We start from the raw sequence: 57,671 nt of genomic DNA on the forward strand, positions 1-57,671 counted from the left end.
TCGGGCGTCTTCTTCCTCATCGCCTTCGCGGTCATGTCACTGCTGTGGGACGCCGGAGCCCGCCGAGCCATCGGCCTGCGCAGACCGTACGCCGGAGCGCTGAACCGGGACCTGACCGGCGTCGTGCTGGTGATGGGCCTGCTGCCCGCGGTCACCTACGTCGTCTCGTGGGCGGGCTGGTTCGCCTCCCCGCTGGGCTGGGGCCGCAACTGGGGCCAGGCGACCTCGCACGGGCCGGCCTTCTTCGTCTTCGACTCGCTGCGCTCCTGGCTGAGCTACCACTTCCAGGTGCTCGGCTTCCACACCGGCCTGGCGACCCCGCACAACTACGAATCCGACCCCTGGACCTGGCCGCTGCTGCTACGCCCCGTGGCGTTCCACTATCCGCCGGACAAGACCGGATGCGGCGCCGACAGCTGCGCCGAGGCGGTGCTCGGGGTGGGCACCCCGGTCATCTGGTACGGGGGCCTGGTCGCTCTCATCGCGATGATCGCCTGGTACGTCGCCACCCGCGACTGGCGGGCCGGAGCCGTGCTCGTCGGCTACGCCGCCGGCTGGCTCCCCTGGTTCTACTGGGCGATCGCCGACGGCCGGACCATGTATCTCTTCTACATGATCCCGATGGTCCCCTTCATGATCCTCGCGCTCACCCTGGCCGCCGGGCTGATCATCGGAAAGGCGGACGCCGCGCCCAACCGCAGGGCGGTGGGGGCCGCGGTCGTCGGGGCCTTCACGCTCCTCGCGCTGATCAACTTCGGATGGCTCTACCCGGTGCTCAGCGCCGAGCTCATTTCGCACTCCGAGTGGTGGGCACGGATGCTGTTCCGGAGCTGGGTGTGACGGGATCAGGTGTGACGGGACCGGGCAACGCGGCGGGATCGGGGATGATCGTGACCGGGCCGCCCGTACCGAGACCGCTCTCGGCCGGCTCGCCTGTGACACCGTTCGCGACACCGTCTGCGACACCGTTCGCGACACCGTCTGCGACACCGCCTGTGACACCGCCGCCCGTGGTGGCATCGCCCAGGGCATCCGATGCGGCGCCGGATGTGACGCCGGATGTGACGCCGTCGGATGTGACGCCGTCGGGGGTGACGCTGCCGGGGGCGACGGCGGCGGGCGCGGCGGTGACGGGTCCCGAGAACCCGTGGCGCAGCGAGATCGCCGCCGCCATGCACGCCAGCGGAACCGCGGGCAGCAGGTAGCGATAGTCGAACTCGGCCGTCGCCGCCGGTGCCAGGATGAGGCCGAGCGAGGCGAGCCACGGCAACAGCACCGGCCCGCCCAGCTTCCGCCAGCGCACCGCCACCCCGACCAGTCCGACCAGGAGCAGCCCGCCGAGCACGATGCCCGGCAGCCGGACGACCCGCTGGTACGCCTGCAGGAAACCGGCCCACGGATCGGTGACATCGGTGCCGATCACGCGCAGCTTGCCCTGGATCTGCGCCGTCCGCAGGCCCGGATCGTACTTCTGCGCGTCGGTGTCGGTGCTGCCCCGGTACGACGACCAGGCGGGAAGGATCTTGTTCTCCGGCAGGAACTCGTACTGCCGGTAGGTGTTGAAGTCGGGGAAACGCGGCCGGCCCCAGTGGAAGGCGCGGAAGAAGTCACCGGCCACCAGGCTGAGATAGTCGAGCGGCTGGGACAGGATGGCCCGCTGGGCGAACGCGCCCGCGGTCTTGTTCGTCTCTGGGGTGAACGTGCTGCCCACCCCGAAGGCGTGGAAGCGCTGACCGTTCTGCGCCCACCAGAGGTATTTCTGGCCGGAGAAGCCGCGCTGGCCCGGCGGCGTGCTGATGCACAGCAGCGCCAGCTCCAGCTCCTCGCGAGGATCGACCTTCATTTTCCGGCAGTCGGCGAACAGCGCCGTCCGCATGTAGAGGATCGCGCCGTCGCTGTTGGTCATCGCGAAGTTGCCGTGCGCGGACGCGAACCAGGCCATGTATCCGGTCACGGGGAGCGCGCACGCGACCACCATGGCCGCGATCGTCTTCCAGGCCGTGCGCTTCACCATCAGGTAGATCACGACCAGCACGAGGATCGGCAGGCCGATCGACCGGGTGAGCGCGGTGAGGGCGAGCAGCAGCCCGACCACCGCACCGAGCCGCCAGGACATCCGCCGGTGCCAGAGCACCAGCGTGATCACACCCACGACGAGCAGCATGAACATCGCGTCGGACATGATCAGGTGTTCGAGCTGGATCTGGTACGCGTCGAACAGCACCGGCACCGCGGCGAGCGTCGCACCCCAGCCGGGCAGCCCGAACCTCACCCGCAGCAGGGAGTAGATCAGCACCGCGACGCCCAGGCCCATCAGGTGCTGGACGAAGGCCACCAGCGCGAAACTCTGCAGCGGCCGCATCAACAGGAGCAGAAAGGAGTAACCGTTCGGCCTCAGGGCACTGGGACGGTCGGGGTTCACCGCCCCGGAGACATACTCGTAGGAGTCGTTGAACCACTGGGCGGGGCCGTACCCGAGCATGGTGACCACACGCAGCACGAACGCCAGCGCCAGGGCGGCCACGAAGACACGATGCCGACAGAGAAACGCCCATAGGCGAGCGACCCGGTCGGGCGGAGGCACGTCCGGGCTAGGGCGGTCGGCGACGGTCACCATGCACTACAGGATGCCAGTCGTTTCAGGGAGTTGACCCGGGCAGGGGACTGCAGAGGGCATCATGGTGAGATTGGCCTGTGCCGTGAGTGAAGGGTTGAGACGTGGAACTGACCGTGGTCATGCCTTGCTTGAACGAGGCGGAGACCGTGGAGACCTGCGTACGCAAGGCGCTCGCCTGCATGCGGGAGCACGGAATCGACGGGGAAGTCCTGATCGCCGACAACGGCAGCACGGACGGCTCACAGCAACTCGCCAGGGAGGCCGGGGCCCGCGTCGTGCACGTCGACGCGAAGGGGTACGGCAACGCGCTGATGGGGGGGATCCGCGCGGCGCGCGGTCGCTACGTCATCATGGGCGACGCCGACGACTCCTACGACTTCACCGCCCTGCTGCCGTTCGTCGAGCAGCTCCGTGACGGTGCCGACCTGGTGATGGGCAACCGCTTCAAGGGCGGTATCGCGCCGGGCGCCATGCCCCCGCTGCACCGCTACCTGGGCAACCCGGTGCTCTCCTTCATCGGCCGGCTGTTCTTCCCCAGCGCGATCGGCGACTTCCACTGCGGCCTGCGCGGCTTCCGGCGCGACTCCATCCTCAAGCTCGGCCTGCAGACCGGCGGCATGGAGTTCGCCAGCGAGATGGTGGTCCGCTCGACGCTGTCCGGGCTGGACGTGCGCGAGGTGCCCACCACGCTGTCGCCCGACGGCCGCTCCCGCCCGCCGCACCTGCGCTCTTGGCGCGACGGCTGGCGCCACCTGCGCTTCCTGCTGCTCTACAGCCCGCGCTGGCTGTTCTTCATCCCCGGCCTGGTCATGATGACGATCGGCCTGGTCGCGGGCGCCGCCCTCACCTTCGGCCCCGTCTACATCGGCAAGCTCGCCTTCGACGTCGACACCCTGGTCGGCGCCTCGGCCATGGTGGTGATCGGCTTCCAGGCGTCCCTGTTCGCCCTGTTCACCAAGGTGTACGCGGCGGAGGAGGGCTTCCTTCCCGAAGACAGGAGGGTGCGCAAGCTCGTCGACATCGTGAGCCTGGAGAAGGGCCTGATCGTCGGCGGCCTGCTCGCCCTGGGGGGTCTGGGCGGCCTGGTCGCCTCACTGGTCCACTGGCAGACGCGCAGCTTCGGCCCGCTGATCCCCTCGGAGTCGCTGCGCATCGTCGTGCCCTCGGCCACCGCGCTGATCGTGAGCTTCCAGACGATCTTCGCGTCGCTGTTCATCAGCATCCTGGGCATCCGCCGTACGAGGGAGACGCCCATCGACGTGGCCGCCTCCGCCGCCGAGGAGGCCGCCGAGGCCGTCAGCCGCGCGGCCGCGGGCGAACCGACCACCCCGGCCGAGGGTGCCACCCCGGTGTCGCCGCGGCTGCCCTGAGCCGAACCGGCCGACACCTCCGGTGAGGGTCGGCCGCGCCGGTGCCGCCGTGGCCGTCCCGGACGCCACGGCGCCCCGGGAGAACGGCCGTCCCGGACGTCATGGCGGTTCGGGGGGAGCGGCTGCCTTGAACGTCACGGCGGTTCGGGAGAACGGCCGTCCCGGACGTCATGGCGGTTCGGGGGGAGCGGCTGTCTCGAACGTCACGGCGGTTCGGGAGGGCGCGGGCTCCGCGGTGGCGGCGACTTCGGGAAAGCGGAGGCCTCCAAGAGGCATGACGGCACCAAGGACCGCGGCCGCGTCCCTTAGGCTTGCACCATGTCCCAGCACATCCTGACCGCGGTCGCCTGGCCCTATGCCAACGGCCCCCGCCACATCGGGCACGTCTCCGGATTCGGCGTGCCGTCCGACGTCTTCAGCCGCTACCAGCGGATGGCGGGCAACAAGGTCCTCATGGTGAGCGGGACCGACGAGCACGGCACCCCGATCCAGGTTCAGGCCGACAAGGAGGGCCTCACCGCCCGCGAGCTCGCCGACCGCTACAACAGGGTGATCGTCGAGGACCTCCAGGCCCTGGGGCTCTCCTACGACCTGTTCACCCGGACCACCACGGAAAACCACTACGCGGTCACCCAGCAGATCTTCAAGGGACTCCACGACAACGGCTATATCTTCCCCCAGACCACGATGGGCGCCATCTCGCCCTCCACCGGGCGCACCCTGCCCGACCGCTACATCGAGGGCACCTGCCCGATCTGCGGTTACGAGAGCGCCCGTGGCGACCAGTGCGACAACTGCGGCAACCAGCTCGACCCGATCCAGCTGATCAACCCGGTGAGCAAGGTCAACGGCGAGACGCCGGACTTCGTGGAGACCGAGCACTTCATGCTCGACCTTCCCGCGTTCGCCGAGGTCCTGGCGTCGTGGCTGCGCTCCAAGGAGGGCGACTGGCGGCCCAACGTGCTGAAGTTCGCCCTCAACATGCTCGGCGACATGCAGCCCCGCGCGATCAGCCGCGACCTCGACTGGGGCGTGCCGATCCCGCTGGAGGGGTGGAGCGACCAGACCAACAAGCGGCTCTACGTCTGGTTCGACGCGGTGATCGGCTATCTCAGCGCGTCCATCGAGTGGGCCCGCCGCTCCGGCGACCCCGACGCCTGGCGCCGGTGGTGGCAGGACCCCGAGGCCCTGAGTTACTACTTCATGGGCAAGGACAACATCGTCTTCCACGCGGAGATCTGGCCGGCGATGCTGCTCGGCTACAACGGCCGGGGTGCCCGCGACGGCGAGCCGGGTGCGCTCGGCGCGCTGAACCTTCCCTCCGAGGTCGTCTCCAGCGAGTTCCTCACGATGGAGGGGCGCAAGTTCTCCTCCTCCCGTCAGGTGGTCATCTACGTTCGTGACTTCCTGGAGCGCTACGACGCCGACGCGCTGCGCTACTACATCGCCGTGGCGGGCCCGGAGAACCAGGACACCGACTTCACCTGGTCGGAGTTCCTCAACCGCAACAACGGCGAGCTGGTGGCGGCCTGGGGCAACCTGGTGAACCGCTCGATCTCGATGGCCGCCAAGAACTTCGGGGTCATCCCCGAGGCGGGCGACCTCACCGACGCCGACCGCGCGATGCTGGAGCGCAGCCGCGAGGCCTTCCCGAAGGTCGCCGTCGAGTTCCAGCACTGCCGCTTCAAGAACGCGACGAACGAGGCGTTCGAGGTCATCCGCGAGGCCAACCGATACCTGGCCGAGCAGGAGCCCTGGAAGATCAAGGACAACCCCGAGCGGGTGAAGACCATCCTGCACGTCGCCCTGCAGGTCGTGGACGACGCCAAGACGCTGCTCACCCCGGTCCTGCCCAACTCCTCCAACAAGATCTACGCGATGCTCGGCGGCACCGGGGTCTGGTCGGGAATGCCGGAGATCCACGAGGTCACCGACGACGACGGCCGGACCTACCCGATCATCACCGGCTCCTACGAGGGCGCCGCGCGCTGGGAGTCGTCCCCGATCCGGGTGGGCTCCCCGCTCGCCCCGCCGACCCCGCTCTTCGTCAAGCTCGACCCGAAGATCGTCGAAGAGGAGCTGGCCCGCCTGGGCGAGTAGGGCGGGTCTCGTGGACGAGGGCCGTAGGGGCCGCTCGGTGGGCGCGGGCCGTGCCCGCTTCTCGGTAGGTTGGACGCCGTGAGCACGCCGAGCCTTCCCGCCGCGCCCAAGCCCCTGCCAGCAGAGGTGTTCGACAGCCACTGCCACCTGGACATCATGGTGGGCAACCGCCAGGCGTCCTCCGGTGACCCGGTGGCCCAGGCCGCGCAGGCGGCTCGGGCGAGCGTCGAGGGCATCCTCGACGAGGCCCGCGCCGTCGGCGTGACGCGGCTCGTCACCATCGGCTACGACCTGCCGTCCTCGCGCTGGAACGCCGAGACGGCCGCCCTCCACGCGGACGTCTACGCCGGGGTGGCCATCCACCCCAACGAGGCGCACGCCTCGACGCCGGAGACCCTCGCCGAGATCGAGCGGCTGGCCCGCCTGCCGCACGTCAGGGCGGTGGGGGAGACCGGGCTCGACTACTACCGAGACTGGGCGTCAAAGGACGACCAGCACGCCAGCTTCCGCGCGCACATCGAGATCGCCAAGCGGACCGGCAAGGCCCTGGTGATCCACGATCGCGAGGCCCACGACGACGTGCTGCGGGTGCTGGCCGAGGAGGGCGCTCCCGAGGTCGTGGTGTTCCACAGCTTCTCCGGTGACGCCGGGATGGCGAAGCAGTGCGTCGATGCCGGATATTTCATGTCTTTTTCCGGTCCGGTGACCTACAAGAACGCGGCCTACCTCCGTGAGGCCGCGCGGGTCGCACCGCGAGAGCTGATCCTCGTCGAGACCGACGCGCCCTATCTGCCGCCCACCCCTCACCGGGGCAAACCCAACGCTCCCTACCTCATACCGCTCACGCTGCGCTGCCTCGCCGAGGTGAAGGGGGCCGACCTCGCCGAGCTGGCGACCGCCGTCAGCGTCAACGGGGAGACCGTCTTCGGCTCCTGGTGACCAAGGTTCGAACCCCGCCGACAGCGGGTCCGGAACCTGCCCTTTCCCGGCCCGGGGCGGGCCCGTAACCCTTGTGCTCTTCCTCGCGGGTCCGGAACCCGTCCGTTCCCAGCCGAGGGCGGGTCCGGAACCCGTCCGCACCGGGTCCTCACGGGCCCCGAGCCCGTTCCTCCCGGCCGCCGGAGCCGGGCCCGAGCCCGCCTGCTTCCGGCCCACGGGGTGTCCGAGCCGGGAGTCTCAGCCCACGGAGGCGCCGAAGTCGACGGAGGCGGCACCTTCGAGGGCGGGAATCCCGCCGGTGCCCGGCGAGAGCGGGACTCCCTCGGTGTCGTTGCGGCCCAACAGGACGACCGCTCCCGCGCCTCCCCTGTCGGGCGCCCCCGCGACCAGCCTGTTTCCGCTGAACCCGACCGACCAGCCGAAGTGGTCACCCGCCCCGTTCTGGGTGATCAGCCTGCCCGGCCCCTGTTCGCCCATCGTGATCAGACGCACGCCCCCCTGGCCGTCGGCGTCGAAGGGTACGCCGACCGCGAGCCTGACCTCCCCTCCGCCTCCCTCGCCGGTGAACGCGAGCGAGAATCCGTAGCCCTCGCCCGGAGCCCCTTCCGAACCCTGGTGAAGGGTGGCGAGAGGGGTGATCGCCTCGGTGCCCGATGACTGGAACAGCTGGACGAGGCCGGAGTTCTTCACCGCCCCGCCGTCGCCGAGCGGTGCGCTCACCGCGAGGTAGCCGACGTCGTCCCGCTCGGCGTAGGCCATCGCGTAGCCGAACCGGTCGCCCGTCTCGGAACTGGCCACCTCACGAAGGTCCCACTTCCTGCTCCCGTACTCGTCCTTGGGCTCCCGCACGTCGTAGATCACCGTGATCGACCCCGAGTCGCGTTTGCCCGCGTCGACCTGGCGGCCCGCCCCGTCGTCGTTCTCGTACGGCACCCCGACCGCGAGATCCGGCTCGTCCGCGGCGCCACCGAGCCTGCCGATCGCGAGTGACCAGCCGAACATGTCGCCGACCTCGCCGTTGCCCGTCACGCCCTCGGTCTCCTGGGAGATCCGCCGGCCCGTGCCGAGCGTCGCGGTGTCGAAGAGGTAGACCGCGCCGGAGTCGGCCGTACCGTCGGCGTCCTCGTGCGGGGCCCCGACCGCCACCATCGTCCCGCCGGAGGTGAGCGACCAGCCGAAGTGGGCGTCGGCCTCCGGCTTGGGAGCGACCAGGCGGACTGTCCTGCCCCCTGGGCCGCCGTACACCACGTAGACCGCGCCCGCGTCCTCGACGCCCGCCACGTCCGCGTACGGGGCGCCGACGAGCAGGTCCGCGCAGCCGTCACCGTCGATCTTGGCCAGCCGCACCGACCACCCGAAGCCGTCTCCCGCCTTCGTCTCGGGGACGGTCACGACCTTCCCGCTCTCTCCCCGGCCGAAGAGCACGTGGGCGGCCCCCGCCCCGGCCAGCCCGCCGGGGTTGGCGAACGGATCGCCGACCGCCACGTCCTCCAGGCCGTCGCCGTCGAAGTCGCTCACGCCCGCCCCGGCGCAGTCGGCGGGCGAGGCGGCGGCGGATCCGGTCGCGAGGATCCCGCCGGGCGCGGTGAGCGCCTCGGCGGCCCCGGTGGAGGCGGCCCCGGTGGAGGCGGCCCCGGTGGAGGCGGCCCCGGTGGAGGCGAGCCCGGTGGAGGCGAGCCCGGTGGAGGCGAGCGCGATCGCGGCCGTCGCCGCGAAGGGGAGCAGCAGTCTCACGACAACCTCACCTCGATGTTCCTGCCTCCCTTGATCACCACACCGGTCAGCTTCGCGGGCTTGCGGGCCGGTGGCAGGTCGAAGACGAGGACGCCGTCCACTTTCGCTCCGGGGGCCAGGGCGGCGGGCACGGCCGTCGACGTCTCCTCGGAGGTGTGCGTCGCGCCGCGATCGTCGACCAGCGTGACCGGGGTGCCGTCGAGCTGGACAGACTCCCCACCGGCGTTGATCAGTGTGAACGGGATCGTGCAGAACCGGCCGCGCGCCGGGGTGGTGCCCCGGTACGAGGTGAGCCCGCAGGTCGGGGTCCGCGGGATGATCAGCCGCGGGTCCTCGATGAGGGAGCCGGTGGTGATCATGCGGCCCACGTCGGTGTCGCCGGTGCCTGCGAGGTCACCGGTGTCGCCGGTCTCGCCGGTGGCGCCCGGCGACGCCTGCCCCGCGCCGTTGGTCGCGTTTCCCCCACCGGTGTTCAGCAGGACGACGACCGTGACGGCGAGCGCCGCGAGCACGGCCAGTCCGGCGAACAACCAGCGCCGCCGGGGGGCCGACCGCCCGGTGTCCGGCTCGCCCGATTCCGGTGGGGGCTGGAAGCCGGTGGAGGGCGACGGCGGCGACGAGGGCAGGGCGACGGCGGGTGCCTGTCCCGGCGTCCGGTCCGGTGCGGCGCCCGGTTCAGGCCCGGACGGCCGGGCCTGAAGCGGGCCGGTGAACGAGGGCGACGGTGATGTCGTGGACTCGGTCCGCATGGGGTACGGGAGCGGATTCGACTCCGGTGCCGTCCGGGAGTCCGGTGACGCGGTCGCCGCCGTGCGGGGCGCCGGTGTCGTCCGGGACCCGGGGGCCGGCGGTGTCGTGAACGGACCGGACGCCGAGGCTCCTGGTGCCTCCGGGGGCGCCGAGGGAAAAGCCGCGCCGGGGGCGGACGGGGTCGATCCCGGGAACGGGTCCGCGGGACGCCGGGCGGGAATCGGGCCGGGGATGGGAGTCGGTGCCGTCGCCGGGTCGGCGAACCCCGTCCCCAGGTTCAGCGCGCTGAGGGTCTGGGTGGAGTCGGGTTCCACGTTGGAAGGCGGCTCCCACGACTCGTTCAGCAGGTCGGTCGCGATCAGCGTGGGCGGGTCGGCCCGCACGGGCGCGGGAGCGGACGGTGCCGCGATCCCGCCGCCGACCAGGGCGATCAGCAGGTCCTGGGCGCTGGGCCGCTGGTAGGGGTCCATCTCGGTCGCGCGGCGGACCAGGTCGTTCAGCGGGGCGGGAAGCGCGCCCAGGTCGGGTGGGGTGGTGAGCAGCCGGGTCGCCATGGTCATCATGTCGCCCCGCCCGTAGGGGTGGCGGCCGTTGCCCGCGTACGCGACCATGCAGCCCCAGGCGAAGACGTCGGCGGCCGGGGTGATCTCCAGGCCGCGCACCTGCTCGGGGGCCCACCAGCCGGGGCTGCCGAGCACCTCGCCCGAGCGGGTGAAGCTGTGCGTGGAGTCGAGGGCTCTGGCGATGCCGAAGTCGATCACGCGGGGTCCCGACATGGACAGGATCACGTTGGCGGGCTTGAGGTCCCGGTGTACCAGACCGGCGACGTGGATCGCGGCCAGAGCGGCCGCCACCCCCAGGGCCACGCCGTGCAGGGTTCCCTGTTCCAGGGCGCCGTGCTCGATGATCTGGCGGGACAGCGGCGTGCCCGCGATGTACTCGGTGACCATGTAGGGGCGGCCGTCGTCGTCGTTGCCGTTGTCCAGCACCTGCGCGGTGCAGAACGAGGCCACCCTGCGGGCGTTCTCGACCTCCGTGTGAAACCTCGCCGCGAAGCCGTCCTCGATCGCGAACTCCGCCTTCACCACCTTGAGCGCGACCGGCCGTCCCGTCGGTGCCAGCGCCAGATACACGGTTCCCATCCCGCCCTCGCCGAGACGTCCGAGCAGGCGGTAACTCCCGATCCGCTCGGGGTCGGCGGGGCGCAGCCCTTCGACACCGGGCTGGTTCACGTCCTCTTCACCGGGAAGATTCCCTTTCTCACCGTCGGGCCCCCGTACGGCAACGTTATCCACAACGGAACCTCTCGCGCTTCATCGAACGTCCTCGCATCGCCTTCCGTGCGGGAAACTGGTCGGATGGCATGGGAGAACAACCTTGAGTAATCGCGGCGAACGGGCCAAAGACCTCAGCGGGCCGACAGGTGCCGGCCGTGAGCGGGCGTGCGGGGAACCAGCATGAGCCTTCTCGGTCCAGCGGAAATACGTATTTTGGCGAACAAGCTCAACATTCGTCCCACGAAGAAGCTCGGCCAGAACTTCGTGATCGACGGGGGTACGGTCCGCAAGATCGTGCGGGTGGCCGGGCTTGAGCCGGACGACGTCGTCATCGAGGTCGGTCCGGGGCTGGGATCGCTCACGCTCGCGCTGCTTCCCGAGGTCCGTCGCGTGATCGCTGTGGAGATCGACCCCGTCCTCGCGGCCCAGCTGCCGCTCACCGTCGCCGAGCACGTCCCCGAGCTCGCCGACCGCCTCACCGTGGTGCTCGCCGACGCCATGCGCGTCCTGCCCGCGGACCTGCCCGAGGAGAGGCCGACCGCGCTGGTGGCGAACCTCCCCTACAACGTGTCCGTGCCGGTGGTGCTGCACCTGCTGGAGACGCAGCCGTCGCTGGGCAAGGTCCTGATCATGGTGCAGGCCGAGGTCGCCGACCGGCTCGCCGCCGCCCCCGGTTCCAAGGTGTACGGCATCCCCTCGGTCAAGGCCGCCTGGTACGCCGACGTCCGCCGGGCGGGCCCCGTCGGCCGCACGGTCTTCTGGCCGGTCCCCAACGTCGACTCCGGCCTGGTCGCGATGGTCCGGCGGGAGCCGCCCACGACCGTGGCGACCCGCGAGGAGGTCTTCGCGGTGGTGGACGCCGCCTTCGCCCAGCGTCGCAAGACCCTCCGCGCAGCCCTCGCCTCCTGGGCGGGTACGGCCTCCGCCGCCGAGCGGGCGCTGCGGGCCGCGGGGATCGACCCCTCCGAGCGCGGCGAGCAGCTCACCGTCGAGGACTTCGCGCGGATCGCCGAGCATCGTACGAAGGAAAGCGGACAGGAAGGCGGGGTGGAGAGCGGTGCGTGACGTGATTCGCCGGTCCGTTCGTGTGCACCGCGCAGGGAGCCCGTTACCATCTGACGTCGTGACCAGTGAGCGAGCTCTTGAGGGGGGCACATGGACTCCGTGACCGTCCGCGTGCCCGCGAAGGTCAACCTGCAGCTCGCCGTGGGGCCGCTGCGGGATGACGGCTACCACGACCTCGTCAACGTCTTCCACGCCGTCTCGATCTTCGACGAGGTCACGGCCACCGCGAAGGTGGGGATGAGCGTCCGGGTGGAGGGCGAGTCCGCCGACCAGGTGCCCGAGGACGGCGAGAACCTCGCGATCAAGGCCGCCCTCGCGCTGGCCGGGCACGCGGGCCGCTCGTACGGTGTGAACCTGCTCATCCGCAAGTCGATCCCGGTGGCGGGCGGCATGGCGGGCGGCAGCGCCGACGCCGCGGCGGCCCTGGTCGCCTGCAACGAGCTGTGGGGCCTCGGCCTGCCGCTCGAGGATCTGATGGAGATCGCCGCCGACATCGGCAGCGACGTCCCGTTCGCGCTGCTCGGCGGTACGGCCGTCGGCACCGGCAGGGGCGAGCGGCTCACCCCGCTGAAGGTCGAGGGTGACTTCCACTGGGTGTTCGCGCTCGCCGACGGCGGCCTGTCCACGGCCACGGTCTACGCCGAGTGTGACCGCCTCCGCGAGGCGACCGGCGAGCGGGTCGCCTGGCCCCGGGCCGCCGAGCCGCTGCTGGCCGCGCTCCGTGAGGGGGACGCGGAGACCCTCGGCGCCGAGCTCCGCAACGACCTGCAGCCCGCCGCCGTGATGCTGCGCGGATCCCTGGCCCGCACCCTGGAGGCCGGCCGCGAGCACGGCGCCCTCGGCTCGCTGGTCTCCGGTTCGGGGCCCACCTGCGCCTTCCTGGCCCGTTCCGAGTCCCACGCGGGTGAGCTGGCGGCCTCCCTGAAGGACACCGGGGTGGCGCGCGACGTCATCACCGCCCACGGCCCCGTCCCGGGCCCCGTGATCGTGTAACCGCCTCCGGTCACCGAGGCGGCGTGACCGTCGAGGAAGGCGGCGCGACAGCCGAGGACAGCCGAGGACAGCCGAGGACAGGGTCCGCCTCTCGGCGACGGTCGCGCGGGCGGAAGCCGTCTGACGCCGACGACGCCGCCGTCACCGTGGCCTACGCGACGGCCGTGCGGGCGGGAGCCGTTTTCCCCGCGGGGGTCGCGCCGGCTGGGAGCGGATACGCTTGTCTGGCGATGAATCTGGTCAATCTTGAGTCGGTCTCCCACTCCTACGGTCCCAAGCCCCTGCTCAGCGACGTCTCCCTCGGCATCGAGGCGGGCGACCGCATCGGCGTGGTCGGCCGCAACGGCGGCGGCAAGACCACCCTCATCTCGGTGATAGCCGGCGATCTCAAGCCGAACAGCGGACGGGTCACCCACAACCGAGGGCTCCAGGTGGGGTCGCTGTCGCAGGGCGACGACCTCGACCCGGCGCGCTCGGTGAGCGAGATCGTCCTCGGCGGCAGGTCCGAGCACGAGTGGGCGGGTGACGCGGGCATCCGCGAGATCCTCGCCAACCTGCTCGGCGACATCGACCTGACGGCGCCCGCGGGCAGCCTGTCGGGTGGTGAGCGGCGCCGTACGGCCCTGGCCAAGCTGCTCATCGACGAGCACGACCTGATCATCCTGGACGAGCCCACCAACCACCTCGACATCGAGGCGATCGACTGGCTCGCCAGGCACCTGGCGGGCCGCAGGACCGCGCTGGTGGTGGTGACCCACGACCGGTGGTTCCTGGACGCGGTCTCCACCAGGACGTGGGAGGTCGTGGACGGCGCGGTCGAGCGCTACGAGGGCGGTTACGCCGCGTACGTGCTGGCCAAGGCCGAGCGCGCCCGGATCGCCGCCTCCGCCGAGGCCCGCCGCCAGAACCTCATGCGCAAGGAGATCGCCTGGCTCCGCCGGGGCCCGCCCGCGCGCACCTCAAAGCCCAAGTTCCGCATCGACGCCGCCCAGGCGCTGATCGCCGACGAGCCTCCCGCCAGGGAGAGCGTCGAGCTGGTCAAGTTCGCCGCCGCCCGGCTGGGCCGTACGGTCTACGACCTTGAGGACGTCACCCTGCACGCCGGAGGCCCCGGCCAGGGCCCGATGGTCCTCGACCACACGACCTGGCAGTTCGGCCCCGGCGACCGGATCGGCCTGATCGGCGTGAACGGGTCGGGCAAGTCGTCGCTGCTCCGCCTGCTCGCCGGCACCGTGCACCCCGACTCGGGCAGGCTCGTACGCGGCAAGACGGTCCGCCTGGCGCACCTGTCGCAGGAGCTGGGCGAGCTCGACCCCGCGCGCAGGGTGCTGGAGACCGTCGAGGAGGTCCGCAAGTTCATCCAGGTCGGCAAGAAGGAGTGGACCGCCTCCCAGCTGCTTGAGCGCCTCGGCTTCAAGGGCGACGCGCAGTGGAAGGTCGTCGGCGACCTGTCCGGTGGCGAGCGGCGCCGCCTGCAGCTGCTCCGCCTCCTCATGGACGACCCCAACGTGCTGCTGCTGGACGAGCCGACCAACGACCTCGACATCGAGACGCTCAACGAGCTTGAGGACCTGCTCGACGGCTGGCCGGGCACGCTGATCCTGGTCAGCCACGACCGCTACTTCCTGGAGCGGGTCACCGACAGGACCGTCGCCCTGCTCGGCGACCACAGGCTCTCGATGCTCCCCGGCGGCGTGGACGAATACCTGGCCCGCCGGGCCTCGGGGGCGGCCCTGTCCGCGCGGGCGGCCTCCGGCGCGGTGTCGGGTACGGCCTCGGCGACCTCGTCCACCGGCGCGAAGGAGACGGCTCCCGGCCTGTCGGCGAAGGACGAGCGCGACCTCCGCAAGGAACTCTCCAGGATGGAGCGCCAGCTCGACAAGCTGAGTGGCCGCGAGGCGAAGCTGCACGCGTCCATGGCCGACGCCGCCGCCGACTACGAGCGGCTCGCCTCGCTCGACGCGCAGCTGAAGGAGATCCTCGCGGAGAAGGAGTCGATCGAGGGCGAGTGGCTGGAGCTCGCCGACCGCCTGGGCGATTAGGCGCGGTCCTCGCCACAGGGCGGGGCGGTCGTGTGTCCGGCGGGGGCGATCGCCTGATCAGGCATGGTCGCCGCTCCGACGGGGTGGGGCGGTCGTGTCCTCGGCGGGGCCGGCCGCCCGGGTGATCGGGCGTGGTTCCGGATCCGATGAGACGGGGGCTCGGCTGTCCGGATGATCGGGCGTGGGTCTCCGGATCCGTCCAGGAATGCGGAAGGCCCAGGTTTGGATCTTCACCGGAGGGCATGAACTGTCAACGCACTCCGGTGTCGGTGGTGTCGAAGGGGATGAGTAGCGTGCGCAGCAGGTCCGCGAGGGCCTGCTGTTCGCGCTTTCCCAGGCTCGACAGGAGATCGCGCTCGCGGCGCAGCAGGTCGGCGAAGGCTCCGTCCACCCGCGTCCGCCCGGCGTCGGTCAGGGAGACCAGGACGCCGCGCCGGTCCTCGGGGTCGGGGCGCCGCTTGACCAGCCCGGCCGCGGCGAGGCGGTCGATCCGGTTGGTCATCGTCCCCGACGTCACCAGCGTCGCGCGGAGCAGGGCTCCCGGACTCATCTCGTACGGCTCCCCGGCCCGGCGCAGGGCGGTGAGCACGTCGAACTCCCAGGTCTCCAGGTCGTGCTCCGCGAAGGAGGCCCGGCGGGCGCGGTCGAGGTGGCGGGCGAGCCGGGAGACCCGGCTGAGCACCTGGAGCGGCTCCACGTCGAGGTCGGGGCGTTCCTGGCGCCAGGCGGCGACCAGCAGGTCGACCTCGTCCTTGTCGAGGTCCTGGCTGAGGCCCTTGCCGAGGTCCTTCTCGGAATTCTGATCGAGGTCCCGGCCGACGCCCTTGTCGGAATGCGGTGCGAGGTGCTGGTCGGAGTGCCGGTCGAGGCTTCGGCTGGAGCTCCGGCCGGAGTCCTGGCCGAGGTCCTCGCCATGATTCCGGGCGGGCTCCCGTTCGGGATCCTTGTCGGGATCCCCGGCGGCCGCGACGGTCTCGTCCTTCGCGGAGGAGGGACGCCCGGAGCCGTGCTCCGAGTGGTGCTGGGTCATGGCGCGATTCTATCTGTCTTGACATCGAGATATCTTGCCGGATATCACTTGTCTTGATGTCAAGAGATATGTGGGATCCCCGGATCTACGGCCGCTACGCCGACGAGCGCTCGCGACCGTTCTTCGATCTTGTTTCCAGGATAGCCGTGGAGCGCCCCGGTTACGTGGTCGACGCGGGCTGCGGCACCGGTGAGCTCACCGCCGAGCTCGCCAGGCGGTGGCCGGACGCCCGCGTCCACGGGTTCGACTCCTCGCCCGCCATGATCGAGAAGGCCCCCGCGGGCGGTTCGCTGAGCTTCTCTGTCGACGACGTCACGACGTGGCGTCCCGAGCGCCCGGTCGACGTGATCGTGTCCAACGCCGTCCTGCAGTGGGTGCCTGAGCACCGCGAGCTGCTGCCGCGCTGGGTGGAGGCCCTCGCCCCCGGCGGCCTGCTCGCCTTCCAGGTCCCCGGCAACTTCGACGCCCCCAGCCACACCCTGATCCGCGAGCTGTGCCGCACCACGTGGCGCGACCGGCTGGGCGACCTGGTCAGACCATCCCCGGTCGACGACCCGGCCGCCTACCTCGGCCTGCTCACCGGCCTCGGCTGCCGGGTGGACGCCTGGGAGACCACCTACCTGCACGTCCTGCCCGGTGACGACGCCGTGCTCACCTGGATCACCGGCACCGCCCTGCGTCCCATGCTCGACCGCCTGTATCCCGCCGAGGCCACCGCCTTCCTCGCCGACTGCGCCGCCGCCCTCCGCGAGGCATACCCGCCCGAGCCGTACGGCACGGTCTTCCCCTTCCGCCGGATCTTCGCGGTTGCTCAGAAGTGATCGTTGGAATGTAGCCCGGACAGCGGTGGTGTCCTGGTCACGGCGATGGGTCGGGGTTCCTGGACGGATGACAGGGCATCAATAAATACTGCGAAGAGACGGTAGATATCTGGGCAAATCTGGGGATGACCTGTGGGAATAGAGATCGAGGACAAGTTCGACGTGCCGGTGGACTACCGGCTGCCGGACCTTACCGGCCTGCCGGGTTCGACAGGGGTGGTGGGGCCGAAAAGCCACCAGCTGGTCGCCCTCTACTTCGACACGCCCGATCTGAGGCTCGCCGCGCGGGGGATCACCCTGCGCAGGCGCAGGGGCGGCACCGATCCCGGCTGGCACCTCAAACTTCCCAAGGCCAAGGGCGTCCGGCAGGAGATCACCCACCCGCTGACCCGGAGCGCCAAGATCGTCCCGGCCGAGCTGGCGGACCTCGTGCTCGCCTACACCCGGGGCGCCCCGCTCGCGCCCATCGCCGAGCTGGACACCCGCCGATCCGTCACCACCCTGGTCAACGGCGCCGGGGTGGGGCTGGTCGAGATCGCCGACGACCGGGTCAAGGGCACCGTGTTCGGTGACGAACCCCACGTCGAGCGCTGGCGCGAGGTGGAGGCGGAGCTGCTCCAGGGGGAGGAGAAGCTCCTGAAGAAGGTCGGCAAGCGGCTGGGCAAGGCGGGGGCCGTCCCCGCCGACTCGGCGAGCAAGCTCGCGCGCCTGCTCGGCGGCGCCGGAGCGGTCTCGGAGCATCCGCGCGCCGAGACCGCTCCCGGGTCGGCGGGCGAGGTCGTCCTCGACTACCTCACCTCCCAGGTCGGCGCGCTGCTCGCCCAGGACCCCCGGGTCAGGAAGGCGGAGGAGGACGCCGTACACCAGATGCGCGTCGCCGCCCGGCGGCTCCGCAGCGCGCTGAAGTCGTTCAAGACGGTCGTCGAGGGGACCGACGACCTCAGGAAGGAGCTCAAGTGGCTCGGCGCGGTCCTCGGTGAGGCACGTGACCTGGAGGTCATCCGTGAGCGGTTCGCGCGCCGGCTCGACAGCCTGGACGACGCGCTGATCGTGGGCCCGGTGCGGGCGAGGCTCAGCTCCGACCTGCTGGACGACGAGCACGAGGCCCTCGACCGGATCAGGGACATCATGGGCGGGGAGCGCTACTTCGCCCTGCTCGACGCCCTCGACGACCTGACAGGCACCCCGGTGCTCACCAAGGCCGCGAAGAAGCCCGCCGACACCCTGGAGGTCGTCGCCGCCAAGAGCTGGCGCCGGGTCACCAGGATCTACGACACCGCCCAGGCCGTCGAGGACGAGTCCGAGCGCGAGATCGCGATGCACGAGGTGCGCAAGGCGGCCAAACGGGCCCGCTACACCGCCGAGGTGATCGGCATGAGGAAGCTGGCCAAGCGGGCGGAGGACGTCCAGGAGGTGCTGGGCAACCACATGGACGGCGTCGTCGCGCAGGAGCGGCTCGCGGCCGAGGCCGGAAACGCCCGCCTGGTCGGGGAGGACACGTTCACCTACGGCGTGCTGACCGGCGTGGAGCGGGCCGCGGCCGCACGCGCGTGGGAGGAGTTCCCCCGGATCTGGGAGAAGACCAGGGTCGCCGTCGCGAAGATCCTCTGAAGGGACGGCCGGGCGGGGACGACCCCACCCTGCGTCTCGGCCACGGTGGGCTCCGGCGGCAGAGGTCTTTCGCAGAAGGGGGCCGACACCTCCGGCGGCACGAGGTCCTTTCGGAAGGACGGCCGACGCCTCCGGCCGAGGTCCTTCACGGAGGGACGGCCGGCGCCTCCGGCGTGCCGTCAGACGTCGTAGGCGTCCACGGCCACGACGTCGCCGTCCGCGTGGTGCAGCACCATGAACGCGCCCTTGGCCAGCCGCGTGTCGCCCGCCCTTTCGTCGAGCCCGGCGATCAGCTCGGGCAGGACCTTGCCGTGGCTGCAGAGCGCGACGGGCCGGTTCGAGGCCATCGCCTCCGTGGCCAGGCGCAGGGAGGCCCGGCAGTCGTAGCCGTTCTCCGACAGGACGGATTCGAGCCGGATCGGCAGACCGGCCCGCTCGGCGTACGGCTCCAGGGTCTGTACGCACCGCCTGCTGGGTGAGCTGACCAGCTCCGCGGGGCGGAAGGCGCCCAGCACGCTCGCCAGCACCTCGGACTGCCCGCGCCCGCGCCCGTCGAGCGGCCGGTCGTCGTCGTCGCCCTTCCAGTCCTGCCGGTTTCCCGCCAGGGCGTGTCGTACCAGCACGAGCGGGGTGGTCGCGAGCGGCGCTTCGCCGAGCGCGCGCAGCAGCCCGGCGTCCCACTCGTAGGTCAGGCGCCGTGCGGCCTCCTCCACCGGTAGCCAGGCCACGCCGTCGACCTCGTCGGTGTCGGTGCGACGGCCCTCGGAGACCGTCCTGGCCAGCCAGTAGTCGACCCGCTTGGGCCGCCCGCCCTTGAGGTAGTGGCTCGACGGCAGCGACCGGCCGAACTCCACGGTGAGGCCCGTCTCCTCGGCCACCTCCCGCAGCGCGCCGGCGACGGGGTGCTCACCGCGCTTCAGCTTCCCCTTGGGGAACGACCAGTCGTCGTACTTGGGCCGGTGGACGAGCGCGACCTCCGGCGCGTCGGGGGAGCCGCGCCAGATGACCGCCCCGGCCGCGTGGATCATGTCGTCCGGACGGGGGACGCGCTCAGTCATCGATCGCTCTCCACCTGCGGGTGCCGATCAGATAGGTCTGCAGGTCGTCGCCGGGGTGCCGGGTCCAGGTGCCGTCGGAGTTCAGCCACCAGGTCGCGGTGTCGTCGGACATGGCCCGGTCCAGCAGGTCGCTGAGATAGTTGCGCTGCTGCTGGCTGGAGACCTTGACCAGCGTCTCCACCCTGCGCTCGATGTTGCGGCGCATCATGTCACCGCTGCCGATCCAGATCTCCGGGCGCCGGCCGTGGCCGAACTCGTAGATCCGCGAGTGTTCGAGGAACCGGCCGAGCACGCTCCGCACCCTGATGTTCTCCGACAGGTCGGGGACGCCGGGGCGGAGCGTGCAGACCCCGCGCACCCACAGGTCCACCGGTACGCCGGCCTGTGACGCCCGGTAGAGGGCGTCGATGATGGGCTCGTCCACCAGGGAGTTCGTCTTCATCCTGATCCTGGCCGGCCGTCCCGCCTCCTGGTGGGAGATCTCCCGCTCGATCCTGGCCAGCAGCCCGCCGCGCAGCGAGTGCGGGGCGACGAGCAGTCGCCGGTAGGCCGAGTGGTTGGAGTAGCCGGTGAGGTGGATGAACAGGTCCGTGACGTCCTCGCCGACCAGCCGGTCGGCGGTGAGCAGGCCGAGGTCCTCGTACAGCCTGGCGGTCTTGGGGTTGTAGTTTCCGGTGCCGATGTGGCAGTAGCTGCGCAGTTCGCCCGAGGGCTCCTGGCGCACGACCAGGGCGAGCTTGCAGTGGGTCTTCAGGCCCACGACGCCGTAGACCACGTGGCATCCGGCCCGCTCCAGCTTGCGCGCCCAGGTGATGTTGGCGTGCTCGTCGAACCTGGCCTTGATCTCCACGACCACGACGACCTGCTTGCCCGCCTCGGCGGCGTCGATCAGCGCGTCCACGATCGGCGAGTCGCCGCTGGTGCGGTAGAGCGTCTGTTTGATGGCGAGCACGGCCGGGTCGGCCGCGGCCTGCTCGATGAAGCGCTGCACGCTCGTGGAGAACGAGTCGTACGGGTGGTGCAGCAGCACGTCCCGCTCGCGCAGCACCGCGAAGATGTCGTCCTCGACGTGCACGACCTCGGCGGGCACGAACGGGCGGAAGCTCAGCTCGCCCCGGTCCAGGTCGGCGATCGCGTGCAGCCCGGTCAGGTCCAGCGGCCCCGGCAGCCGGTAGATCTCGTGCTCGGCGACCCCCAGCTCGTCCACCAGCAGGTCGAGCACCTCGGGCGTGATGGTGTCCTCGACCTCCAGCCGGACCGGGGGGCCGAAGCGGCGCTTGAGCAGCTCGCGCTCCAGCGCCTGCATGAGGTTCTCCGTGACGTCCTCGTCGACGTCGAGGTCCTCGTTGCGGGTCACCCGGAAGACGTGGTGCTCGACGATCTCCATGCCCTTGAACAGCTGTCCGAGGTGGGCGGCGATCACGTCCTCCAGCGGGACGAAGCGGTCCCTGGAGGCCGTGACGAAGCGGGGGAGCTGGCTGGGCACCTTCACCCTGGCGAAGACCGTGTTGCCCGTCGAGGGGTTGCGGACGGTGACGGCCAGGTTCAGGGACAGACCCGAGATGTACGGAAAAGGATGGGCGGGGTCGACGGCGAGCGGCGTCAGCACCGGCCTGATCCGCTCCCTGAAGAGCTTGCGCATCTCGCTGCGCTCGTCGCGGCCCAGATCGTCCCAGCGCACGATCTCGATGCCCTCGGCGCCCAGCTGCGGGCAGATCCGCTCGTGGAAGCAGGCCGACTGCCGCTGCGCGAGGTCGTTGGCGATGGCCGCGATCCTCGCCAGCTCCTCACGCGGTTTCAGCCCGCTCTTCGTGCGGAGCAGCAGGCCGGTGGCCATCCGTCGTTTCAACCCGGCCACCCGTACGCGGAAGAACTCGTCGAGGTTGCTGGCGAAGATGGCGAGGAACCGCACCCGTTCGAGCAGGGGCAGCGACGGATCCTCCGCCAGCTCCAGAACCCGTTGGTTGAACTGGAGCCAGCTCTCCTCCCGGTTGAGGAAGCGTTCCTGGGGTAGGGAGAGCCCATCGGGGGCCGGGCGAACGAGTTCAGCGGACATATGACCAGAATGCCCGCTTTGGTTGAACGGAACGTTAACTTCGTCTCAACGAGCGCTGTTGCTTACTCACTTGGTTCAAGCTTTTCCCGCCCCGCATCGACGGAGCTTGCGTGCCTGCGGCCCTCGCCTGTGGCCTTGGCCTCCTTGAGCCGCGCCTTCTCCAGATCTCGCAGCTCGCGCTCGCGGGCCTTCTCCTGCTCCCGCAGCAGTCGCTGCTGCTCCCGATACTCCCGCTCGCGCACCTTCTCCAGCTCCCGCTGCTCGCGGAGCCGGATCTTCTCCAGGTCCTTGGCGAGCTTCTCGGCCTCGCGCCGCTCGCGCTCGCGGGCCTTCTCCTGCTCCTTGAGCTCGCGCTCGCGCAGCTTCTCCTGGTTCTTCAGCTCCCGCTCGCGGGCCTTCTCCAGCTCCCGGATCTCCTTCTCCGTCAGGGGCGGCGACTCCTCCGGGGGAGGCTCCGGCTCCTCCGGCTCCTTCGGCTCCGGCCCGGTGGCGCGCGGCCGGGCGCCGGAGGGGTGGGGTTCTGACGGGCGCGGCTGGGGATGGGCGAGCCGGTGCTCCAGGCCGCGCGAGGCCGCGGTCAGCCGGGGGTTGGGGTCCAGGCCGGTCAGACCGTTCCAGGCCAGGTTGACCAGGTGGGCGGCGACCTCCTCGCGCGCCGGTCTGCGCACGTCGAGCCACCACTGGCCGGTCAGCGCCACCATGCCGACCAGCATCTGGGCGTACATGGGAGCCAGTTTGGGGTCGTAGCCCCGCTCGACGAACTCGTCGACCATGACGTCCTCGACCTGGCTGGCGATGTCGTTGATCAGGCTGGCGAACGTGCCGGTCCCCGAGGCGGCGTGCGAGTCACGGACGAGGATGCGGAAACCCTCGCTGTTCTCCTCCACGTAGGCCAGCAGGGCGAGAGCCGCCCTCTCCAGCTTGATCAGCGAGTGCGAGGCGGACAGCGCCTCGGTCACCAGGCTCAGTAACTTCTGCATCTCCCGGTCGATGACGACCGCGTACACGCCCTCCTTGCCGCCGAAGTGCTCGTAGACCACCGGTTTGGAGACGTTCGCGGTCGCCGCGATCTCCTCGACCGATGTGCCGTCGAACCCTTTCTCCGCGAACAGGGTCCTGCTGATCTGAATCAGCTGTTCCCGGCGTTCCTTGCCTGACATGCGCCGTCGGGGTTCGCTCACGTCTCTAATAATGGCGTTCCCCTGCTCCCGGACGGGACCCGAGCCCCGAGTCAGGCGGCGATGCGCTTGGCGGCGAGGCGCTCGGGCGTCGGCCAGCGCACGTCGTAGGCCCATCCGGCCTTCTCGAACCAGCGGATGACACCCGCGCTGAGGTCGATCTGCCCCTTCAGCACGCCGTGCCGGGCGCAGGTCGGGTCGGAGTGGTGCAGGTTGTGCCAGGACTCGCCGAAGGAGGGGATGGCGAGCCACCACACGTTGCGCGACTTGTCGCGCGACTCGAAGGACTCCTCGCCGAAGACGTGGCAGATGGAGTTGATCGACCAGGTGACGTGGTGCAGCAGGCCGATCCTGACCAGCGTGCCCCAGAAGAAGCCGGTCGCCATGCCCCACCACGACCAGGTCAGCAGGCCGCCCAGCAGGGCGGGCATCACCATCGTGGTGATCGCCAGCACGGGGAAGAACTTGTGCAGCTTGATGATGTCCGGGTCCTTGACCAGGTCGGGCGCGTACTTCTCTCGGTTGGCTCTGTCGGCCTCGAAGAGCCAGCCCATGTGTGCCCAGAGCAGGCCCTTGGCCACGGCCACGAAGCCCGTGCCGAAGCGCCACGGCGAGTGCGGGTCGCCCTCCTTGTCGGAGAACTTGTGGTGCTTGCGGTGGGTGGCCACCCAGTCGAGCACCGACATCTCCATGGAGAGGCTGCCGGCGATGCCCAACGCGATCTTCAGCGGGCGCTTGGCCTTGAACGAGCCGTGCGTGAAGTGGCGGTGCAGGCCGACGGTGACGCCCAGTCCGGTGACCACGTAGAAGACGCTCGCGATGATGACGTCGGACCAGCCGAGTCCCCACCCCCAGGCGAACGGGACGGCCACGACCAGCGCGATCAGCGGGGCGCCGACCACCACCCCGAAGGTGATGATCTCGGGCAGGGTCTTCCGCTCGGGGTCGATGTCAGGTTTTGGGCCCTGAGCAGGGCGCTCTTCGATGAGGGTCATGCGCTACCTCGCGGTGGCTCGGAAAAGGCAAGGACTCATGTCCGGCTACGCAACCGTAACCTACGCAATCGTAAGTTAGGAACACCTAAGCGCCTAATGTCAGGAACATGACTCTCTGGGATTCACTCCGTAGCGGGTCCATCACTTGTTCTACCCCCGGCTGACCTGCTAAACGAGGATCCCGCGCGCGCCCGCCCGTGAGGCCGGTGGCGCCCGGGGGATCCGTGTCCCCTGAGGCGTCCGGGATGCCCGGGGGATCGGGCGACCGGGCGCGTGCCCGATTGCGCGGGCCGCGGGGACAGGTCGCGGAAGCGGGTGCGGAAACGGGGCGCGTTCGGCGGTGCGGGCTCTGTATCGTAGGGGTGCCGGGCGTACGGGTTCCGTCCCGATCGCCCGACCGGTCCGGCATTGGGTAATTGGCAGCCCGCAAGGTTTTGGTCCTTGTTGTCCAGGTTCGAGTCCTGGTGCCGGAGCAATCCACTTCTGTCTGTTTTATTCGCTCGGCTGGTCGGCTGAGTGGCTCCCCGAGGGGGAAGGTATCCTCACGGTGTCGAGCAGGTGAGGACGCAGCCCCCCGGGGTAGCCGTCCGTCACCACGCTTCGCCATGTCTCAGTCGCGACGCCGAGGGAGCCTCGTCCGTGAGTGTGCCGCGCCCGGCAGCCGTCATCGTCCTCGCCGCAGGCGAGGGCACCCGGATGAAGTCGAGAACACCGAAGATCCTCCATGAGCTGTGCGGCCGAGCCCTGGTCGACCACGTGCTCGCCGCCGCCAGGGACCTCGAACCCGAGCGGCTCGTCGTCGTCATCGGTCACGAGAGGGAGCGGGTCCAGGCGCACCTGACCGGGACCGATCCCGACGCGCGGACCGTCGTCCAGACCGAGCAGAAGGGCACCGGCCACGCCGTCAGGACCGCACTGGAGGCGACCGGCACCATCGACGGCACCGTCCTGGTGACGTACGGCGACACGCCGCTGCTGCGCGCCGAGACCCTCGCCGCCCTGCTCGAACGGCACGGACAGGACGGCAACGCCGTCACCGTGCTGACGGCCGAGGTCCCCGATCCACGCGGCTACGGCCGGATCGTCCGCGACGCCTCGGGAGCGGTCCTGGAGATCGTCGAGGAGAAGGACGCGAACCCCGCGCAGCGGGCGATCAAGGAGATGAACTCCGGCGTCTACGCCTTCGACGGACTCCTGCTCGCCGACGCGGTCAAGCGGGTGTCCACCTCCAACGCCCAGGGCGAGGAGTACCTCACCGACGTCCTCGCGATCCTGCGGGAGGACGGCCACCGGGTCGGCGCGCACATCGCGGCCGACTACGTGGAGGTGGAGGGCGTCAACGACCGCGTACAGCTGGCGTTCGCCCGCAGGGTGCTCAACGCGCGCCTGCTGGAGGCCCACATGCGGGCAGGGGTGACCGTGATCGACCCGGCCACCACATGGGTCGACGCCGACGTCATCCTCGAGGCGGACGTGGTGATCCACCCCGGGACCCAGCTGCACGGCTGCACGACGGTCGCCGAGGGCGCGGAGATCGGCCCCGCCAGCACCCTGACCGACACGATCGTCGGAGAGGGCGCGCTGGTGCGCAACGCCGTCTGCGTCGACGCCGTGATCGGCCCCGAGGCCCTGGTCGGGCCGTACGCCTACCTGCGCCCCGGCACGGTCCTGGCGCGCAAGGCGAAGGCGGGGACGTACGTTGAGATGAAGAACGCGCAGGTCGGTGAGGGGGCCAAGGTGCCACACCTGAGCTACGTGGGCGACGCCACGATCGGTGCGGGCGCCAACATCGGCGCTTCGGCGATCTTCGTCAACTACGACGGGGTCAACAAGCACCACACGACGGTGGGAGAGAACGCCTTCGTCGGGTGCGACACCATGCTCGTCGCGCCGGTCACGATCGGCGACGGCGCGTACACGGCCGCGGGATCGGTCATCGACGGAGACGTCCCCCCGGGAGCGATCGGGGTGGCACGTGCGCGCCAGCGCAACATCGAAGGGTGGGTCGCGCGCAGGCGCGCGGGCACCAGATCGGCCGAGGCGGCGCTACGGGCCGCCGAGGCCGGGGAACAGCAGGGGAGCCAGACGTGAGTGAGCGAAGCGAGCGGCCCGGCGAGCGGCCCGATGGGCGGTCCGGCGGGCGCGGCGGCGTCGCGCGGGTATCGGCGGGCTCTCAGGCGAGGGGGACGGCATGAGCGGCATCAAGAAGACCGGTGAGAAGAACCTGATGTTCTTCTCCGGACGGGCGCACCCGGAGCTGGCGGACGCGGTGGCGAGCCACCTCGGGGTCGACGCGGCGCCGACCACGCTGCGCGACTTCGCCAACGGGGAGATCTACGCCCGTTACCAGGAGTCGGTCCGCGGCTGCGACGCGTTCGTCATGCAGAGCCACACCTGGCCGATCAACCAGTGGATCATGGAACAGCTGATCATGGTGGACGCGCTCAAGCGCGCCTCCGCCAAGCGGATCACCGTGATCATGCCGTTCTACGGCTACGCCCGCCAGGACAAGAAGGGCCGGGGCCGCGAGCCCATCACCGCCCGCCTCATGGCCGACATGTTCAAGACGGCCGGTGCCGACCGGCTGATGTCGATCGACCTGCACACCTCCCAGATCCAGGGCTTCTTCGACGGCCCGGTGGACCACCTGTTCGCGATGCCCGTCCTGGTCAACTACCTCAAGGACAAGCTCGACCTCGCCAGCACCACGGTCGTCTCGCCCGACACCGGCCGGGTACGGCTCTCGGAGCGCTGGGCCGACACGCTGGGCACCCCGCTCGCCTTCATCCACAAGCGCCGCGACCTCGACGTGGCCAACCAGGTGAAGGTGAACGAGGTCGTCGGCCGGGTGAGGGGCCGGACCTGTGTGCTGATCGACGACATGATCGACACCGCGGGGACGATCTGCAAGGCGGCCGACGCGCTGTACGAGCAGGGCGCGACCAACGTGGTCGTGGCCGCCACCCACGCGGTGTTCTCCGACCCCGCGGTCGACCGGCTGAAGAACTCCGGGATCTCCGAGGTCATCGTCACCGACACGGTGCCGCTGCCCGAGGAGAAGAGGTTCGACAAGCTCACCGTGCTGTCGATCGCCCCCCTGATCGCCCGCGCCATCAACGAGGTCTTCAGCGACGGCTCGGTGACGAGCCTCTTCGAGGGCGACAGCTGACACCCCGTCCCGTCCCCGGGAAACCGTCGTGCACGCGTTCCCGGGGACGGCCCTCCTTCCCGTTCCCGGAGCGCGGTGAAGCCCCTTCCTGAGCTGTCCGAGGGCGTTCGGGACCGCGACGCGTTCGGCGTCACCGTTGACACGGTAGGGTTGTGGGATTGCGTGCGCTCGTAACGCCTTCCGCTAGGGCGGGTGAGGGGGAGCGCACCTTTCCGATTCCCGAGATCCCTAGGAGATCAGCCATGTCCGAAGTGGTCATCACCACCGAACTCCGTGACAAGTTCGGCAAGGGCGCCGCCCGCAAGATCCGTCGCGAGGACAAGGTCCCCGTCGTCCTCTACGGGCACGGCACCGAGCCCCAGCACCTGTCCCTGCCGGGTCACGAGCTGCTGCTCGCCCTGCGTACGCCGAACGTGCTGATCCGCCTTGAGGGCGCCGTGACCGAGCTGGCCCTGCCCAAGGGCGTCCAGCGCGACCCGATCAAGGGCTTCCTGGAGCACGTCGACCTCATCCTCGTCCGTCGCGGCGAGAAGGTCACCGTCGACATCCCCGTCACCGTGGTGGGCGACGTCGCCGACGGCATCCTCGACCAGCAGCTCGTCTCCGTCTCCGTCGAGACCGAGGCCACCCACATCCCCGAGGGCGTCGAGGTCGACGTCGAGGGCCTGGAGGTCGGCACCCAGATCACCGCCGCCGACCTGAAGCTGCCCAAGGGCACGACCCTCGCCGCCGACCCCGAGGCGCTCGTCCTCATCGTCGCCGCGACCCCGGTCGCCGAGCCGGAGGGCGAGGCCGCCGAGACGGCCGAGGCCGCTCCGGCCGCCGGGGGCGAGAGCTCCGAGAGCGCCGAGTAGTTTTCTCTGCTAGATCTGTCAGGGCGGCCCGGGACCGGGCCGCCCTGACGCGTGTGAAGGGATGCCGATCGTGGACCGCTGGTTGGTCGTGGGCCTGGGAAACCCCGGGCCGGAGTACGCCGGGAACCGGCACAACGCGGGGTTCATGGTCCTGGACGAGCTCGCCGCGCGAGCCGGAGGACGGTTCAAGGCGCACAGGTCGCGGGCGGAGGTCCTGGAGGGCCGCCTGGCGGGTGTCCCCGCCGTGCTGGCCAAGCCGCTGTCCTTCATGAACCTCTCCGGCGGGCCGGTCAAGGCCCTGGCCGACTTCTACAAGGTCGACCCGGCCAGGGTGGTCGTGGTCCACGACGAGCTGGACATTCCCTACGGCGCGTTGAGGGCGAAGCTGGGCGGCGGCGACAACGGCCACAACGGTCTGAAGTCGATCACCAAGTCGCTCGCGACCAAGGACTACCTGCGGGTGAGGTTCGGCATCGGCCGCCCGCCGGGCCGGATGGACGCCGCGGCCTACGTCCTGCGCGACTTCGCCACCGCCGAACGCAAGGATCTCGCCTTCCTCGTCGACCGCGCCTCCGACGTGGTGGAGTCGCTGATCAAGGTCGGCCTGGAGCCGACCCAGAACGCCTTCCACGCCGGCGACCTGAACATCTCCGGCCCGCCCAGATAGCCGGCTCAGCCGGTCGGCCTCAGGAGGTCGGCCTCAGGAGGTCGGCCCGCCCGCCTGCCCGTCCGGACGGACGAGCCCCCGGACGGCCGGGGCCCCGGACGGCCGGGGCCCCAGACGCTCGGAGCGCTCGGACGGCCGGCCCGCCCGGGGAGCCGGTCCCTCCGGACATTCGGCCCGCCGGGAAGCGAGGGTGTTCGTGCCGTGCTCCCCGTGGCCGATGTCAGCGGCGGTCGAACGCCATCAGATTCTGCAGCAGCTCGGCCTGCTCGATCGCGTCGTCAAGCGCGTTGTGGGTGTGCGGACGCCGGGACCGCAGGTGCTCGGGCATCTGCCGCTTGGTCGCCCAGCCGATCGGTACGCCCGCCTTGGCCGCGTACAGCGTCTTGAGGTCGATGCACCGCGAGTGCCCGAACGGCGAGGCGCCGGTGAAGCGCATGAAATACCAGTAAATCCACATCCAGTCGTAGGAGAGCGGATAGGCCGCCAGCACCGGCGAGCTGTTACCGCACACCTCGCGGATCCACGCGGCGGCCTCCCGCATCGCCTCGGCCGGGTCGCGGCCCTCGCGGATCAGCGTCTCCCGGTCGAGCCCGCTCACGGCGAGCGCCTCGGGCACGTGGTCGTCGCTGATCGGCCGCAACTCCGCGTAGAGCGTGAGGGTCTGTGGATCCACCGGCTCGAAGACCTTTCCGGTCATCCGCCCGGCCACGGCCATACCCATGCTGATCATTGAATAAGGCCCCGGAATGGGGCCATCGGCCTCGACATCCACAGAGATGTATGTTTCGGTCTTCAACCTTCTGGTCTCTCCCGCCACCGCTAGCATTCCATGACTGTCTGTCCGTGAACGGTTACGCAGGGGGAGCGCGTGCGCGACGTGACCGCATTCCAGGCCGCACAACAGAGCGGGTCGGGAGCCGTCCAGGCCACGTGGGAAGCCGATGGGAAGGCCGTGCCGGTCGTGCGGGAAGGCGAGGCGAAAGCCGTCCCGCACACACGCGAAGCCGGAGCCGCCCCGCACATGCGGGAAGCCGGGGTCGTGCGGGAAAGCGGGTCCGGGGCCGTGCGGGAGGCAGGGGCCGTTCCGGTCGCGCGGCGGCGCACGCCGGGCTGGGTGCGGAAGCACCGCGCGACGGCCGTCGCCGCCGACACCGTCTGCGCCGCCCTGGCCGGAGCCCTCGCGCTGTTCGTTCGATTCGGCGAGGTTACCGCCTACGTCTTCCCGTACGTCGTGCTGAGCGCCGCCCTGCCCGTCGTCTGGGTCTGCGTGGTCGCGCTGAACCGCGCCTACGAGCCCCGGCTCATCGGCCTGGGTTCCGAGGAGTTCCAGCGGATCCTGCAGTGCGGCTTCATGCTCACCGCCGCCCTCGCCGTCTGCGCCTACCTCTCCAAGATCGAAGTGGCCCGGGGTTACGTGGTGCTGGCGCTCCCGCTGACGACACTGCTCACCCTTCTCGCCAGGTACGCCCTGCGCCGTTCCCTGCACCGCAGGCGGGCGCGGGGCGGGTGCATGCGGCGGGTCGTGGCGGTGGGGCACCGGGCGGCGATCACCGAGTTGGTCGGCAGGTTCCGCCGGGAGCGCTACCACGGCATGGAGGTCGTGGCGGCGTGCATCCCGCGCGGCGGGATGCGCGATGGGGAGAGCGTGCCGGTCGTCTCGCGCGGCGGGATGGGCGACGTGGCGGGCGTGCCCGTCCTGGGCGACCTCTCCGAGGTCGCGTTCGCGGTCGGGCGGGTCTCGGCCGACACCGTGGCCGTGCTCGCCTGCCCGGAGATGGACGGGGTGGCGCTGCGGCGGCTGGCCTGGCGGCTGGAGAAGACCCACACGGACCTGATCGTCGCCCCCGCCCTGATGGAGGTGGCCGGGCCGCGGATCACCATTCGCCCGGCGGCGGGACTGCCGCTGCTGCACGTGGACCACCCCGAGATCTCCGGCCTGCGCCAGGTGCTCAAGAACCTGTTCGACCGGGTGGGGGCCGGGCTGCTGCTGACGGCGCTGCTGCCCCTGCTGGCGGGGGTGGCGGTGGCCGTACGGGCCTCGGGGCCGGGACCGGTGTTCTTCCGGCAGACGAGGGTGGGGCGCGACGGCGCCGAGTTCACGATCTACAAGTTCCGGACGATGCGCGCCGACGCCGAGCACCGGAAGATCGCCCTGTCCAGCGACGGTCCCGGCCTGCTCTTCAAGATCCGTAATGATCCGAGGGTGACGCCGCTGGGCGCCCGGCTGCGCCGCCACTCACTGGACGAACTGCCGCAATTGATTAACGTGGTTCTGGGGCATATGTCGCTGGTCGGCCCCCGGCCGCCACTACCCGAGGAGGTCGCGAGGTACGGTGACGACGTCCGCCGTCGATTACTGGTCAAGCCAGGCATGACCGGCCTCTGGCAGGTGAGTGGCCGCTCTGACCTCTCCTGGGAGGAATCCGTACGATTGGACCTGCGTTACGTGGAGAGCTGGTCCCTCATGCTGGACCTGCAGATCCTGTGGAAGACTTGGTCGGCTGTCGCGCGAGGAGCTGGAGCATACTGATGACCGTTCGCGACGATCACGAGCTCGCCGCCGAACTGGCGACGACGGCCGGTGAGAAGCTGGCGGCGCTGCGCGCGGAGCGCGGCTTCGGCGACCCGTCCGAGCTTCGCAAGGAGGGAGACGCCTCCTCCCACGTGTTTCTCATGGAGGCCCTGTCCCGGTTTCGTCCGGGTGACAGTGTGCTGTCCGAGGAGGCGACCAGCGAGGAGCGTCTCGACTCGCGCAGGCTGCGCGCCGAGCGGGTCTGGATCATCGACCCGCTGGACGGCACCCGCGAGTTCGCCGAGGAGGGCCGCTCCGACTGGGCGGTCCACGTGGCACTCTGGGAGCGCGGCACGCTGACCGCCGGAGCCGTCGCACTGCCCGCCCAGGGCCGTACGCTCTCCACCCTCGAACCCCCCGTGCCGCCCGCCCCCGAGGCGGGCGCGAGGCCCAGGATCGCGGTCAGCAGGACCCGCCCGCCGGAGTTCGTGCAGAACCTGGCCCGTCTCGCCGGCGCCGACCTGGTGCCGATCGGTTCGGCGGGCGCCAAGATCTCCGCCGTGCTCACCGGCGAGGTCGAGGCCTACGTGCACGCCGGCGGCCAGTACGAGTGGGACTCCGCCGCGCCCGTCGCGGTGGCCCTCGCCTCAGGGGTCCACGCGAGCCGTATCGACGGCTCGCCGCTGGTCTACAACCAGCCCGACCCCTCACTGCCGGATATTCTTGTTTCCCTACCGGGACTGGCGCCAACGTTGCTCGCTGGAATCCGGGATCTGCACCGCTAATCCCCGCTAGGAGAGTCTGATGCTTCAGCGCGACTACACCACGTCGCAGCTCGATGTCCTCGAGGCAGAGGCTATTCACATCATGCGTGAGGTCGCGGCGGAGTTCGAGCGTCCCTGTCTGCTCTTCTCCGGGGGCAAGGACTCCATCGTCATGCTCCGCATCGCGGAGAAGGCGTTCTGGCCGGCGCCGATTCCCTTCCCCCTGATGCACGTCGACACCGGGCACAACTTCACCGAGGTCATCGAGTTCCGTGACCGCCGAGCCGCCGAGCTGGGCGCCCGCCTCGTCGTCGCGAGCGTCCAGGACTCCATCGACGCCGGACGCGTCGTCGAGGAGACCGGTCGCAGGGCCTCGCGCAACCGGCTCCAGACCACGACGCTGCTGGACGCGATCGAGGAGAACGAGTACGACGCGGTGTTCGGCGGCGCCCGCCGCGACGAGGAGAAGGCCCGCGCCAAGGAGCGCGTGTTCTCCTTCCGCGACGACTTCGGCCAGTGGGACCCCAAGAACCAGCGTCCCGAGCTGTGGAACCTCTACAACGCGAGGATCCGCAAGGGCGAGCACATCCGGGTGTTCCCGCTGTCCAACTGGACCGAGCTCGACATCTGGGACTACATCCGGCGCGAGGGGATCGAGATTCCGTCGATCTACTTCGCCCACACCCGCAAGGTGTTCGAGCGCGACGGCATGCTGCTCGCCGACAGTGAGTTCATCACCCGTGACGAGGACGAGTCGCTCCTGGAGATGACGGTCCGCTACCGGACGGTCGGTGACGTGACCTGCACCGGCGCCGTCCAGTCGGGTGCCGCGACGGTCGAGGAGATCATCGAGGAGATCGCGGTGACCCGGATCACCGAGCGCGGCGCCACCCGCGCCGACGACCGGGCCTCCGAGGCGTCCATGGAGGACCGCAAGAAGGAGGGCTACTTCTAGTGAGAGTCCGAATCTTCGACGCCCCGTGCGCCCCGTGCGACCTGGCCCACCCGGTCCCCCCGGCGCACCGCGAGTCCCTTCCCGCGCGGTCCGGCCGCGCACGCCGTACGACCTCTGGAGAGCAGCGCTAATGGACATTCTTCGCTTCGCCACGGCGGGAAGTGTCGACGACGGAAAGTCGACCCTCATCGGGCGGCTGCTCTTCGACTCCAAGGCGATCTTCGAGGACCAGCTGGAGGCCGTCGAGCGCACCTCCCGCGACCGCGGCACCGAGTACACCGACCTGTCGCTCCTCACCGACGGCCTGCGGGCCGAGCGGGAGCAGGGCATCACGATCGACGTCGCCTACCGCTACTTCGCCACTCCCAGGCGCAAGTTCATCATCGCCGACACCCCCGGGCACATCCAGTACACCCGGAACATGGTCACCGGCGCGTCCACCGCGGACCTGGCGATCGTCCTGATCGACGCACGCAAGGGCGTGCTCGAACAGTCGCGGCGGCACGCCTTCCTCACCACCCTGCTGCGGGTGCCGCACCTCGTCCTCGCCGTCAACAAGATGGACCTGGTCGACTACTCCCAGGAGCGGTTCGAGGAGATCCGTGAGGAGTTCACCGCGTTCGCCTCCAAGCTGAACGCGCCGGACCTCACGTTCATCCCGATCTCGGCGCTGCACGGCGACAACGTGGTGTCCCGTTCGGAGAACACGCCCTGGTACAACGGGTCCTCCCTGCTCCACCACCTGGAGCACGTGCACATCGCCTCCGACCGCAACCTGGTCGACGTGCGCTTCCCCGTGCAGTACGTCATCCGCCCGCAGCGGGCCACCGACCCCTCACTCCACGACTACCGCGGCTACGCGGGCCAGGTCGCCGGAGGGGTGCTGAAGCCGGGCGACGAGGTCATGCACCTGCCCTCGGGACTGGCCACGCGCATCGCGTCGATCGACACCTTCGACGGGCCGCTCGACGAGGCGTTCCCCCCGATGTCGGTCACCCTGCGGCTGGAGGACGACATCGACATCTCGCGCGGCGACATGATCTGCCGTCCGAACAACCAGCCGCACGTCTCCCAGGAGCTGGAGGCGATGATCTGCTGGATGGCCGACACCGCCAAGCTCGCCCCGCGCGCCAAGCTGACCATCAAGCACACCACCCGCACGGCCCGTGCCCTGGTCAAGGACCTGCACTACCGGCTGGACGTCAACACCCTGCACCGGGACGAGACGGCACAGTCGCTCGGCCTCAACGAGATCGGCCGGGTCTCGCTTCGCGTCACCCGCCCGCTGTTCGTGGACGACTACGCCCGCAACCGCCTCACCGGCGGTTTCATCCTGGTGGACGAGTCCACCAACAACACCGTCGGCGCCGGGATGATCGTCGACGCCAAGTAGGCGCACCCCGCCGCCCGTGGCCCGCGCCACGGCCCCCTCCCGTACGCGAAGGGAGGGGGCCGTGGCGCGGGGCCGCGGGCGGTTCGTCGTTCCGGGGGCCGGCCGTGGGTCCGCCCGGCGTCGGATCGCGAGGTCGCGGTCCTCCCCTTCTCCGACCTCCCTGGCCGGTCGCGAGGTCGCGGTCCCTTCCCTGTCCGATCTCCCTGTTCGGTCGCGAGGTCGTGGCCACTCCCCGTTCGGTGGCCGGGATTCAGGGGACGGGCGGCGTCGCACCCGTTGGGTAGATCCTTTGTCCGTTCTCCGACCCCTCTGTTACGCTCCGCGCTAGCCTCGACACGTTCCGTATCCGCCGGGTAAGGATTCGTGCCTGTGTCTGATAGTCCGTCACCTGCTCGGGTGGTATTCCTGGGCGGCCTCGGCCGTAGCGGGACCACACTGCTGGAGCGCCTGCTGGGGGAGATCCCGGGCATCGTTCCGCTCGGTGAGGTCGTCCACCTCTGGGCGAGGAGCGCGCTCGCGGACGAGGCATGCGGGTGCGGTGAGCCCTTCGGATCGTGCCCCTTCTGGGAGAAGGTCGGCGAGCGCGCGTTCGGCGGCTGGTCAGAGGGCCTCGCCCACCGGATGATCGCGCTCAGGTCCCGCGTGGACCGCACCCGGCGCATCCCCACGCTGGCGAGGCTCCTCGCCGAGGAGCAGACGGGCACCGGCCGATGGCCGACGCCCGGCACCGCGGAGCTGGACGAGTACGTCGCGATCCACCGCGACCTGTACGACGCGGCGGGCGAGGTCGCCGACTGCCCGGTCGTGATCGACTCCAGCAAGCACGCCTCGCTCGCCTTCTGCCTCGCGGCGGCCGGAGTCGACGTCCAGGTCGTTCACATGGTCCGCGACCCCCGAGCGGTCGCCCACTCCTGGCGGAGGAGGGTCGCCCGTCCCGAGGACGGGCGCCCGATGACCCACTGGTCGCCCTCCCGCACCTCGCTGCACTGGCTGAGCGAGAACCTCGGACTCGAACTCCTCGCCCGCAGGGGCGTCCCGGTCACCCGGGTCCGCTACGAGGACCTGCTCGACACCCCCGCCGACACGCTCAGGCGGGTGGTCGCCAGGATCGGGCTCCCCTGCCGTCTCGACTTCCTCTCGGGCAGGTGGGCGGAACTCTCGACGGCGCACACGGCCTCGGGCAACCCCGTGCGCTTCACGGTCGGCCGCACGGAGCTGACCAGGGACGACAGCTGGCGTGACGTCGCGTCGCCCCGGCAGGCGCGCCTGGTCACCGCGCTGACCTGGCCCCTCATGATCAAATACGGCTATTACCGGAGAATCGCGTGAACACATCGGTGGGTGTCGTCATCCCCACCCGGGGACACCGGCCCGACCAGCTGCGCGCGGCCACGCTCGCCGTGCTCGGTCAGGACCATCCAGGACCCGTCGAGGTCGTCGTCGTCGTGGACGGCGGCGATCCCGCCTGGGTCGCCGACCAGGTGGCCGACCTCCTCGCCAGCCGGGCGGTGACACCCGGCCGGCACGGGCCGTCCTCACGCGGCGTGCGGGTGATGGCCAACCGGTTCACCCCCGGCCTGCCCGGCGCCCGCAACACCGGCATCGCCGCGCTCGGCACCGACCTGGTCGCCTTCTGCGACGACGACGACCAGTGGCTGCCAGGAAAGATCGAGGCCCAGGTCGCCGCGCTGGAGGCGGAGCCGGAGGCGCGTTTCTCCAGCTGCGCCATCGAGGTCGAGTACGGATCGCGGCGCATCGCCCGGCTGGCCGGGACCAGTCGCGTCACCTACCGCCACCTGGTGCGCTCGCGGATGGTGATGGTGCACTCCTCGACGTTCCTGTTCCGGCGCGGCGGCCTCTGGGCGGACGAGAGCGCCCCCGGGGGACAGAACGAGGACTGGGACCTGGCACTGCGCGCCGCGGCCCAGCACCCCATCGTGCACGTCGACCGGCCCCTGGTCCGGGTGCGCTGGGGCGGTTCCTCGTACGTGGCCCGCTGGGCCGACCGGATCGCCGGGCTGCAGTGGATGCTCGCCCGGCACCCTGATCTGGCCGTGGATCCGCGCGGCGCGGCGCGGGTCTACGGTCAGCTCGCCTTCCACCACGCGGCCCTCGGCCAGCGCAGGGAGGCGGGCCGCTGGGCCTGGCGGGCCTTCACCGCCCGCCATGGCGAACCCCGGGCACCCATCGCGCTCGCGGTGGCGACGGGCCTGATCCCCGCGCGGACCCTGCTCAGCGTCCTGCACCACCGGGGACACGGCATCTGATGGCGCCCGTCACCCGGCATCCGCGGGTCGTGCTCCGCCACGGCGCCTTGATCGTTCCGCCCGTGACGAGCCAGGTCGCCGCCGAGCGCCACGACCCACCGTTCGCCCCGCTCCTGACGGTGAAGGCCGTCGAGCGCCCGACGGTGCCTCCCTCCTCGCCCCGCACCGACCACCGGTCCGCGACCACCGGTCACGACTCGGCGCCCGGCCTGCCCGCCGTCGCAGGGCAGGCCGGGACGCCGGTCACCGGGCGGGAGGCTCCCGCGGCCGTCTCCCGCAGGAGGCCCCGACCCGACAAGGCCACCCGCAGGCGTCTGCGCAGGCGCGTGCGGGTGGCGGGGGTCGCGATCGACCCGATGACCGAGGGCGAGGTCGTCGAGCACGTGGTCGCGGCTCTGAAACGCGGAGAGGGCGGCCACCTCGTCACCCCGAACGTCGACATCAGCCGGACCGTCGCCCGCGATCCCCGGGCCCGCCGACTCGTCGAGCGCGCCGATCTCGCGGTGGCGGACGGCATGCCGTTGGTATGGGCGGCGAGGCTGCTCGGCACCCCTCTCCCCGGCCGGGTCACCGGCGCCGACCTGATCTGGTCCCTGTCGGAGGCCGCCGCCTTCTACCGCCATCCCGTGTATCTCCTGGGCGGTCCCCGGGGCACGGCCGCGCAGGCGGCCCGCGAGCTGGTGGGCCGCCATCCGGAGCTGGTGATCGCCGGGGTCGGCGCCCCGCCCTACGGATTCGAGAACGATCCGAAGAGCTACGCCCGGGTGCGCGACGACGTGATCGCCGCCGCGCCTCGGCTGGTCTTCGTCGGGCTCGGCTTTCCCAGACAGGAGCGCCTCATCGCCTCACTCCGCCGTGACCTGCCGGGCACCTGGTTCGTCGGCTGCGGCTCGGCGATCGCCTTCGCCGCGGGCACCGTGCGGCGGGCACCGGCGTGGATGCGCCGCGGCGGCCTGGAGTGGGTCTTCCGGCTGACGCGGGAGCCGGGCAGGCTCGCCCGCCGCTATCTGGTCGACGACCTGCCGTACGCGCTTCGGCTCCTCACGGTCTCCCTCGTACGCGGCCTCTTCTCCTGAAGCCGTGTCGCCTCGAAGCCGTGGGGGCGTGGGGCTGTGGGGCCGTGTTCTCGTGAGGTCGTGACCCTGTGAGGTCACGCGCCGTGAAGGCATGGGAGTCGTGAAGTTCCGGAGCGCCGGAGCCTCACGACTCCACGGTGTTTCCCGTGCGGACCTCAACGTTCCGCCGAGGCGAGTCTCCTGACCCGGAGGGCCTCCTGCGGGCTCAGCCGAGCGTCGGCCTCGGCGAGGGCGCGGCGCGAGTCCATCGGCCGGTAGGCCGTGCGGGACAGGCCGCTCCAGGCGAAGCCGCCAACGCCTCTCTCCGATGTGCCTGTGCCTGCGCTCATGCCCTCTGATGTGCCCGTGCCCGTGCCTGTGCCTGTGCTTAACGCCTCCGTACTTGATGCCCTGGTGCTTGACGCGCCCGTGCACGCGCGGCGGATACGCGCCTCGGCGCGGGCCGTCCAGGTCAGGCCCGCCCACTCGTACAGGCGGCGAAAGCCCGCCAGGGGCTCGCGGGCCAGGTCCTCGTAGCGGGCGAGCATGATCCCTGGGTGCCGTTCCGCCAGGTCGGCGGCGGTGGTCCCGGCCGCCCGCCACAGGGCCACGGCCTTGGCGACACGGTCCTGGGAGCCGACCAGCGGGCGCAACGCCTCCAGGTGGGGCTGGTCGCGCATCAGCAGCGGCTGTTCGAGCAACTCGTGAAAGTAGACCGTCCAGCCGAGCCGCTGCCAGCTGCCGACGAACGCCACCGGATCGCGCAGCAGAACGATCACACGGCAGCCGAGCCGGTCGGCGAACCAGCCGGCGGAGAACAGCGCGAACGGGTCGTCCAGCAGCGCCCGGCGCCCGCCCAGCCGCCCCAGCGTGAACGCGGTGCCGTACCGGACCATCCTCGCCAGGTCGTACGGTGACCGGTTGCGGCGCAGTTCGGCGAGGAACCCGTAGCGCAGCGCGACCGTGCGGGTGAAGGCGGGCAGCCAGGCCCGCTCGTTGTCCGGGCAGATGTACTGGAACCGGTGGCCGACCACGGCGTCGAGGACACCGGGGGAGTGGCCCGGCGGGTGCTCGGGGTTGAGCGGCTCGTTGACGTAGACCAGCTCCCCGCTCGCCGCGAGCATCCTGCCCGTCCAGCTCGTCCCGGTCCTGGGCAGCCCGGTGACCAGTACGGGCGTCACGGTGCCCATCACGTGTCCAGGCTTCCGGAACACCCGGGCCGCGCGGTCATGGCGTCCACCTCGCGTTCAGGGCCGTAGGGGGCGGGGAAGGAAGGGAGGTCATGCCGCCCGCCGGGCGGCCGGGCTGCGGGCGCCGAAGGGCCGCAGGCCGTACCGGCGGTGGATGTGCCAGAGCGGCAGCAGGTTCTTGACCACCGTGCCCCCCGCCCAGCCGAGGGCGGCACCGAGCGAGCCCAGCGACGGGATGAGCAGCAGGTCCAGCGCCACCACCGTCGCGACGGCGGCGACCAGGTTGGCCAGGCTGGAGCCGGTGTGCCCGGCGGAGGTCAGCACCACGTCGGCCATACCGCACGCCGTGGCGAGCATCATCGTCGCGGCCAGCACGAACGCCACCGGCGCACCGCCGGTGTAACCGTCACCGAAGACGGCGCCGAGCAGCCACGGCGCGAACGCGGCGTATCCCAGCCAGACCGGCCAGGTGAGCAGGACCAGCCAGCGGGTGGCCGACCGGTACAGCTCCCCGGCGCGCGGCAGGTCGCCCTCGGCGAGGGCCCGGACCAGCCTCGGCTGCATGGCCTGCGCGAGTCCCTGACCGGCCAGCTGACCCACGATCTTGAAACGGGTGGCGGCGGTGTAGACGGCGGCCTCGGCCGGGCCGGCGAGCAGCGCCACGATCACGACGTCCAGCCGCTGGAACACCGCCTGGATCCCGGCAGCCAGCGACCGTGGCCAGGTGTGACGCCACAGCTCGTGCGCGGCGCCCGGCTGCAGGGGCGTCCCGGGCAGCCGCCGCCGCAGCCAGATCGAGGCGAGCAACAGGACCGGCAGGTACGGCAGCGCCCAGGCCGCGGCGAGCAGGGGCACGGAGCCGTGGCCCGCGAGCACCACCGCCCCGACCAGGAGCGACTGGGACACCGGCTGCAGCACCCCGTCCAGCAGCACGGTCGGCCGCATCGAGCCGAACCCGCGGGTCGCGCTCACCACGACACCCGAGCACGTCACCGCGGGCAGGGCGACCGCGAGCACCCGCAGCGCCGGGTCGGAGACGGTGAGGACGACCGCCGCGCCGGCCGCCAGCGAGAGCGCCGCGACCGGGACGAGCGCCGCGCGGACGTAGCCGGAGGCGTGGTGGTGGTCGAGGAACCGGGACCTGGCGATGAAGTGGACCAGCCCGTTCCCCGCGTCCAGCCGCAGGACCGTGGCGGCCGTGAGGCACAGCGCGGTCGCCGAGAAGAAGAGACCGGCCGCCTCCTGCTCCACCCCCCTGGTGACCAGCACGACCGTGAGGAACTGCGCGGCGGCCCCCGTCCCCGCTCCCGCGAGCCCTGCCACCCCGCCCCGCGCGGCCCCGGTCAGGCGGCCCGCCAGGCGGGTGGGGATCAGCGGCGCCACGAAGGCTCCGCGCCCAGCCACGAGGTCAGCAGGGTGTCCTGCTCCTCGAAGTGGGCCCTCAGCTCGCGACGGAGCTTGCGGGGCATGGGACCCGGCCTGGCCCGGCCGTTGTGCCGTTCGAACACCGGCTCACCGAGGTGCGGCAACCCGAGGAACGCCAGCACGCGGTCGTAGGCGAGATCGGGTTCGGCGAAGAACCGGCCGCTGTCGATGACGAGCAGCCGGTCGCGGCCGACCAGCGGCTCCAGCCGGGCGAGTTGCTCGGCGTAGCGGCCCCTGGCGAGATAGGCGTGGTGGCGGTGGGCGAGGTTCGTCGAGTACGGCGAGGTGCGCAGCCGCTCCTCCGCCCCGGCGAGCCGCTCCTCCTCCAGCCGCACGGCCCTGGCGAAGGAGCGCTCCGTCTCGAAGCCCCTCGCCAGCTCGTGGGCGTGCGCGGAGAAGGCCCGCTCGACGGGGTCGCGGACCAGCACGATCAGCTTGGCGCCCGGCAGGTCGCGGGCGATCCTGGGACCGGCCAGTGGATGGAACAGGTAGTAGGGCGACGACTCGAAGGCCTGGGCGGGAAAACCGTACCTGCGGGCCGGCCGGGAGGCCGACACCCGCAGCGGGAAGTGCGCCCGGTACCAGGACAGGTCCCGGTCGTACGCCGTGTCGAAGTAGTGGACGCCCTTGCGCAGGACGGGCTTCAGGATGAGGGGGTGCTGGGACAGGACGCGGTACAGCGAGGTGGTGCCGCAGCGCTGTGCTCCGACGATGAGGAAGGAGGGCAGCACCCGGCTGCGGGAGGTGAGGCGCCCTATCGCCCACGAGGCCGTGTGGACCGAACGCTTCAGCGCGGGTCTCACGGCCTTCACGGCCTTCACAGCCTTCACAGCAGGGTCTCCTGGGAGTCGGCGAGGGGGGTGAGCCAGAGCTCCGGTGGTCCGAGGGGCGCGTGGCCGTCGGCGGCGTGGCGGTCGGCGAGGGCGATCAGGTAGCGGAGCGCGGTGAGCCGGGACTCGGCGGCCGAGAGCCCGAAGGGTGCCAGGATCCGCAGGGACCGTGCCACGCAGGCCCTCGCCGCGGTGGCCGGATCGGCGCGGCGCAGGGCCCGCTGGAAGAAGTGGTGGACGGCGTCGAAGCCCAGCGGGACCCCGGTGCCGAACCGCTCCCAGTCCCAGACCAGCAACCGTCCGTCGGGGCCGCGCGAGATGTTCCACGGCGTCAGGTCGCCGTGCCAGGAGAACGACCGCTCTTCGAGCCCTCCGCTTTCAGGAGCCGGGCTCCCTCCGGCGGGGACGCCGAGGAGGGCGTGGCCGGCACGGGCGGGTTTCCCGGTAGGCGGGTCTCCCGCGACGGGATTGCCGAGGGAGGGCCGGCCCGCGCGGGCGGGTTTCCCGGGAGGGGGGTCTCCCGAAGCCGGGTCCGAAGCGGCGGGGGCGCGATCCGGGACGTCGCCCCCGGGGATGCGGGCGATCTCGTCGATCGCGTCGACGAGGACGTCACCTGGTATCCGCCCCCGCCGTACGGGGAGCGGGGTGAGCGCCAGCACGGACAGGCCGCGCCAGGTTCCGTGGTGCAGCACGGCGGGCGGGACGACGGTCTTGAGCGGTACGCCGGCGAGCAGGCCGAGGGTCCGCGCCTCGTGGGAGACGAGCTCCCGGGTCAGGTCGGTGTCGCCGATCTTCACGAAGGCGATCGGCCCGTCGGCGGCGCGCGCCTCCAGGATCGGCTTGCGGTTGGCCCGGCGGGCCGGGCGCACCCGCAGCGTGACACGGACGGCGGTGCCGAACACCTCGCTCAGGTGGCTCTCGATGCCGTCCCGGCCCGAGGACACCGTGACCCTCCCGCCGGGGTGCCACCAGGCGCGGGGGACCAGCCTGCGGGGGAGCAGCCGGTGGGGGAGCAGGGTGTAGGGGCTCGGGTCGCCGGGGCCGGGGAACAGCAGGTCGAGGGTCTGGTCCAGGTAGCGCAGACGGGCGCGGGCGTCGTTCATGAGGCCGTGCTCGCCATCGAGTTTCTCCAGAGCAGTGCGAACGAGACGAGGTACAGGCTGAGCGGTGTGACCAGCCCGTCGTAGACGAACATGTAGAGGAGGGTGAGGATCATCACGAGGACCCCCGCGACGCCGATCGGGCTCCGGTCACGCCAGTGGCGGCGGACGGCCCCGGCGAAGAACGCCACGTAGAGCGCGGCCCCGGTGAAACCCTGCGTGATCATCAGGTGCCAGAGCTGGCCGTCCCCGCCCAGAGGCGGATGGCCGCAGGTGGGGCACCAGCCGCTCTTGCCGGTGGTGATCGTCCGGTGGTTGCCCGTGGCGTTGCGGGTGTTGCCGTACCCGATGAGCGGCGCGGTGCTCGCGGCGGCGAGGGTCGCCGAGACGGTGAAGGCGCGGATGCCGTTGCTGTGCGGGTTGTCGAGCCGCTGGGCCACCATCGCCTGCAGGGGGCTGAGGGCGAACACCAGGGCCCCCGCGGTCAGGGCCGCGCAGGTCGCGACGCGGGCCCGCGTGCCCAGCCGCAGCAGGACGTACGCGGCGGCGACGCCGAGCCCGATCCACAGCCCTCGGTTGAGCGAGTAGACGACGGGGATCGCGGCGAGCGCGACGAGCGGGACGACGGCGAGGCGTCTGCGCGGCCCGCCGTACACCCACCAGCCGACCACGAACCAGACGAGCAGCACCGAGAGGTTGCCACCCCAGGCGTTGGCCCACTCGAACGGCGCCTCGGGGCGCGGCGAGGCGTGGCCGAGGACCTTCTGCATCTGGGCGGCGGTGGGGTGGATCAGGTTGTGGACGAAGGGGTTGCCGCCGATCCAGTCGGGGAGGACCGTCTCGACCGGTGAGGTGAACTCCACGCGCGGGGCGAACACGCCCAGCAGGCCGCCCGCGACGGTCGTGAGGAACAGCGCGCCGAGCATCCGCACGAGGGTGAGCTGCGGCAGCTCCTCCTCCGTCAGGTTGCCCAGATAGAGCACCATGACCAGCAGCGAGACGTACAGGAACAGGCGCATCAGATAGCCGAGGAGCCGCCCGGCGCCGAACTCGCCGTAGGTGCCCGGAGGCATCTCGCCGAGCATGAGCGCGCTGATCAGGTAACCCGCGAGGAGCAGCAGCCAGAGCCCGAAACCGCGCGGCGCCCTGATCGGCCGCCTCCGCCACAGGACCAGTGCCATCGCCGGGGCCACCACGATCACCGACAGGCCTCCGAAACCGAGCGCCCACCAGACGGGATAGCCCACCAGGAGGGCGGCGATCGGCCAGACGGCCGGACGCGGACACCTCACAGCCTGCGCCCCCTCCGGCCGTCGGCCGTCTGCCCGATGGTTGGAACGTTCCCGTTGGCCCCGAGCGCGAGCGGCACCTCCGGCCCGTCGGCGGGTCCGCGCGCCCCGTCCCTGTTCGCCTCGGAGGTGAGCCACGACTCCGCCCTCTCGGCCGCCCCGCGTGTGCCGTTCCCGTGCCCTCCGGGCGTCTTCGGCGCCTCCGGTCTTTCCGCCGCCCGGTGTGCTCCGTTCCCGTACGCCCTGGGCGCCTGCCGCGCCTCCGGTGTGCCGGGGGGTCCGTGCGCTCCCGGCCTGGCGGGTGCCTCCAGGCTCTCGCCCGGCGCTCTGAGCAGGGCGGGTCCGCCCGCCAGGCCGGCCAGAGGCCGGTCGGCCCTTCGCTGGGCGCCCTCGCGGCTCCACCCTCCTCCGGCCCGCGGCGCGGACGCGACCTGCGGGACGTACGGCCCCTGCGATGTCGGTCCCTGCGATGTCGGTCCCTGTGACGCGTACGGTCCCTGTGGAGCGCGCGCCGCGTGAGAGCCCCGTCCGGCGGGGAGCGAGGGGACGTCGTCGCCGATGACGAACGTGCCGACCACGGGGATCCCGCGATCGTTCAGCGCCCGTACGGCGTGCTTGACCTCGCGCGGGGAGGTGCCGGGTGTCGCGACCACGAGCACCGCGCCCGCCGGGCCGTGCGCCCGGACACCGTCGAGGGTGTCCAGGCCGGTGAGGCGGCCGACGGCTGCGGGGGGCCGCCGGGCGGTGTCGAGGCGGTCGCGGAGCCAGGCGGCGCCGACGCCGCAGATCAGTCCCGCCATGAGGCCGCTGCCCAGGTAGAGGGGAGGGCGGGGGGTGGTGGGTTCGGCCGGCGCCGTCGCCTGGCTGATCACGGAGCCGGGGGTGACGGCGACGGTCTTGAGCGCGTCGTATTTGGAGGTGAGGCTGTGAACCTGCCTGGCGAGGACGTTCTGCCGCTGGAGGGCGAGGGCCCGCTCGGTGGTCCCCCTGCCGAGGCCGGGAAGCTCGGTGGCGACCCTGGTGAGACCCGCGTTGGTCTGCCTCAGCTTGACCAGCACGGCCCTGGTCTGGGCCGCGAGCGTCTGGGCGGAGGACTCGCGGCGCTGGGCGAGGTAGGCGAGGGCGTAGGCGCTCGCTCCCGAGGCCGCGGTCGCCGGGTCGGTGGCGCTGCAGGAGATCTCCAGGACCGAGGTGTTGGGCGGCACCGAGACTTCGGCGGGGCAGGAGAGGCCGTCGAACAACCGCCTCGCCTTCGCCTCGACCACCGCGGACCTGGCCACCTGGGCCTCGGTGTCGAGGTTGAGCGGTTCGCGCTGACGGCTGGTGACCTGGTTGGTCTGTTCCTGCGCTCCGGTCGCGGTCACCAGGACCTGCCCGGAGGCGGTGTAGGAGGGCGGGGTGAGCCACATCAGGGCGATGCCGCCACCGGCTCCGGTGAGGAACAGGGAGAGGACGATCAGCCACCGGCGGCGGAGAAGCGACGCGTAGTCCGCCAGATCCTCGCCTCCGCGGCGGACGGGGGCGTCCGGTGACGGGCTCATGTGTCGCTGGTGCCTCTCCGGCGAACAGACGCTGGGAACCCTTGGAACTATAGGTCGGCTTTCCGTTTCCCCGAACCGATACGCAAGATTTTCTTTGCGTTGGCCGCGCCAATCACAGGGAGATAACAGCGGTTTATCCGATATTTCCTATCGTCCGCGAGGCAGCTGTGGCACGGACCGGCAAAGTCAGGGACGAGGCACGTCCGGGCGATGGGAAGGTGTTCCCCCGTGACGGTCGAGGACGGCCCACGAATGCGTACGCGCGACGGCTGTGAGGAAACGGTGCATCAGACAAATGCTCCTATAGACGTAATTCCGCGAGTGGTAAGAATCGCCGGTTCCGGCCTCGTGCTGGCGCTGGGTCTGGGCACCCTCGCGCTGGGAATCGCCGGGCTGAGCGGAGGCGGCAGGACCTCCAACGCCGTGGACGCCCCGGGTACCGCCGACACGGGGGAGGCCCGTGCCGCGGCGGGCGCCGTCGGTGCCCCGGGAGCACGCGAAGGGCGCTCCCGGGCCGCCTGCGAGGTCGGTGCCAAGCTCGTGCCCTCCTGCGGCGCCTGGTGGGGCATCGCACCCGAGATCTTCACGGGACGGCCGCAGAAGCGGGCCCTGGAGAGGGCCGAGAGACGCATGGGCCGGCCGGCCGACATCATGCACGTCTACCACCGGGGCGACGAGCTCTTCCCGACCCCCGCGGAACGCGCCATCGCCCGTGACCCGGCCGGCCGCAGGCTCCTGCTGATCAACTGGAAGCCGTCCCTCGACCACACCTGGGGGCAGATCGCCCGTGGGGCGCTGGACGAGCGGATCGACCGGCTGGCCGCCCACATCGTGCGAACCTTCCCCGAGCGGTTCTTCCTCACCGTCCACCACGAGCCGGAGGACGACGTACGGGAGGCCCGCGGCAGGGGAATGACGGCGGCCGACTACGCCGCGATGTTCCGCCACGTGGTCAAGCGCCTGCGGCAGGGGGGCGTGACCAACGCGGTCACGGTGATGACCTACATGGGAGCGCCCAACTGGGCGTCGGAACCCTGGTTCGAGAAGCTCTACCCCGGTGACGACGTGGTCGACTGGGTGGCGATGGACCCCTACGTCGACCACAGGGTCCACAGTTTCGACGGGCTGGTGAACAAGACCCGCCCCGAGTTCCCCCGCTGGTCGGGGTTCTACCGCTGGATGGGGGAACGCTTCCCCGACAAGCCCGTCATGCTCGCCGAGTGGGGCGTCTTCGAGCGTCATGACCGGCCGGGGTTCAAGGAGTCGTTCTTCGACTCGGTACGCGGGGAGATCGGCGAATACCCGCGGATCAAGGCTCTGATCTACTTCGACTCGCCGCGCGCCCCCCGTGGCGACACCCGCTTCGACACCACGCCCGGCGGCCGGAGGGCCTTCGGCGAACTCGCCCGCGACCCACGCCTCGACGCCGTCGTCCCCGCCCGCTGACGGCGGCCACCGGGGCGTCCGGCAGGGGCTTCCGGGCCTGGGCGTCGGGGCGGGATCAGCGGATCCAGCCGCCCTGGATCAACGGATCGAGCACCTGGTGCACCGCCCGGTCCACGCTGATGCCGGTGGTGTCGATCTCCAGGTCGGCGTCGTCCGGCTCCTCGTACGGGTCGGAGACGCCGGTGAACTCGGGGATGATCCCCGCGCGGGCCTTGGCGTAGAGGCCCTTGCGGTCGCGGCGCTCGCACTCCTCCAGGGGGGTGGAGACGTGGACGAGCAGGAAGTCGGCGCCGACGGCCTCGACCATCTCCCGTACCTCCTCGCGGGTGGCGGCGTACGGCGCGATGGGCGCGCAGATCGCCAGACCGCCGTGCCTGGCGGCCTCGGCGGCGACGAAACCGATGCGGCGGATGTTGAGGTCGCGATCCTCCTTGGAGAAGGTGAGCCCCGCGGAGAGCAGATGGCGGACCACGTCGCCGTCGAGGTAGGTCACCGTGCGGCTGCCGCGCTCCAGCAGCGCGTCACGCAGCCCTCGGGCGACGGTCGACTTGCCGGAGCCGGACAGGCCGGTGAAGAAGACCACCAGCCCCCGGCGGTGCGGGGGACCGGGAAGCGTCACGGGCTCGGGACCCGCCAGGTGCTCGGTCGCGCCGTAGGCCTCGGCCACGCGCTCGCGCAGCTCCAGGTCGATGGCCGGCTCCCTGGGCGCGAGCGGCACCACCGCGACGAGCGTGCCCTCCGGCAGCCCCTCACGGGCCTTGAGCGCGGCGCGGACCACCGCGGGCCCGCCCTCGCCGTACGCGAGCGGGAGCAGCAGGATCGACGCCTCCAGCTCCCGTGCGGTCGCCGTGATCTCGCCGAGGTCGCCGAGCGGCCCGCGCATGGTGACGGCGAGGACCGACTCCCGCCCGTTCAGCTGCTCGCGGACCCGCGCCGGGGTGAGGCGGAGCCGGGCGAACGGCCCGTGCTCGGGGGCGTCCAGCGCCTCGACAGGCCCGGCGACGAAGCCGTCCGCACGCTCGGTGACGGTGAGCACGGCGAGCGCCGCGCCCTCGGGGTCGCGCAGGGTGATCCGGTCACCGGGGGCGGCCGGGTGGTCGTCGGGAAGGGTGAGGGTGACCGGCGCGGGCCACGGGGTGCCGTCGGCGAGCGCGCCGTGCTCGTCCACGGCGTGCGCGTCGGCCGAGCTCAGGAAGCCCTCCAGCGGCCTGAAGGCGCCGGAGAGCAGCAGCTCAAGGTCGGCCAGCTCGCGGGCGTCTGGGGTCCACTCGAAAGGCGCCGTCATCTGCTCCACCATCGCGGTCGTCGGAACTTTCCTGCTCCGCCCGCTCACGATGGACGACCCCGTCCGGCGAGCCTGGGATCCGGCCGCCCGGTGAAATCCCAGGTGCCCCGGCCCGGTGGATCTCAGATCAACCGGGCGAAGTGACTCTGGGGCTTGCGGATCACCAAAGTTATCTCGTCGTGAGACGCGGGCCGGCTCCCCCTGGAGAGGGCCTCCACCACCGAGCAGGTGGCGCGGGCAAGCTTACCGAGAGGTCCGCGGAGCGCGGGACCACTGGCGGTGGAGATGTCCTCGGTCACCATCAGCCCGCGCACGAGGCAGAACGAGTGCATCCCCTCGCGCGAGGCGATCTGCTCGTAGACGGCGGGCAGCGGGCCCACGGTCCCGGCGGGAACGAACCTGCGCCACAGCCATCGCCGCAGCCCCGTCGGGGTGAGCCGGTCGCACGCCCCGTACGCCGAAGCCCGGTCACGCATCCTCACCAGCAGCAGCCCGCCGGGCCGCAACCCGGTGAGCAGCCGGTCGAGCACCAGCTCGGCGTGCTCGATCCGCTCCAGCAGGAACGGCACGTAGACGACGTCGAACGCCCGCGGGGGCACCGGCACGGAGCGCAGGTCGCCCAGAGCCCAGGAGTCCAGGTCCTTGCGCGCGGACGTGCTCGTACGCAACACGGGCAGGTCCTCGTCGATCCCGATGACCCTGGACTCCGTCTGCGCGAGATCGAGCGGCTCAGGCCATCCGCACCCGGCGATCAGGATGTCGAGCCGCCGGCCGAGCTGGCTGCTCCACTGCTCCTTGATCCGCTGACTCAACAGGTCGTCCTGATCGACGACCGACCTCACCTCTGCCATGTAACCGAGAGTAGTCAAGTCGGCACGATTCAGCTACATGGCGACGCTGCGCGTCGCGGTTCGGCCGCTGGGATCCGGCTCCTTCCCTCGTCGGGGAAGATCGCTCGTTCCTCACGACCTTCCCCTCCTCAGTCCAGTCGCCGGCGCGGCCTCACGGGTAGTCCCGCCATTGGAGACGCTGGGGCATTGCGGTGAGACGGTTCTTGTCCGGCTCGTGTTGGTTGGCGACGCTGACGCGTCGCGGTGAGGCCGCTCTTACCCGGCTCCTTCCCTCGTCGGGGAAGATCGCTCGTTCCTCGCGACCTTCCCCTCCTCAGTCCAGTCGCCGGCGCGGCCTCACGGGGAGTCCCGCCATTGGAGACGCTGGGGCGTCGCGGTGAGGCCGCTCTTGTCCGGCTCCTTTCCTTGTTGGGGGAGGTCGTTCGTCTCTCGCGGCCTCACGGGCTGGTCCCGCGTATCCGAAGGCCGGAGCACCGGCCCGCTATTCGGTAGCCTTGGGCGGGTACCCCCCGTGTTCTCTCGGCTCGGGGTTGTCGTGTTGCCATCGTGGGGCTGTGGGCGAATCTGATGAGTCTTTCCGGACTTCTGGACCTTGTCGCCGGGGAGCCTGAGCTGGCTTCCCTTCTTCAGGACGTGCGCGGGGGCGACTCGTCCGACGTGTCGCTGGTCGCGCCGCCGGCGTTGCGCCCCTTCGCGGTGGCGGCGCTGGCCAGGGAGGGGGCCAAGGGGGAGGCGAGGACCGTCCTGGCGGTGACCGCCACCGGGCGCGAGGCCGAGGATCTCGCCTCGGCCCTCACCAGCCTCCTGGACGAGAGCACCGTCGCGGTCTTCCCCGCGTGGGAGACGCTTCCGCACGAGCGCCTGTCGCCGCGCAGCGACACCGTGGGGCAGCGTCTGGCGGTGCTGCGCAGGCTCGCCCATCCGGTCGAGGGCGACCACTCGGCGGGGCCGCTGCACGTGGTCGTCGCGCCGATCAGGGCGCTGCTCCAGCCGATCGTCCGGGGGCTGGGCGACCTGCGGCCGGTGCGGCTGCGCGCGGGGGACGACGCAGACCTCGACACGGTCGTCCACAGTCTCGTGGAGAACGGCTACCACCGGGTCGACATGGTGGAGAAGCGCGGCGAGGTCGCGGTGCGGGGCGGCCTGCTCGACGTCTTCCCCCCCACGGAGGAGCACCCGCTCCGGCTGGAGTTCTGGGGCGACACCGTCGAGGAGATCCGCTGGTTCAAGGTCGCCGACCAGCGCTCGCTGGAGGTGGCCGAGGACGGGCTGTTCGCCGCCCCCTGCCGTGAGCTGCTGCTGACCGACGACGTCAGGCAGCGGGCGAGGGAGCTCGCCGAGGCGCATCCCTCGCTGGTGGAGACGCTGGAGCAGCTGGCCGAGGGCGTGCCGGTGGAGGGCATGGAGGCGTTCGCGCCCGTGCTCGCCGGGGAGATGGACCTGCTCATCGACCACCTGCCGAGCCAGTCGGCGATCTTCGTGTGCGACCCGGAGCGGATCCGGGGGCGTGCCGACGAGCTGGTGCGGACGAGTCAGGAGTTCCTGGAGGCGTCCTGGATCAACGCCGCGTCCGGCGGCGAGGCGCCGATCGACCTGGGTGCGGCGGCCTTTCGCGACCTGGAGGAGGTCCGCGACCACGCGCGGCGGCTCGGCCGGCCCTGGTGGTCACTCGCGCCGTTCGGCGCCGGCGCCGACGGTGACGCCGCCGAGGGCCTCGGCGGGGGTACGGCGCTGCGGGCGCACGAGGTCGAGTCCTACCGTGGCGACACCCAGCGGGCGCTGTCCGACATCAAGGGCTGGCTCGACTCCGATCGGGTCGTCGTCCTGCTGAGCGAGGGCCACGGCCCCGCCGAGCGCATGGTCGAGCTGCTCAAGGGCGTCGACCTGCCCGCGCGCCTGGAGCCGGGGCTCGACGCCGTGCCGGACAGGAAGGTCGTCCACGTCACCACGGGCCTGGTCGAGCACGGGTTCGTGACCCCGGCGCTCGCCGTGCTGACCCACCTGGACCTGGTGGGCCAGAAGGCGTCGACCAAGGACATGCGGCGGCTGCCCTCCCGGCGCCGCAACATGGTCGACCCGCTCCAGCTCAAGGTCGGCGACCACGTCGTGCACGAGCAGCACGGCGTGGGCCGCTACATCGAGATGGTGCAGCGGACCGTGCAGGGCGCCACCCGCGAATACCTGGTGATCGAGTACGCCAAGGGCGACCGGCTCTACGTGCCGACCGACCAGCTCGACGAGGTCACCCGCTACGTCGGCGGCGAGTCGCCCACGCTCAACCGGATGGGCGGCGCCGACTGGGCCAAGGCCAAGACCAAGGCGAAGAAGGCGGTCAAGGAGATCGCCGGAGAGCTGATCCGCCTGTACTCCGCCCGGATGGCCTCGCCGGGACACGCCTTCGCGCCCGACAGCCCCTGGCAGCGGGAGATGGAGGACGCCTTCCCCTACGCCGAGACGGGCGACCAGCTGGAGGCGATCGACGAGGTCAAGCGCGACATGGAGCGCCCGATCCCGATGGACCGGCTGATCTGCGGCGACGTGGGCTACGGCAAGACGGAGATCGCGGTGCGGGCGGCGTTCAAGGCCGTGCAGGACGGCAAGCAGGTGGCGGTCCTGGTGCCGACCACGCTGCTGGTGCAGCAGCACATGTCGACCTTCGCCGAGCGGTTCTCCGGGTTCCCGCTGAACGTCAGGCCGCTGTCGCGGTTCCAGAGCGACGGAGAGGTCTCCGCGACCATGGAGGGGCTGCGGGAGGGCTCGGTCGACGTCGTGATCGGCACGCACCGGCTGTTCTCGCCGGAGGTCAGGTTCAAGCAGCTCGGCCTGATCATCATCGACGAGGAGCAGCGGTTCGGCGTCGAGCACAAGGAGGCGATGAAGCACCTGCGCACCCAGGTCGACGTGCTGGCCATGTCGGCCACCCCGATCCCCCGCACGCTGGAGATGGGCCTCACCGGCATCAGGGAGATGTCCACGATCCTCACCCCGCCCGAGGAACGGCACCCGATCCTCACCTTCGTCGGCCCGTACGACGAGAAGCAGATCGGCGCCGCGATCCGGCGCGAGCTGATGCGCGACGGTCAGGTCTTCTTCGTCCACAACCGCGTGGCCAGCATCAACAAGGTCGCGGCCATGCTGCGCGAGCTCGTGCCCGAGGCGAGGGTCGCCGTCGCGCACGGCCAGATGCAGGAGCACCAGCTGGAGAAGATCATGGTGGGCTTCTGGGAGCGCGACTTCGACGTGCTCGTCTGCACCACGATCGTCGAGTCGGGCCTGGACGTGCCCAACGCCAACACCCTCATCGTCGACCGGGCCGACAACTACGGCCTGTCCCAGCTCCACCAGCTGCGCGGCCGGGTCGGCCGGGGCCGCGAGCGCGGTTACGCCTACTTCCTCTACCCGCCGGAGAAGCCGCTCACCGAGACCGCCCACGAACGCCTCGCCACGATCTCCCAGCACACCGAGATGGGCGCGGGCATGTACGTGGCGATGAAGGACCTGGAGATCCGCGGCGCGGGCAACATCCTGGGCGCCGAGCAGTCGGGCTTCATCGCGGGCGTCGGCTTCGATCTGTACGTGCGCATGATGGCCGAGGCGGTGCAGGAGCAGAAGGCGAAGCTGGCGGGCACCTACCAGGAGGAGGAGCGGCCCGACGTCAAGGTCGAGCTGCCGATCAACGCCCACATCCCGCACGACTACGTCACCTCGGAGCGGCTGAGGCTGGAGGCGTACAAGCGGATCGCCGCGATCGGCTCGGACTCCGACATCGGCGCGGTGCGCGACGAGCTCGTCGACCGGTACGGACGGCCGCCCCAGCCGGTGGAGAACCTGCTGGAGGTCGCCCGTTTCCGCGTCCGCGCCCGCCGCGCCGGGCTCACCGACGTCACCCTGCAGGGGCAGAACATCAGGTTCGCGCCGGTGGACCTGAAGGACTCCCAGCAGGTCAGGCTGCAAAGGCTCTACCCGAAGGCGCTGCTGAAGCAGGCGGCCGGTACGTTGCTGGTGCCGGTGCCCAAGACCAGGCCCCTCGGCGGCCAGCCGCTGCGCGACCTGGATCTGCTCAAGTGGTGCGGTGATCTTGTCGAGGCGATGTTCCTCGAAACCGTGCGGGTAGAGTAAGCGGCGTTTGTCGTGAAGGGAACGCATGTGAAGTCGACTCGAATCCGCGTCATCCTGGCGGTCGTCGCCGCCGGTGTCGCGCTGACCGCCTGCTCTCCGAACCAGGCCGGTGCCGCGGCCATCGTGGGCGGGGAGCGCATCAGCTCGGGCGAGCTGGACAGGAACGTGCGGGAGTACGAGGCGGCGCTGGCCAAGGCCGGCCTGTCCGCCTCGCAGCTGCAGTTCCAGGACAGCGTCCCGCAGCTCGTGCTCTTCCAGCTGGCCAACGCCAAGCAGTACGCGCAGGTCGCGACAAGCAAGGGCATCACGGTCACCGAGGGCGAGGTCGACCAGGTGATCGCGGGCCAGGGAGGCCAGGAGAAGTTCGAGCAGCAGATGCTCCAGCAGGCCGTGGCGCCCTCGCAGGCACGCGAGTTCCTGAAGTCGCAGGTGATGGTCAGCAAGCTCGTCGCCAAGTACGGCGGCGGTACGGACGAGGCCGCCATCCAGCGCGGCCAGAAGCAGGCGCTCCAGGACCTGCAGGCGATGCCGATCACCTGGAACCCCCGGTACGGCAAGCTGAACGAGGAGCGGAGCGAGCAGCAGCCGGGCGTCTTCGCCGACGCCGGCCGTTTCGGCACCGTCGGCGCTCCCGGCCCCGCCGACGCGCCGCCCGCGCCGCCGCAGCAGTAGCTCGGCATGTCGCTGATCGTCGTCACCACCTCGCCCCGGGTCGCTCCCGGGCTGCTCAGCCGCCGCGCGTGGCAGGTCCTTGAGGAGGGCCCGGTGCGCACCGGGTCCGCCGACCACCCGCACCTGCCCTACCTGGCGGAGGCGGGGGTCGAGGTCGAGGTGGTCGTCTGCGACCCGGCCGCGCTGGTCCGCGAGGCCGTCTCGGGGACCGTCGTGTGGCTGGAGGCCGACGAGGCGCTGATGCGCTCCATCGGCCACGCCGCGGTGGTGCTCGACGACCCGCCGGTGATCGAGGTCGTGCCGGGCTCGTACGACCTGCCGGGCGCGCGACTGCTCGACCTGGTCTCGGTGATGGACCGGCTCCGGGTCGAATGCCCGTGGGACGCCCGCCAGACCCACGAGTCCCTCGCCCCGTACCTCATCGAGGAGGCCTACGAGGTCCTGGAGACGATCGAGGAGGGCGACCGCGCGGCGCTGCGCGAGGAACTGGGCGACCTGCTCCTGCAGGTCGCCTTCCACGCGCGGGTCGCCGCGGAGGGACCGGAAGGGTTCGACGTCGACGACGTGGCCGAGGGCATCGTCGCCAAACTCGTCCGCCGGCACCCGCACGTCTTCGCCGACACCCGGGTCGAGGGCGCCGGAGAGGTCAGCGCCAACTGGGAGACCATCAAGGCCGCCGAGCGCGCGGCCAAGAACGGCGGCGACCCCGGTTCGGTCGTCGACGGCGTCCCAATGGGCCAGCCGGCGCTCTCTCTTGTCGCGCAGCTCCTGCGCCGCGCCGAGGGCGTCGGAGCCCCGACGACCCTTCCCGAGGGGGTACCCGCCGACGGTCTGGGGGCGAGGCTCTTCGAGCTCGTACGGCAGGCTCAGGCGGCCGGAATCGACCCTGAGGCGGAACTGCGGGCCGTGGCGCGTGCCTATAAGCGACGCTTCGCGTCGCGGTGAGAAGTGTTGTCGGCGACGCTGACGCGTCGCGGTTCGGCGGGTGATTTGCGACGCTGACGCGTCGCGGTGAGGCCGCTCTTGTCCGGCTCCTGTTTGTTTGCGACGCTTCGCGTCGCGGTGAGGCCGCTCTTGTCCGGCTCCTTCCCTCGTCGAGGAAGATCGCTCGTTCCTCGCGACCTCCCTCTCCTCAGTCCAGTCGCCGGCGCGGCCTCACGGGTAGTCCCGCGAGGAAAGGCGGGTTGGGCATGTCCTCAGGGGGCCTTGGTGGTGTTCCCAGGGCTTCTGGGGATGTGGCGGTGAGGCCATTCGGTGGCGGTTATCCCGATCGAGTGGGGCATGTTCTTGGGGCGGTTCTTGGTGAAGGTTGGGGGATGGGTGGGGCATGGGGGCGGTGGGGTGCGGTGGGAGGTTTGTATGGAAATTGCGCGAACATTGTTCGGCGGTGGGCCGGTCGCCGTGTCGGTATGGGGATCTCGATAGGCTTCCGAGGCAAACTGTCCTGCGACTTTAGGAGCGCTTCGTGGCTTCCATCGAGGGCGTTACCGCCCGAGAGATCCTTGACTCCCGGGGCAACCCGACGGTTGAGGTCGACATCCTCCTGGACGACGGCAGCCAGGGGCGCGCCGCGGTTCCCAGCGGCGCGTCCACCGGCCAGTTCGAGGCCGTCGAGCTGCGTGACGGCGACGAGCGCTACGGCGGCAAGGGTGTCGAGAAGGCCGTTCTCGGTGTGACCGACGAGATCGCCGACGAGATCCTCGGGTTCGACGCCGCCGAGCAGCGCAGCATCGACCAGGTGATGATCGACCTCGACGGCACGCCCAACAAGGCCCGTCTGGGCGCCAACGCGATCCTGGGTGTCTCGCTCGCCGCGGCCAAGGCCGCCGCGGAGAGCGCCGAGCTGCCGCTCTTCCGCTACCTCGGCGGTCCGAACGCGCACGTGCTGCCGGTGCCGATGATGAACATCCTGAACGGCGGCGCGCACGCCGACAGCAACGTCGACATCCAGGAGTTCATGATCGCCCCGATCGGGGCGGAGACGTTCCGCGAGGCCGTGCGGATGGGCACCGAGGTCTACCACGCCCTCAAGTCGGTCCTCAAGGAGAAGGGGTACGCCACCGGCCTCGGCGACGAGGGCGGCTTCGCGCCGAGCCTGCCCTCCAACCGTGACGCGCTCGACCTGATCCTGGTCGCCATCGAGAAGGCCGGATACGTCGCGGGCGAGGACATCGGGCTCGCCCTGGACGTGGCCGCCTCCGAGTTCCACTCGGACGGCGTCTACACCATCGACGGCAAGGGCCTGTCGGCGACCGAGCTGATCGCCTTCTACGAGGACCTGGTCGCCAACTACCCGCTGGTCTCCATCGAGGACCCCCTGGACGAGAGCGACTGGGAGGGCTGGAACGCCATCACCCGCGCCCTGGGGGACAAGGTCCAGCTGGTCGGCGACGACCTGTTCGTGACGAACCCCGAGCGTCTGGGCCGCGGCATCGCCGAGGGCACCGCGAACGCGCTGCTGGTCAAGGTGAACCAGATCGGCACGCTGACCGAGACCCTCGACGCCGTGGACCTGGCCCACCGCAGCGGTTACCGCTGCATGATGAGCCACCGCTCGGGCGAGACCGAGGACACCACGATCGCCGACCTCGCGGTGGCCACCAACTGCGGCCAGATCAAGACCGGCGCCCCGGCCCGCTCCGACCGGGTGGCCAAGTACAACCAGTTGCTCCGCATCGAGGAGCTTCTGGACGACGCGGCCCGTTACGCGGGTCGCGCCGCGTTCCCGCGCTTCCGGCGGTAGTTTTCTGCTGGCGGCTCGCGCCCGGATCCGGGCGCGAGCCACACCGCGGACGAGCGTCGATACGGAGCGTGGAGACGGAGGGGGACGCATGGCGGCACGACCACAGTTGACGGGACGGGCCGCGGTGCTCGCGATCGTGGTGTGCGCGATCGCGATGAGCCTCGCCTACCCCATCAGGGAGTACGTCGCCCAGCGCCGCCAGATCGCCCAGCTGGAGCAGGAGAAGGCGAGGGAGATCGCCGCGATCAAGGCCCTTGACGACCGCTCCAAGCAGCTCCTCGACCCGGGCTTCATCAAGCGGCAGGGCAGGGAGCGCCTCTTCTACTGCGATCCGGGGCAGAAGTGCTACGTCGTCATGGGAGACTCCCCCTCGACGGGCAAGGGCACGACCGGTGAGCGCAAGGCCGTCGCCAGGCCGCCGTGGTACGAGACGCTGTGGGACTCGGTGAAGGCCGCCGACAGCGGCGGGGGACAGAAGGCGGCCAAGTCCGCCGGGTGACGCCGATACCCTGGTTGTCGTCTTTCAGGGGGGTGTCCACGAATGGTTGACGACCGCGACGTGGCGGCGGTGGAGCGACAGCTCGGCCGGACGCCGCGAGGACTGCGGAGGGTGGCGCATCGCTGCCCGTGCGGGCTTCCCGACGTCGTCGAGACCGCCCCGAGGCTGCCCGACGGATCGCCCTTCCCGACCCTGTTCTACCTCACCTGCCCCAGGGCCGCCTCGGCCATCGGCAGGCTGGAGACCTCGGGGATGATGCGGGACATGCAGGCCAGGCTCGCCGAGGATCCGAAGCTGGCCGAGGCGTACCGGGCCGCGCACGACGACTATGTGGCGCGTCGTGACAGGGCGGCCGCCGAGGAGGGCCTGGAGCCGCTGCCCCGAGACATGCAGAGCACCGGGGGCATGCCGACCCGGGTCAAGTGCCTGCACGCCCTGGTCGGGCACGAACTCGCGGTGCCGGGCGGCAACCCCTTCGGCCGCGAGGCCCTCGACGCGCTCGGCGACTGGTGGTCCGCCGGGCCGTGCGTCGACCAGTCCGTAGCCCCGTGTGCCGAGGCCGTGGCACCGACCTCGAAGGAGACCGAGTGATCCGCGTCGCCGCGATCGACTGTGGCACCAACTCCGTCCGTCTGCTCGTCGCCGACGTCGGCAGGGACAGGCTGATCGACCTGGAGCGCCGGATGGAGATCGTCCGGTTGGGTCAGGGGGTCGACAGGACCGGCAGGCTGGCGCCGGAGGCCCTGGAGCGTACGTTCGCCGCCATGCGCGGCTACGCGGGGCTCATCGACGGGCTCGGGGCCTCCTCGGTCCGTGTGGTCGCCACCAGCGCGACGAGGGACGCCGCCAACCGGCAGGACTTCGTGGACGGCGTGCGCGACATCTTCGGCGTGGAGCCCGAGGTGATCACCGGTGCGGAGGAGGCGGAGCTGTCGTTCGCCGGGGCGACCCGCGATCTGGTGCGCTTCTCCGAGGAGACGGGCCTGCCCGCCCCCGAGGGCACCCGCCCGCCGTACCTCGTGGTCGACATCGGTGGCGGCTCGACCGAGTTCGTGCTCGGCTCGACGCACGTGGAGGCCGCGCTCTCGGTCGACATCGGGTGCGTCCGGCTGACCGAGCGCCACCTGCGCGACGCGGGCGACCCTCCGTCGGCGGAGGCGGTCGAGGCGATGACCGCCGACATCGACGACGCGCTCGACCGGGTCGCGGCCGAGGTGCCCGTGGAGCGGGCGCTGACGATGGTCGGGCTCGCGGGATCCGTGACCACCGTCGCGGGAATAGCGCTTGATCTGCCGGAATACGATCCGAAGAAAATTCATCATTCGCGAATTTCCGCAGGTCAGGTGCATGACGTTGCCAAGCGCTTGCTTGGAATGACCGTTGAACGGCGGGGTGCGATTCCCCTCATG

44 protein-coding genes, 1 tRNA gene and 1 pseudogene (1 of these 46 running past the window's edge) are annotated in these 57,671 nt (G+C 71.0%); 29 read left to right on the forward strand and 17 right to left on the reverse strand.

The features are described from left to right. A pseudogene (locus AB0B90_RS21195) lies at positions 1-840 on the forward strand (phospholipid carrier-dependent glycosyltransferase); the annotation flags it as partial. Here AB0B90_RS21195 and AB0B90_RS21200 read toward each other — a convergent pair. Beyond that, positions 788-2,524, reverse strand: coding sequence for a hypothetical protein (locus AB0B90_RS21200; RefSeq protein ID WP_362924216.1), 1,737 nt, complete (start codon positions 2,522-2,524; stop codon positions 788-790). The pseudogene AB0B90_RS21195 and the gene AB0B90_RS21200 overlap by 53 nt on opposite strands. Before the next feature lie 194 nt (positions 2,525-2,718). Here AB0B90_RS21200 and AB0B90_RS21205 point away from each other — a divergent pair, with 194 nt between their 5' ends. From AB0B90_RS21205 to AB0B90_RS21215, 3 genes are all read left to right on the forward strand, one after another. After that, the gene (locus AB0B90_RS21205; protein ID WP_350950205.1) at positions 2,719-3,987 is read left to right on the forward strand and encodes a glycosyltransferase; all 1,269 of its coding nucleotides are present in this window, start codon (positions 2,719-2,721) and stop codon (positions 3,985-3,987) included. 318 nt (positions 3,988-4,305) lie between these two features. Beyond that, positions 4,306-6,087, forward strand: a complete 1,782-nt coding sequence (metG, locus tag AB0B90_RS21210; protein WP_350950206.1) for a methionine--tRNA ligase — start codon at positions 4,306-4,308, stop codon at positions 6,085-6,087. 78 nt (positions 6,088-6,165) lie between these two features. After that, complete coding sequence (locus tag AB0B90_RS21215; protein WP_362924218.1) at positions 6,166-7,026, forward strand: TatD family hydrolase; 861 nt, start codon at positions 6,166-6,168, stop codon at positions 7,024-7,026. Between the two features lie 237 nt (positions 7,027-7,263). On the opposite strand, the gene AB0B90_RS21220 is transcribed toward AB0B90_RS21215, so the two are convergent. Then, positions 7,264-8,760 (reverse strand): FG-GAP-like repeat-containing protein, encoded by a 1,497-nt coding sequence (locus AB0B90_RS21220; protein WP_362924220.1) that lies wholly within the window; start codon positions 8,758-8,760, stop codon positions 7,264-7,266. Continuing rightward, complete coding sequence (locus AB0B90_RS21225) at positions 8,757-10,742, reverse strand: protein kinase (RefSeq protein ID WP_362924222.1); 1,986 nt, start codon at positions 10,740-10,742, stop codon at positions 8,757-8,759. Before AB0B90_RS21225 ends, AB0B90_RS21220 begins: the two co-directional genes overlap by 4 nt. A 225-nt stretch (positions 10,743-10,967) precedes the next feature. Here AB0B90_RS21225 and rsmA point away from each other — a divergent pair, with 225 nt between their 5' ends. The 3 genes from rsmA (at position 10,968) to AB0B90_RS21240 (ending at position 14,887) form a co-directional block, all read left to right on the forward strand. After that, the gene (gene rsmA / locus AB0B90_RS21230; RefSeq protein ID WP_362924224.1) at positions 10,968-11,852 is read left to right on the forward strand and encodes a 16S rRNA (adenine(1518)-N(6)/adenine(1519)-N(6))-dimethyltransferase RsmA; all 885 of its coding nucleotides are present in this window, start codon (positions 10,968-10,970) and stop codon (positions 11,850-11,852) included. Between the two features lie 90 nt (positions 11,853-11,942). Next, positions 11,943-12,845, forward strand: coding sequence for a 4-(cytidine 5'-diphospho)-2-C-methyl-D-erythritol kinase (locus tag AB0B90_RS21235; protein ID WP_350950211.1), 903 nt, complete (start codon positions 11,943-11,945; stop codon positions 12,843-12,845). 230 nt (positions 12,846-13,075) lie between these two features. Further along, positions 13,076-14,887, forward strand: coding sequence for an ABC-F family ATP-binding cassette domain-containing protein (locus tag AB0B90_RS21240; RefSeq protein ID WP_350950212.1), 1,812 nt, complete (start codon positions 13,076-13,078; stop codon positions 14,885-14,887). Positions 14,888-15,137: 250 nt separating this feature from the next. Here the strand turns inward: AB0B90_RS21240 and AB0B90_RS21245 are convergent, their stop codons facing one another. Further along, entirely contained in the window at positions 15,138-15,626 is a 489-nt protein-coding gene (locus AB0B90_RS21245) for a MarR family transcriptional regulator (protein ID WP_362899192.1), read from the reverse strand. 347 nt (positions 15,627-15,973) lie between these two features. Between AB0B90_RS21245 and AB0B90_RS21250 the strand changes: the two genes are divergently transcribed. Together AB0B90_RS21250 and AB0B90_RS21255 are read left to right on the forward strand one after the other, a co-directional pair. Further along, entirely contained in the window at positions 15,974-16,738 is a 765-nt protein-coding gene (locus AB0B90_RS21250; RefSeq protein ID WP_362924227.1) for a trans-aconitate 2-methyltransferase, read from the forward strand. Between the two features lie 132 nt (positions 16,739-16,870). Then, complete coding sequence (locus tag AB0B90_RS21255) at positions 16,871-18,349, forward strand: CYTH and CHAD domain-containing protein (protein WP_362924229.1); 1,479 nt, start codon at positions 16,871-16,873, stop codon at positions 18,347-18,349. A gap of 179 nt (positions 18,350-18,528) precedes the next feature. Here the strand turns inward: AB0B90_RS21255 and AB0B90_RS21260 are convergent, their stop codons facing one another. The 4 genes from AB0B90_RS21260 to AB0B90_RS21275 form a co-directional block, all read right to left on the reverse strand. Then, on the reverse strand, positions 18,529-19,407 hold the full coding sequence (locus AB0B90_RS21260) for an NUDIX hydrolase (protein WP_362924231.1): 879 nt from the start codon (positions 19,405-19,407) through the stop codon (positions 18,529-18,531). Continuing rightward, positions 19,400-21,463: an RNA degradosome polyphosphate kinase gene (locus tag AB0B90_RS21265; protein ID WP_350950216.1), complete on the reverse strand. Its 2,064-nt coding sequence runs from the start codon at positions 21,461-21,463 to the stop codon at positions 19,400-19,402. The genes AB0B90_RS21260 and AB0B90_RS21265 overlap by 8 nt, the downstream gene beginning before the upstream one ends. Before the next feature lie 62 nt (positions 21,464-21,525). Beyond that, positions 21,526-22,644 carry a TetR family transcriptional regulator gene (locus tag AB0B90_RS21270; RefSeq protein ID WP_362924233.1) on the reverse strand — a complete coding sequence of 373 codons (1,119 nt, stop codon included), beginning with the start codon at positions 22,642-22,644 and terminating at the stop codon, positions 21,526-21,528. Between the two features lie 50 nt (positions 22,645-22,694). Next, on the reverse strand, positions 22,695-23,636 hold the full coding sequence (locus tag AB0B90_RS21275; protein WP_350950218.1) for a fatty acid desaturase: 942 nt from the start codon (positions 23,634-23,636) through the stop codon (positions 22,695-22,697). Between the two features lie 401 nt (positions 23,637-24,037). On the opposite strand from AB0B90_RS21275, the gene AB0B90_RS21280 reads away from it, so the two are divergent. From AB0B90_RS21280 to pth, 5 genes are all read left to right on the forward strand, one after another. Further along, positions 24,038-24,109, forward strand: a tRNA-Gln gene (locus AB0B90_RS21280). A gap of 166 nt (positions 24,110-24,275) precedes the next feature. Beyond that, on the forward strand, positions 24,276-25,727 hold the full coding sequence (gene glmU, locus AB0B90_RS21285) for a bifunctional UDP-N-acetylglucosamine diphosphorylase/glucosamine-1-phosphate N-acetyltransferase GlmU (protein ID WP_350950219.1): 1,452 nt from the start codon (positions 24,276-24,278) through the stop codon (positions 25,725-25,727). A 100-nt stretch (positions 25,728-25,827) separates the two neighbouring features. After that, the gene (locus tag AB0B90_RS21290; RefSeq protein ID WP_350950220.1) at positions 25,828-26,805 is read left to right on the forward strand and encodes a ribose-phosphate diphosphokinase; all 978 of its coding nucleotides are present in this window, start codon (positions 25,828-25,830) and stop codon (positions 26,803-26,805) included. Between the two features lie 242 nt (positions 26,806-27,047). Then, the gene (locus tag AB0B90_RS21295) at positions 27,048-27,659 is read left to right on the forward strand and encodes a 50S ribosomal protein L25/general stress protein Ctc (protein ID WP_350950221.1); all 612 of its coding nucleotides are present in this window, start codon (positions 27,048-27,050) and stop codon (positions 27,657-27,659) included. Positions 27,660-27,720: 61 nt separating this feature from the next. Next, positions 27,721-28,326 carry an aminoacyl-tRNA hydrolase gene (pth, locus tag AB0B90_RS21300; RefSeq protein ID WP_350950222.1) on the forward strand — a complete coding sequence of 202 codons (606 nt, stop codon included), beginning with the start codon at positions 27,721-27,723 and terminating at the stop codon, positions 28,324-28,326. A gap of 220 nt (positions 28,327-28,546) precedes the next feature. Here the strand turns inward: pth and AB0B90_RS21305 are convergent, their stop codons facing one another. Further along, entirely contained in the window at positions 28,547-29,047 is a 501-nt protein-coding gene (locus AB0B90_RS21305; protein ID WP_350950223.1) for a 3'-5' exoribonuclease, read from the reverse strand. 300 nt (positions 29,048-29,347) lie between these two features. Here AB0B90_RS21305 and AB0B90_RS21310 point away from each other — a divergent pair, with 300 nt between their 5' ends. From AB0B90_RS21310 to AB0B90_RS21340, 7 genes are all read left to right on the forward strand, one after another. Continuing rightward, positions 29,348-30,856, forward strand: a complete 1,509-nt coding sequence (locus AB0B90_RS21310; protein WP_362924463.1) for a sugar transferase — start codon at positions 29,348-29,350, stop codon at positions 30,854-30,856. Continuing rightward, positions 30,856-31,623, forward strand: a complete 768-nt coding sequence (locus tag AB0B90_RS21315) for a 3'(2'),5'-bisphosphate nucleotidase CysQ (RefSeq protein ID WP_350950224.1) — start codon at positions 30,856-30,858, stop codon at positions 31,621-31,623. Before AB0B90_RS21310 ends, AB0B90_RS21315 begins: the two co-directional genes overlap by 1 nt. A gap of 19 nt (positions 31,624-31,642) precedes the next feature. Beyond that, a complete protein-coding gene (gene cysD / locus AB0B90_RS21320) occupies positions 31,643-32,557 on the forward strand; it encodes a sulfate adenylyltransferase subunit CysD (protein WP_350950225.1) in 915 nt (304 codons plus the stop codon). A 130-nt stretch (positions 32,558-32,687) separates the two neighbouring features. Next, the gene (cysN, locus tag AB0B90_RS21325; RefSeq protein WP_350950226.1) at positions 32,688-33,950 is read left to right on the forward strand and encodes a sulfate adenylyltransferase subunit CysN; all 1,263 of its coding nucleotides are present in this window, start codon (positions 32,688-32,690) and stop codon (positions 33,948-33,950) included. A 369-nt stretch (positions 33,951-34,319) separates the two neighbouring features. Beyond that, positions 34,320-35,279 carry a sulfotransferase gene (locus tag AB0B90_RS21330; RefSeq protein ID WP_350950015.1) on the forward strand — a complete coding sequence of 320 codons (960 nt, stop codon included), beginning with the start codon at positions 34,320-34,322 and terminating at the stop codon, positions 35,277-35,279. Then, positions 35,276-36,217: a glycosyltransferase gene (locus AB0B90_RS21335; RefSeq protein ID WP_350950014.1), complete on the forward strand. Its 942-nt coding sequence runs from the start codon at positions 35,276-35,278 to the stop codon at positions 36,215-36,217. Before AB0B90_RS21330 ends, AB0B90_RS21335 begins: the two co-directional genes overlap by 4 nt. 62 nt (positions 36,218-36,279) lie before the next feature. Next, entirely contained in the window at positions 36,280-37,293 is a 1,014-nt protein-coding gene (locus AB0B90_RS21340; RefSeq protein ID WP_362924237.1) for a WecB/TagA/CpsF family glycosyltransferase, read from the forward strand. A gap of 155 nt (positions 37,294-37,448) precedes the next feature. Here AB0B90_RS21340 and AB0B90_RS21345 read toward each other — a convergent pair whose 3' ends face one another. The 6 genes from AB0B90_RS21345 to AB0B90_RS21370 all read right to left on the reverse strand — a co-directional run bounded on the left by AB0B90_RS21345 (position 37,449) and on the right by AB0B90_RS21370 (position 44,647). Then, a complete protein-coding gene (locus AB0B90_RS21345; protein WP_362924239.1) occupies positions 37,449-38,462 on the reverse strand; it encodes a sulfotransferase in 1,014 nt (337 codons plus the stop codon). Positions 38,463-38,552: 90 nt separating this feature from the next. Beyond that, positions 38,553-39,845 carry a lipopolysaccharide biosynthesis protein gene (locus AB0B90_RS21350; protein WP_362924241.1) on the reverse strand — a complete coding sequence of 431 codons (1,293 nt, stop codon included), beginning with the start codon at positions 39,843-39,845 and terminating at the stop codon, positions 38,553-38,555. Then, positions 39,833-40,717 carry a sulfotransferase gene (locus AB0B90_RS21355; RefSeq protein WP_350950010.1) on the reverse strand — a complete coding sequence of 295 codons (885 nt, stop codon included), beginning with the start codon at positions 40,715-40,717 and terminating at the stop codon, positions 39,833-39,835. The genes AB0B90_RS21350 and AB0B90_RS21355 overlap by 13 nt, the downstream gene beginning before the upstream one ends. Next, entirely contained in the window at positions 40,714-41,820 is a 1,107-nt protein-coding gene (locus AB0B90_RS21360) for a hypothetical protein (RefSeq protein WP_362924244.1), read from the reverse strand. Before AB0B90_RS21360 ends, AB0B90_RS21355 begins: the two co-directional genes overlap by 4 nt. Next, the gene (locus tag AB0B90_RS21365; protein ID WP_362924246.1) at positions 41,817-43,109 is read right to left on the reverse strand and encodes a hypothetical protein; all 1,293 of its coding nucleotides are present in this window, start codon (positions 43,107-43,109) and stop codon (positions 41,817-41,819) included. The genes AB0B90_RS21360 and AB0B90_RS21365 overlap by 4 nt, the downstream gene beginning before the upstream one ends. Then, positions 43,106-44,647 carry a Wzz/FepE/Etk N-terminal domain-containing protein gene (locus AB0B90_RS21370; RefSeq protein ID WP_362924248.1) on the reverse strand — a complete coding sequence of 514 codons (1,542 nt, stop codon included), beginning with the start codon at positions 44,645-44,647 and terminating at the stop codon, positions 43,106-43,108. Before AB0B90_RS21370 ends, AB0B90_RS21365 begins: the two co-directional genes overlap by 4 nt. Positions 44,648-44,968: 321 nt before the next feature. Here AB0B90_RS21370 and AB0B90_RS21375 point away from each other — a divergent pair, with 321 nt between their 5' ends. Next, positions 44,969-46,093 (forward strand): hypothetical protein, encoded by a 1,125-nt coding sequence (locus AB0B90_RS21375; protein ID WP_350950006.1) that lies wholly within the window; start codon positions 44,969-44,971, stop codon positions 46,091-46,093. Between the two features lie 55 nt (positions 46,094-46,148). On the opposite strand, the gene cysC is transcribed toward AB0B90_RS21375, so the two are convergent. Together cysC and AB0B90_RS21385 are read right to left on the reverse strand one after the other, a co-directional pair. Beyond that, complete coding sequence (gene cysC, locus AB0B90_RS21380; RefSeq protein ID WP_350950005.1) at positions 46,149-47,378, reverse strand: adenylyl-sulfate kinase; 1,230 nt, start codon at positions 47,376-47,378, stop codon at positions 46,149-46,151. Positions 47,379-47,500: 122 nt separating this feature from the next. Continuing rightward, a complete protein-coding gene (locus AB0B90_RS21385) occupies positions 47,501-48,229 on the reverse strand; it encodes a methyltransferase domain-containing protein (RefSeq protein WP_350950004.1) in 729 nt (242 codons plus the stop codon). Between the two features lie 567 nt (positions 48,230-48,796). On the opposite strand from AB0B90_RS21385, the gene mfd reads away from it, so the two are divergent. The 7 genes from mfd to AB0B90_RS21420 form a co-directional block, all read left to right on the forward strand. Next, positions 48,797-52,348, forward strand: coding sequence for a transcription-repair coupling factor (gene mfd, locus AB0B90_RS21390; protein WP_350950003.1), 3,552 nt, complete (start codon positions 48,797-48,799; stop codon positions 52,346-52,348). Positions 52,349-52,375: 27 nt separating this feature from the next. Next, entirely contained in the window at positions 52,376-53,020 is a 645-nt protein-coding gene (locus tag AB0B90_RS21395; protein ID WP_362924251.1) for a SurA N-terminal domain-containing protein, read from the forward strand. 6 nt (positions 53,021-53,026) lie between these two features. Beyond that, entirely contained in the window at positions 53,027-53,965 is a 939-nt protein-coding gene (locus tag AB0B90_RS21400; protein ID WP_350950001.1) for a MazG family protein, read from the forward strand. Positions 53,966-54,485: 520 nt separating this feature from the next. After that, positions 54,486-55,763: a phosphopyruvate hydratase gene (gene eno, locus AB0B90_RS21405; RefSeq protein ID WP_350950000.1), complete on the forward strand. Its 1,278-nt coding sequence runs from the start codon at positions 54,486-54,488 to the stop codon at positions 55,761-55,763. Positions 55,764-55,851: 88 nt separating this feature from the next. Continuing rightward, positions 55,852-56,262, forward strand: coding sequence for a septum formation initiator family protein (locus AB0B90_RS21410; protein WP_350949999.1), 411 nt, complete (start codon positions 55,852-55,854; stop codon positions 56,260-56,262). Positions 56,263-56,304: 42 nt separating this feature from the next. Beyond that, positions 56,305-56,853: a DUF501 domain-containing protein gene (locus tag AB0B90_RS21415; RefSeq protein ID WP_350949998.1), complete on the forward strand. Its 549-nt coding sequence runs from the start codon at positions 56,305-56,307 to the stop codon at positions 56,851-56,853. Next, on the forward strand, positions 56,850-57,671 hold the 5' portion of the coding sequence (locus AB0B90_RS21420; RefSeq protein ID WP_350949997.1) for a Ppx/GppA phosphatase family protein. The gene runs 138 nt beyond the window's last position; only the first 822 of its 960 coding nucleotides appear in the window; it begins with the start codon at positions 56,850-56,852; its stop codon lies beyond the right edge, outside the window. The genes AB0B90_RS21415 and AB0B90_RS21420 overlap by 4 nt, the downstream gene beginning before the upstream one ends.

The sequence above is a fragment of the Streptosporangium sp. NPDC049078 genome, assembly GCF_040648855.1.
In the GTDB taxonomy this organism is placed as follows: Bacteria; Actinomycetota; Actinomycetes; order Streptosporangiales; family Streptosporangiaceae; genus Streptosporangium.

Coding starts and splice junctions, on each gene's coding strand:
- metG (WP_350950206.1), top strand. CDS start 4,306: ATGTCCCAGCACATCCTGACCGCGGTCGCCTGGCCCTATGCCAACGGC.
- rsmA (WP_362924224.1), top strand. CDS start 10,968: ATGAGCCTTCTCGGTCCAGCGGAAATACGTATTTTGGCGAACAAGCTC.
- AB0B90_RS21235 (WP_350950211.1), top strand. CDS start 11,943: ATGGACTCCGTGACCGTCCGCGTGCCCGCGAAGGTCAACCTGCAGCTC.
- AB0B90_RS21240 (WP_350950212.1), top strand. CDS start 13,076: ATGAATCTGGTCAATCTTGAGTCGGTCTCCCACTCCTACGGTCCCAAG.
- AB0B90_RS21250 (WP_362924227.1), top strand. CDS start 15,974: ATGTCAAGAGATATGTGGGATCCCCGGATCTACGGCCGCTACGCCGAC.
- AB0B90_RS21260 (WP_362924231.1), bottom strand. CDS start 19,407: ATGACTGAGCGCGTCCCCCGTCCGGACGACATGATCCACGCGGCCGGG.
- AB0B90_RS21265 (WP_350950216.1), bottom strand. CDS start 21,463: ATGTCCGCTGAACTCGTTCGCCCGGCCCCCGATGGGCTCTCCCTACCC.
- AB0B90_RS21275 (WP_350950218.1), bottom strand. CDS start 23,636: ATGACCCTCATCGAAGAGCGCCCTGCTCAGGGCCCAAAACCTGACATC.
- AB0B90_RS21290 (WP_350950220.1), top strand. CDS start 25,828: ATGAGCGGCATCAAGAAGACCGGTGAGAAGAACCTGATGTTCTTCTCC.
- AB0B90_RS21295 (WP_350950221.1), top strand. CDS start 27,048: ATGTCCGAAGTGGTCATCACCACCGAACTCCGTGACAAGTTCGGCAAG.
- pth (WP_350950222.1), top strand. CDS start 27,721: ATGCCGATCGTGGACCGCTGGTTGGTCGTGGGCCTGGGAAACCCCGGG.
- AB0B90_RS21305 (WP_350950223.1), bottom strand. CDS start 29,047: ATGGGTATGGCCGTGGCCGGGCGGATGACCGGAAAGGTCTTCGAGCCG.
- AB0B90_RS21310 (WP_362924463.1), top strand. CDS start 29,348: ATGCGGGAAGCCGGGGTCGTGCGGGAAAGCGGGTCCGGGGCCGTGCGG.
- AB0B90_RS21315 (WP_350950224.1), top strand. CDS start 30,856: ATGACCGTTCGCGACGATCACGAGCTCGCCGCCGAACTGGCGACGACG.
- cysD (WP_350950225.1), top strand. CDS start 31,643: ATGCTTCAGCGCGACTACACCACGTCGCAGCTCGATGTCCTCGAGGCA.
- cysN (WP_350950226.1), top strand. CDS start 32,688: ATGGACATTCTTCGCTTCGCCACGGCGGGAAGTGTCGACGACGGAAAG.
- AB0B90_RS21345 (WP_362924239.1), bottom strand. CDS start 38,462: ATGGGCACCGTGACGCCCGTACTGGTCACCGGGCTGCCCAGGACCGGG.
- AB0B90_RS21360 (WP_362924244.1), bottom strand. CDS start 41,820: ATGAACGACGCCCGCGCCCGTCTGCGCTACCTGGACCAGACCCTCGAC.
- AB0B90_RS21370 (WP_362924248.1), bottom strand. CDS start 44,647: ATGAGCCCGTCACCGGACGCCCCCGTCCGCCGCGGAGGCGAGGATCTG.
- cysC (WP_350950005.1), bottom strand. CDS start 47,378: ATGACGGCGCCTTTCGAGTGGACCCCAGACGCCCGCGAGCTGGCCGAC.
- AB0B90_RS21385 (WP_350950004.1), bottom strand. CDS start 48,229: ATGGCAGAGGTGAGGTCGGTCGTCGATCAGGACGACCTGTTGAGTCAG.
- mfd (WP_350950003.1), top strand. CDS start 48,797: ATGAGTCTTTCCGGACTTCTGGACCTTGTCGCCGGGGAGCCTGAGCTG.
- AB0B90_RS21400 (WP_350950001.1), top strand. CDS start 53,027: ATGTCGCTGATCGTCGTCACCACCTCGCCCCGGGTCGCTCCCGGGCTG.
- AB0B90_RS21410 (WP_350949999.1), top strand. CDS start 55,852: ATGGCGGCACGACCACAGTTGACGGGACGGGCCGCGGTGCTCGCGATC.
- AB0B90_RS21415 (WP_350949998.1), top strand. CDS start 56,305: ATGGTTGACGACCGCGACGTGGCGGCGGTGGAGCGACAGCTCGGCCGG.